This window comes from Streptomyces sp. NPDC015144, assembly GCF_043079735.1.
Classification (GTDB): Bacteria; Actinomycetota; Actinomycetes; order Streptomycetales; family Streptomycetaceae; genus Streptomyces.
In genome coordinates this window covers 508,503-564,230 of the sequence record NZ_JBIBUU010000002.1, presented here as the reverse complement: position 1 = coordinate 564,230, position 55,728 = coordinate 508,503, and the positions used below count along the sequence as shown (strand labels likewise).

52 protein-coding genes and 1 tRNA gene (2 of these 53 running past the window's edge) are annotated in these 55,728 nt (G+C 71.8%); 20 read left to right on the top strand and 33 right to left on the bottom strand.

The genetic code is table 11. The features are described 5' to 3' along the window. On the top strand, positions 1-868 hold the 3' portion of the coding sequence (locus ACF08W_RS06615) for an LCP family protein (protein ID WP_392278619.1). The gene continues 446 nt to the left of window position 1, outside the view; the window shows 868 of its 1,314 coding nt (coding positions 447-1,314); its start codon lies off the left edge, out of view; it ends in the stop codon at positions 866-868. A gap of 601 nt (positions 869-1,469) precedes the next feature. Beyond that, positions 1,470-1,832: an SH3 domain-containing protein gene (locus tag ACF08W_RS06610; protein ID WP_352277019.1), complete on the top strand. Its 363-nt coding sequence runs from the start codon at positions 1,470-1,472 to the stop codon at positions 1,830-1,832. A 98-nt stretch (positions 1,833-1,930) separates the two neighbouring features. Here ACF08W_RS06610 and ACF08W_RS06605 read toward each other — a convergent pair whose 3' ends face one another. Continuing rightward, positions 1,931-2,941, bottom strand: a complete 1,011-nt coding sequence (locus tag ACF08W_RS06605) for a DUF5954 family protein (protein ID WP_385206482.1) — start codon at positions 2,939-2,941, stop codon at positions 1,931-1,933. 131 nt (positions 2,942-3,072) lie between these two features. Here ACF08W_RS06605 and ACF08W_RS06600 point away from each other — a divergent pair, with 131 nt between their 5' ends. Continuing rightward, the gene (locus tag ACF08W_RS06600) at positions 3,073-3,852 is read left to right on the top strand and encodes an SMI1/KNR4 family protein (RefSeq protein ID WP_392278618.1); all 780 of its coding nucleotides are present in this window, start codon (positions 3,073-3,075) and stop codon (positions 3,850-3,852) included. Positions 3,853-3,904: 52 nt separating this feature from the next. Here the strand turns inward: ACF08W_RS06600 and ACF08W_RS06595 are convergent, their stop codons facing one another. Continuing rightward, positions 3,905-4,483 (bottom strand): GNAT family N-acetyltransferase, encoded by a 579-nt coding sequence (locus ACF08W_RS06595; RefSeq protein ID WP_392278617.1) that lies wholly within the window; start codon positions 4,481-4,483, stop codon positions 3,905-3,907. A gap of 231 nt (positions 4,484-4,714) precedes the next feature. Between ACF08W_RS06595 and ACF08W_RS06590 the strand changes: the two genes are divergently transcribed. Genes ACF08W_RS06590 through ACF08W_RS06580 form a run of 3 tightly spaced genes read left to right on the top strand, consistent with a single transcriptional unit; the run spans position 4,715 to position 6,352 of the window. After that, positions 4,715-4,972 carry a hypothetical protein gene (locus ACF08W_RS06590; RefSeq protein ID WP_385206491.1) on the top strand — a complete coding sequence of 86 codons (258 nt, stop codon included), beginning with the start codon at positions 4,715-4,717 and terminating at the stop codon, positions 4,970-4,972. Continuing rightward, positions 4,947-5,477, top strand: a complete 531-nt coding sequence (locus ACF08W_RS06585; RefSeq protein ID WP_392278616.1) for a DUF6879 family protein — start codon at positions 4,947-4,949, stop codon at positions 5,475-5,477. The genes ACF08W_RS06590 and ACF08W_RS06585 overlap by 26 nt, the downstream gene beginning before the upstream one ends. Before the next feature lie 26 nt (positions 5,478-5,503). Next, the gene (locus ACF08W_RS06580) at positions 5,504-6,352 is read left to right on the top strand and encodes a helix-turn-helix domain-containing protein (protein WP_392278615.1); all 849 of its coding nucleotides are present in this window, start codon (positions 5,504-5,506) and stop codon (positions 6,350-6,352) included. Between the two features lie 950 nt (positions 6,353-7,302). Here the strand turns inward: ACF08W_RS06580 and ACF08W_RS06575 are convergent. Then, positions 7,303-8,460, bottom strand: a complete 1,158-nt coding sequence (locus ACF08W_RS06575; protein ID WP_352277086.1) for an acyl-CoA dehydrogenase — start codon at positions 8,458-8,460, stop codon at positions 7,303-7,305. A 206-nt stretch (positions 8,461-8,666) separates the two neighbouring features. On the opposite strand from ACF08W_RS06575, the gene ACF08W_RS06570 reads away from it, so the two are divergent. Next, positions 8,667-10,010 (top strand): UDP-glucose dehydrogenase family protein, encoded by a 1,344-nt coding sequence (locus ACF08W_RS06570; protein WP_385207574.1) that lies wholly within the window; start codon positions 8,667-8,669, stop codon positions 10,008-10,010. 23 nt (positions 10,011-10,033) lie between these two features. Here the strand turns inward: ACF08W_RS06570 and ACF08W_RS06565 are convergent, their stop codons facing one another. Continuing rightward, on the bottom strand, positions 10,034-10,543 hold the full coding sequence (locus ACF08W_RS06565) for a CGNR zinc finger domain-containing protein (RefSeq protein ID WP_392278614.1): 510 nt from the start codon (positions 10,541-10,543) through the stop codon (positions 10,034-10,036). Between the two features lie 109 nt (positions 10,544-10,652). On the opposite strand from ACF08W_RS06565, the gene ACF08W_RS06560 reads away from it, so the two are divergent. Then, entirely contained in the window at positions 10,653-11,015 is a 363-nt protein-coding gene (locus tag ACF08W_RS06560) for a VOC family protein (RefSeq protein WP_352277008.1), read from the top strand. Between the two features lie 40 nt (positions 11,016-11,055). On the opposite strand, the gene ACF08W_RS06555 is transcribed toward ACF08W_RS06560, so the two are convergent. The 3 genes from ACF08W_RS06555 to ACF08W_RS06545 are packed head-to-tail and all read right to left on the bottom strand — an operon-like array spanning position 11,056 to position 13,932. After that, positions 11,056-12,243, bottom strand: coding sequence for a dipeptidase (locus tag ACF08W_RS06555; protein ID WP_385206531.1), 1,188 nt, complete (start codon positions 12,241-12,243; stop codon positions 11,056-11,058). Positions 12,244-12,265: 22 nt separating this feature from the next. Further along, a complete protein-coding gene (gene purE / locus ACF08W_RS06550; RefSeq protein ID WP_352277006.1) occupies positions 12,266-12,796 on the bottom strand; it encodes a 5-(carboxyamino)imidazole ribonucleotide mutase in 531 nt (176 codons plus the stop codon). Beyond that, the gene (locus ACF08W_RS06545; RefSeq protein ID WP_392278613.1) at positions 12,793-13,932 is read right to left on the bottom strand and encodes a 5-(carboxyamino)imidazole ribonucleotide synthase; all 1,140 of its coding nucleotides are present in this window, start codon (positions 13,930-13,932) and stop codon (positions 12,793-12,795) included. The genes purE and ACF08W_RS06545 overlap by 4 nt, the downstream gene beginning before the upstream one ends. A gap of 140 nt (positions 13,933-14,072) precedes the next feature. Here ACF08W_RS06545 and ACF08W_RS06540 point away from each other — a divergent pair, with 140 nt between their 5' ends. Further along, entirely contained in the window at positions 14,073-14,561 is a 489-nt protein-coding gene (locus tag ACF08W_RS06540) for a GtrA family protein (protein ID WP_385206537.1), read from the top strand. Between the two features lie 19 nt (positions 14,562-14,580). Here the strand turns inward: ACF08W_RS06540 and ACF08W_RS06535 are convergent, their stop codons facing one another. Both ACF08W_RS06535 and ACF08W_RS06530 read right to left on the bottom strand, forming a co-directional pair. After that, positions 14,581-15,846, bottom strand: a complete 1,266-nt coding sequence (locus tag ACF08W_RS06535) for an ATP-binding protein (RefSeq protein ID WP_352277001.1) — start codon at positions 15,844-15,846, stop codon at positions 14,581-14,583. Between the two features lie 63 nt (positions 15,847-15,909). Then, positions 15,910-16,587: a response regulator transcription factor gene (locus tag ACF08W_RS06530; protein WP_352277000.1), complete on the bottom strand. Its 678-nt coding sequence runs from the start codon at positions 16,585-16,587 to the stop codon at positions 15,910-15,912. Between the two features lie 496 nt (positions 16,588-17,083). Here ACF08W_RS06530 and ACF08W_RS06525 point away from each other — a divergent pair, with 496 nt between their 5' ends. Then, the gene (locus tag ACF08W_RS06525) at positions 17,084-18,574 is read left to right on the top strand and encodes a peptide MFS transporter (RefSeq protein WP_385206540.1); all 1,491 of its coding nucleotides are present in this window, start codon (positions 17,084-17,086) and stop codon (positions 18,572-18,574) included. A gap of 112 nt (positions 18,575-18,686) precedes the next feature. Here ACF08W_RS06525 and ACF08W_RS06520 read toward each other — a convergent pair whose 3' ends face one another. The 6 genes from ACF08W_RS06520 to ACF08W_RS06495 form a co-directional block, all read right to left on the bottom strand. Continuing rightward, positions 18,687-20,036 (bottom strand): hypothetical protein, encoded by a 1,350-nt coding sequence (locus tag ACF08W_RS06520; protein WP_392278655.1) that lies wholly within the window; start codon positions 20,034-20,036, stop codon positions 18,687-18,689. Between the two features lie 44 nt (positions 20,037-20,080). Continuing rightward, on the bottom strand, positions 20,081-21,253 hold the full coding sequence (locus ACF08W_RS06515; RefSeq protein WP_392278612.1) for a hypothetical protein: 1,173 nt from the start codon (positions 21,251-21,253) through the stop codon (positions 20,081-20,083). Continuing rightward, positions 21,250-22,230 carry a hypothetical protein gene (locus ACF08W_RS06510; protein WP_392278611.1) on the bottom strand — a complete coding sequence of 327 codons (981 nt, stop codon included), beginning with the start codon at positions 22,228-22,230 and terminating at the stop codon, positions 21,250-21,252. Before ACF08W_RS06510 ends, ACF08W_RS06515 begins: the two co-directional genes overlap by 4 nt. A gap of 46 nt (positions 22,231-22,276) precedes the next feature. Next, the gene (locus ACF08W_RS06505; RefSeq protein WP_352276996.1) at positions 22,277-22,954 is read right to left on the bottom strand and encodes a peptidase; all 678 of its coding nucleotides are present in this window, start codon (positions 22,952-22,954) and stop codon (positions 22,277-22,279) included. Positions 22,955-23,128: 174 nt separating this feature from the next. Further along, on the bottom strand, positions 23,129-23,638 hold the full coding sequence (locus ACF08W_RS06500) for an ATP-binding protein (RefSeq protein WP_392278610.1): 510 nt from the start codon (positions 23,636-23,638) through the stop codon (positions 23,129-23,131). Between the two features lie 304 nt (positions 23,639-23,942). Further along, positions 23,943-24,311: an STAS domain-containing protein gene (locus tag ACF08W_RS06495; protein ID WP_385206548.1), complete on the bottom strand. Its 369-nt coding sequence runs from the start codon at positions 24,309-24,311 to the stop codon at positions 23,943-23,945. A gap of 306 nt (positions 24,312-24,617) precedes the next feature. Here ACF08W_RS06495 and ACF08W_RS06490 point away from each other — a divergent pair, with 306 nt between their 5' ends. Beyond that, complete coding sequence (locus tag ACF08W_RS06490) at positions 24,618-25,547, top strand: RNA polymerase sigma factor SigF (protein WP_352276991.1); 930 nt, start codon at positions 24,618-24,620, stop codon at positions 25,545-25,547. A 110-nt stretch (positions 25,548-25,657) separates the two neighbouring features. Here ACF08W_RS06490 and hutI read toward each other — a convergent pair whose 3' ends face one another. From hutI to hutU, 4 genes are all read right to left on the bottom strand, one after another. Next, positions 25,658-26,830, bottom strand: coding sequence for an imidazolonepropionase (gene hutI / locus ACF08W_RS06485; RefSeq protein WP_392278609.1), 1,173 nt, complete (start codon positions 26,828-26,830; stop codon positions 25,658-25,660). 32 nt (positions 26,831-26,862) lie between these two features. Continuing rightward, complete coding sequence (locus tag ACF08W_RS06480; protein ID WP_385206553.1) at positions 26,863-28,272, bottom strand: formimidoylglutamate deiminase; 1,410 nt, start codon at positions 28,270-28,272, stop codon at positions 26,863-26,865. Then, positions 28,263-29,477, bottom strand: coding sequence for an allantoate amidohydrolase (locus ACF08W_RS06475; RefSeq protein WP_392278654.1), 1,215 nt, complete (start codon positions 29,475-29,477; stop codon positions 28,263-28,265). The genes ACF08W_RS06480 and ACF08W_RS06475 overlap by 10 nt, the downstream gene beginning before the upstream one ends. A gap of 101 nt (positions 29,478-29,578) precedes the next feature. After that, entirely contained in the window at positions 29,579-31,240 is a 1,662-nt protein-coding gene (gene hutU, locus ACF08W_RS06470) for a urocanate hydratase (RefSeq protein ID WP_392278608.1), read from the bottom strand. Between the two features lie 324 nt (positions 31,241-31,564). Between hutU and ACF08W_RS06465 the strand changes: the two genes are divergently transcribed. Continuing rightward, positions 31,565-32,101, top strand: coding sequence for a roadblock/LC7 domain-containing protein (locus ACF08W_RS06465; protein ID WP_385206559.1), 537 nt, complete (start codon positions 31,565-31,567; stop codon positions 32,099-32,101). A 9-nt stretch (positions 32,102-32,110) separates the two neighbouring features. Here ACF08W_RS06465 and ACF08W_RS06460 read toward each other — a convergent pair whose 3' ends face one another. The 5 genes from ACF08W_RS06460 to ACF08W_RS06440 all read right to left on the bottom strand — a co-directional run bounded on the left by ACF08W_RS06460 (position 32,111) and on the right by ACF08W_RS06440 (position 35,912). Further along, positions 32,111-32,677, bottom strand: coding sequence for a hypothetical protein (locus tag ACF08W_RS06460; protein WP_392278607.1), 567 nt, complete (start codon positions 32,675-32,677; stop codon positions 32,111-32,113). A 110-nt stretch (positions 32,678-32,787) separates the two neighbouring features. Beyond that, positions 32,788-33,393 (bottom strand): hypothetical protein, encoded by a 606-nt coding sequence (locus tag ACF08W_RS06455; protein ID WP_385206564.1) that lies wholly within the window; start codon positions 33,391-33,393, stop codon positions 32,788-32,790. A gap of 88 nt (positions 33,394-33,481) precedes the next feature. Further along, positions 33,482-34,327 carry a MurR/RpiR family transcriptional regulator gene (locus tag ACF08W_RS06450; protein ID WP_352276982.1) on the bottom strand — a complete coding sequence of 282 codons (846 nt, stop codon included), beginning with the start codon at positions 34,325-34,327 and terminating at the stop codon, positions 33,482-33,484. Between the two features lie 345 nt (positions 34,328-34,672). Next, a complete protein-coding gene (locus ACF08W_RS06445; RefSeq protein ID WP_392278606.1) occupies positions 34,673-35,401 on the bottom strand; it encodes a hypothetical protein in 729 nt (242 codons plus the stop codon). Then, positions 35,394-35,912 (bottom strand): SigE family RNA polymerase sigma factor, encoded by a 519-nt coding sequence (locus ACF08W_RS06440; RefSeq protein ID WP_385206572.1) that lies wholly within the window; start codon positions 35,910-35,912, stop codon positions 35,394-35,396. The genes ACF08W_RS06445 and ACF08W_RS06440 overlap by 8 nt, the downstream gene beginning before the upstream one ends. Before the next feature lie 249 nt (positions 35,913-36,161). Here ACF08W_RS06440 and ACF08W_RS06435 point away from each other — a divergent pair, with 249 nt between their 5' ends. After that, positions 36,162-36,581, top strand: a complete 420-nt coding sequence (locus ACF08W_RS06435; protein WP_392278605.1) for a hypothetical protein — start codon at positions 36,162-36,164, stop codon at positions 36,579-36,581. A 298-nt stretch (positions 36,582-36,879) separates the two neighbouring features. Here ACF08W_RS06435 and ACF08W_RS06430 read toward each other — a convergent pair whose 3' ends face one another. Further along, a complete protein-coding gene (locus tag ACF08W_RS06430; RefSeq protein WP_352276977.1) occupies positions 36,880-38,286 on the bottom strand; it encodes a cystathionine beta-synthase in 1,407 nt (468 codons plus the stop codon). A 166-nt stretch (positions 38,287-38,452) separates the two neighbouring features. Between ACF08W_RS06430 and ACF08W_RS06425 the strand changes: the two genes are divergently transcribed. The 3 genes from ACF08W_RS06425 to ACF08W_RS06415 all read left to right on the top strand — a co-directional run bounded on the left by ACF08W_RS06425 (position 38,453) and on the right by ACF08W_RS06415 (position 42,154). Further along, positions 38,453-39,571 (top strand): SGNH/GDSL hydrolase family protein, encoded by a 1,119-nt coding sequence (locus ACF08W_RS06425; RefSeq protein WP_385206579.1) that lies wholly within the window; start codon positions 38,453-38,455, stop codon positions 39,569-39,571. 190 nt (positions 39,572-39,761) lie between these two features. Then, positions 39,762-40,982 carry an acetyl-CoA C-acetyltransferase gene (locus ACF08W_RS06420; RefSeq protein ID WP_352276974.1) on the top strand — a complete coding sequence of 407 codons (1,221 nt, stop codon included), beginning with the start codon at positions 39,762-39,764 and terminating at the stop codon, positions 40,980-40,982. 320 nt (positions 40,983-41,302) lie between these two features. Next, on the top strand, positions 41,303-42,154 hold the full coding sequence (locus ACF08W_RS06415) for a hypothetical protein (protein ID WP_392278604.1): 852 nt from the start codon (positions 41,303-41,305) through the stop codon (positions 42,152-42,154). 36 nt (positions 42,155-42,190) lie between these two features. Here the strand turns inward: ACF08W_RS06415 and ACF08W_RS06410 are convergent, their stop codons facing one another. The 6 genes from ACF08W_RS06410 to ACF08W_RS06385 all read right to left on the bottom strand — a co-directional run bounded on the left by ACF08W_RS06410 (position 42,191) and on the right by ACF08W_RS06385 (position 47,776). After that, positions 42,191-42,508, bottom strand: coding sequence for a hypothetical protein (locus ACF08W_RS06410; RefSeq protein WP_385206586.1), 318 nt, complete (start codon positions 42,506-42,508; stop codon positions 42,191-42,193). Between the two features lie 141 nt (positions 42,509-42,649). Continuing rightward, a complete protein-coding gene (locus tag ACF08W_RS06405; protein ID WP_352276969.1) occupies positions 42,650-43,537 on the bottom strand; it encodes a Bax inhibitor-1/YccA family protein in 888 nt (295 codons plus the stop codon). 169 nt (positions 43,538-43,706) lie between these two features. After that, the gene (locus tag ACF08W_RS06400; RefSeq protein WP_392278603.1) at positions 43,707-44,900 is read right to left on the bottom strand and encodes a serine hydrolase domain-containing protein; all 1,194 of its coding nucleotides are present in this window, start codon (positions 44,898-44,900) and stop codon (positions 43,707-43,709) included. A 171-nt stretch (positions 44,901-45,071) separates the two neighbouring features. Then, positions 45,072-45,401, bottom strand: coding sequence for a metalloregulator ArsR/SmtB family transcription factor (locus tag ACF08W_RS06395; protein ID WP_352276968.1), 330 nt, complete (start codon positions 45,399-45,401; stop codon positions 45,072-45,074). A 214-nt stretch (positions 45,402-45,615) separates the two neighbouring features. Then, a complete protein-coding gene (locus ACF08W_RS06390) occupies positions 45,616-47,235 on the bottom strand; it encodes a SulP family inorganic anion transporter (protein WP_392278653.1) in 1,620 nt (539 codons plus the stop codon). A gap of 455 nt (positions 47,236-47,690) precedes the next feature. Then, positions 47,691-47,776: transfer RNA gene (locus tag ACF08W_RS06385), tRNA-Leu, on the bottom strand. Positions 47,777-48,286: 510 nt separating this feature from the next. Here ACF08W_RS06385 and ACF08W_RS06380 point away from each other — a divergent pair. Together ACF08W_RS06380 and ACF08W_RS06375 are read left to right on the top strand one after the other, a co-directional pair. Then, positions 48,287-49,057: an ABC transporter ATP-binding protein gene (locus ACF08W_RS06380; RefSeq protein WP_352276967.1), complete on the top strand. Its 771-nt coding sequence runs from the start codon at positions 48,287-48,289 to the stop codon at positions 49,055-49,057. A gap of 55 nt (positions 49,058-49,112) precedes the next feature. Beyond that, entirely contained in the window at positions 49,113-51,641 is a 2,529-nt protein-coding gene (locus ACF08W_RS06375; protein WP_385206595.1) for an ABC transporter permease, read from the top strand. Positions 51,642-51,736: 95 nt separating this feature from the next. On the opposite strand, the gene ACF08W_RS06370 is transcribed toward ACF08W_RS06375, so the two are convergent. Together ACF08W_RS06370 and ACF08W_RS06365 are read right to left on the bottom strand one after the other, a co-directional pair. After that, positions 51,737-53,053, bottom strand: coding sequence for a class I SAM-dependent methyltransferase (locus tag ACF08W_RS06370; RefSeq protein ID WP_392278602.1), 1,317 nt, complete (start codon positions 53,051-53,053; stop codon positions 51,737-51,739). A gap of 259 nt (positions 53,054-53,312) precedes the next feature. Continuing rightward, entirely contained in the window at positions 53,313-54,698 is a 1,386-nt protein-coding gene (locus ACF08W_RS06365; RefSeq protein ID WP_352276964.1) for an NAD(P)/FAD-dependent oxidoreductase, read from the bottom strand. A gap of 565 nt (positions 54,699-55,263) precedes the next feature. Between ACF08W_RS06365 and ACF08W_RS06360 the strand changes: the two genes are divergently transcribed. Continuing rightward, positions 55,264-55,536, top strand: coding sequence for a type II toxin-antitoxin system Phd/YefM family antitoxin (locus ACF08W_RS06360; RefSeq protein WP_385206601.1), 273 nt, complete (start codon positions 55,264-55,266; stop codon positions 55,534-55,536). After that, positions 55,533-55,728, top strand: partial view of a type II toxin-antitoxin system RelE/ParE family toxin gene (locus ACF08W_RS06355; protein ID WP_385206604.1) — the 5' portion only. It continues 74 nt past the right edge of the window; 196 of the gene's 270 nt are visible here — the first part of the coding sequence; its start codon is at positions 55,533-55,535; its stop codon lies off the right edge, out of view. The genes ACF08W_RS06360 and ACF08W_RS06355 overlap by 4 nt, the downstream gene beginning before the upstream one ends.

The following is a 55,728-nucleotide window of genomic DNA, read 5'->3' as shown; positions in this document are numbered from 1 at the left end:
GGACCTCTCCAAGGTCATCGAGCGGCCGGAGAGCGGCAAGGGCACCAACTACCTGATCGTCGGTTCCGACAGCCGCGAGGGCATGACGTCCGACGACAAGAAGCGGCTGCACACCGGCTCCGCGGCGGGCAAGCGGACCGACTCGATGATGATCCTGCACGACGGGGCGAACGGGCCGACGCTCGTCTCCCTGCCGCGCGACTCGAACGTCGAGATCCCCTCGTTCAAGGGTTCCGAGTCCGGCAAGCTCTACCCGGCCCGCGGCCGCTTCACCAAGCTGAACGCCGCGTACGCCATGGACGGCCCCGAACTCCTCGTCCGCACGGTCGAGTTCAACACCGGGCTGCGCATCGACCACTACGTCGAGATCGGCTTCGGCGGCTTCGCCAAGATCGTGGACGCGATCGGCGGGGTGGAGCTGGACATCCCCAAGGCGTTCAAGGACAAGAAGTCCGGCGCCGACTTCCAGGCGGGCAAGCAGACGCTGAACGGCGAGCAGTCGCTGGCCTTCGTCCGCACCCGGTACGCCTTCGCCGAGGCCGACCTGGCCCGTACGAAGAACCAGCAGAAGTTCCTCGCGGCGCTGGCGAGCCAGACGGCGACGCCGTCCACGATCCTCAACCCGTTCAAGCTGTACCCGACGATGGGCGCGGGGCTGGACACCCTGATCGTGGACAAGGACATGTCGCTCTGGTCCCTGGGCAAGATGTTCTTCGCCATGAAGGGCGTCACGGGCGGCGACGGAAAGTCGATGAACATGCCGGTCGCGGGCTTCAGCAACGGGAACGTGGACTGGGACAAGGCCAAGGTCAAGCAGCTGGTGGACCAGCTCAGGAACGACGAGACGGTCACCGTCTCCGGCCGCTGACGACGACCGGGCGAGGGCCTGCCTCCAGAGTGCCGACGTCCGGCCGGAGGCCGGCCCGCGCGGCGTCCGGTACGTGCGATCGCGGGCGGAGGTCCGTCCCCGTACTGGGAGTACGGGGACGACTCCGACAACGTGGCGAGCGATGGGGCCTCTCCCGATCGAGCGGCGCCGAGAGCCCGGGAAAGCGCCAAACGCCGCACTGCAGGCAGTAGTTGGAAGACAGGACGAAGGGCCGGGTGGCTCCTGGAAACCCAGGAGCCACCCGGCCCTTGCACGTGCCCACTCCCCTTGACGCATGCCGGACCCCTCCCTGAAACCACCACCTTCCAGCCATCCGGTTTCGGGCCTGGCCGCCCATACAGGCACCGGCATTTGGCTGAAATGCATGCGATTCAAGTCAATGATTCACCAAGCGTTCACCAAGTCGTGCAGCACGCGACCTTGAACATAGAAAAGTTGTGCGAATTCACGTCGCGTTCGACGCCCGAAAACCCGGTGTCCGATACGCGCCTGCCAAGAGGCTGTGGGTCGCACATAGTTTCTGCCTGTACCTGGAAGCGCGCCCCTCCGGCAGGTCGGGTGCACGACGAACAGGAAGAACGTGAAGAGAACGAAGCTCTGGACCTCGCTGGCCCTTCCGTTCCTGGTCGCCTCGGCGGCCATCGTCTCCGCCCCGGCCGCGGGCGCGGCCACCACCGGCGCAAGCGCGTGCACGCACCCGGCGTGGTCCAACAAGGACGCCGGCTACGGATACGTGTCCGGCAGTTCCGCGCCGCTGCGCACCGGCCCGAGCGCCGACTGCCCCACCACCGCCACCGTCTACTCCGCCAAGCTGTACTACCACTGCTACGTGGTGAACTCCGCGGGCAACACTTGGACCCACGCGCGCATCGACGGCACGCAGATCAACGGCTGGATCTACGACGGCAACCTGACCAACTCCGGGGCGCTCAAGGCCTGCTGACCCGGGCCGCCGACCCTGTACCGATCCGAGGCGCCGTTCCCCTTCCTGGGGAGCGGCGCCTCCGCCTTCACGCCGACCCCGGTCCCGGCCCGCGTCGCCTACGACTCGGGGGTGATGTTGCCCCACTCGTCCATCACGGGGTGCATCCGCATGGGGTCGTGGATCTCGACGTCCGACTTCCGCGGGCCCTCCGGACCGGCGGGGCCGATCCGCATCATCCGTTCGACCCGAATGATCTCGAAGCGCCGCCCGCGCACCTCCAGCTCGTTGGGGCGCCGACGCTTGCTGAACGCCTCGGCGGCCCGGGCGTAGATGGCCGCCTCGTCCTCGTCGATCTGCTTGAACATCGGCAGGAACTTCGTCAGGTGGTAGACCAGCGAGCGCCGCGCGTCCTGCGGGGTGGGGTGCTGGGACGACACCAACGACCAGGCGTGTTCCTTGCGCTCCATCACCCGGAAGGCGACCGGCAGCAGCACCAGCCCGGGGTGGGTCCGCAGCGCACGCCGCGAGTCCGCCAGCACATCGGCCGGGAAGCGCTGGGAGGTGTACGCGAGCGGCACGAGGCCCATCCGGTCCAGCCCCTCGGTCAGCCCCACCGCCGCCGCGTGGTCGATGACGAAGCCCTTGGTGGTCGAGGGTGTATCAAGTTCGAGGTCCCAGCCGTCCGAGTCGACGTCGGTGGCCCGGGGCGGCTCCATGCCGCTCTCACCGATCCGGGCGAACTCGTCGGCGCGCACGATCCGGTAGCGGGTGTCGCCCACGGTCAGGTCGTTGACCCGCTCGGTCTCCAGCCGGCGGACCGCGTCGAGCAGGGCACGCCGCTCACGGGGATCGTCCGTCTCGTCCCTGGCCTTGAACCAGAGGTAGCTGTTCAACTCGTCGCGGACGTCCTGCGGATAGCCGGACTCCATGTCGGTGATCAGCCTCCACCGCGGCCGCTCGCCCCGGCGCTGCTCGGCGACGCCGAAGAGCGGGCCCCGGATGACGACGTTCGAGTACGTCCGGGACGAGGCGAACGCGTCCGCCTCGGTGACCATGGACACCGGGTCCTCCCGGCGCTGCACGTTGATGACGAGGTGATCCGGCAGTGCCTGATGGTGATCGTTCATGCACCCAGTGTGCCGATCGCGTGACCGGGAGGTACGGGGATTCCGTGAAAGCGCCCCGGAGCGCGGGGAGTCGGGGCAGAGTGTGCTGCCGTCGGCGGCCCCTGTCAGTGGCGCTCCCTATAGTCACGCCCATGACGCAGGAACAACCGCCCCCGCCCCCGGGGTCCACCGCGGCCCCGGCAGCCGCTCCGGACTCCGGCGCCGATCCCGCCACCGATCTCGCCTTGGACCTGGAGGCGTTGACCGCCGCGGTCGGCGTGCGGCCCGACCGGCAGGCGGCGTGGAGCTTCGTCCGCGCCTTCGCCCGCGACTGGAGCCCCCGCCCGCTCACCGCGGCCGACGGCCGCGCCTCCGCCGAGCTCGACGCGGCCGCGGAGCGGCTGGGCCTGCCCCTGCCCGCCGCCCTGCGCGAGGCCCACCACCTCCTGGGCCTGCGGCCTGACCTGACGAGCAATCAGGACACCTTGCTCGCCCCGGAGGACCTCTACCTGGACGAGGACCGGGGCGTGCTGGTCTTCCGCGTCGAGAACCAGTCCTGCGCCTACTGGGGCATACGGGTCACGGACCTCGGCCAGGAGGACCCGCCCGTCGTGTTCCGCCTCGACGTCCCCCGGCCCACCGCCGACGACTGGATCGCCTGGCTGGACCGGCTGAGCGTCGCGCTCGTCGAACTCGTCCTGTCCGAGGCGCTGTGCGCCGACGAGGACCTGATGGGCTGGCTGGACCCCGAGGACATCCCCGCGGCCTTCCGCCGCCTCCCGCTCCCGGAGTACCCGACCGCCCAGCTGCCGGGCTCACGCTGGTACGCGCACGACGGGGTCGTCATCCGCGACGACCACGGAACCGCCCTCCTCCGGGCCCGCACCGAGGCGGATCTGGACCGCTTCGACGGGGAGTACGAGGGCATCTGACCGGACGTGACAGAGGGCGGGGATGTGTCACGTCCGGAGGTGCGGTACGGGCTCAGCGCACGGACACCGGCTCCTCCGGAGGCCGCCAGTCCCGCCGGATCAGCCCGTAGACCCATGAGTCGGAGACCTCGCCGTTGACGACGCAGTCCTCCCGCAGCGTCCCTTCACGGACGAACCCGAGCTTCTCCAGCACCCGTGCGGACGCCGCGTTGCGGGTGTCGGCCTCGGCCTGGACGCGGTTGAGGTCCAGCGTGTCGAACGCCCACCGCAGCAGGGAGCCGGCGGCCTCGGTCGCGTAGCCGTGGCCCCACGCCGCTTCGCCGTAGCAGTAGCCGAGCGACGCGCTGCGGTAGTCCGGATTCCACCCGACCAGGCCGCACCAGCCGAGGAACGCCCCGTCGGAGACACGGTCCACGGCGAGCCGCACCCCGGTGCCCTCCCGCACCATCCGCCGACAGGTCTCGACGAACCTCCCGGCGCGCTCGCGTTCGCTCCACGGCGGCGAGTCCCAGTACCGCAGCACACGGGCACTGCTGTGCAGTGCGAAGAGCCCGTCCCCATCCGCGTCCTCGAAGGCGCGCAGCCGAAGGCGGGCGGTGCGCAACGAGGGGGCGGGCAGTGGCGTCGTCATGTTCCCTCCCCGAACGGTGACCGGCCCATCAGCCATCCGGCGCAGACTACCGACGCCCGCTCGCACCGTCTCCCCCAATAAGGAACGCCCCCGCCGTTCGGCGGTGGCGTTCCTCGTGCGCTCCGGGCGGTCGGCCGCCTACCCAAGGCCAAGGCCCCCTCTTGACCGGGGCTGCCCCGGAGGGCGAAGCTCGTGCAAGTGGGCGTAAGCCACTCGGCACCGGAGGCAGTCATGGCACTACGGTTCATCGGGATCGATCCAGACACCGGTCAGCAGGGTTCCCCCACCATTTGGGTGGACGAAGAGAAGAGGGAACTCGTACTCCAGGGCTGGAAGCCGGACGAGAAACTGGAGGCAGAGTGCACCGCTTTCGAGGCTCCCGGACATGCGTCGGGAATCCCGGCACACGAAGCCGTCATTCGGATTCCGGTCCGCATGGTGCCCATGCTCAGGGAGGCATGTGATGTCGCAGAACGACCCGAGCTTTGACGAGCTATTGGCGGCCGCCAAGCACTCCGCCGTGCACCTGGAGATGCGCGACTCGTACGGGGTGGGCGATGAAGCCGAGGACTTCGACAACTGGAAGCGTACGGGGCAGCGCGACGTGGACCCCGCTTCCGAGTACTGGATGCCTTGGGTCGATTTGATTCGGGGCACGGTGAAGAGAGGCGTTACGGTTCGACGCGCACGCGTTGTCTCCGAGCCGGTCACCGACTACATCCGTTACGAGCACGCCGGCACCGTGGTCAATATCCACGCCGGGGAACAGGTTCGCTGGCTGCCCAGACGGCGGGCATCGGACATCGCTCTGCCTGGTAACGACTGCTGGATCTTCGACGGCGAGACCGTGCTGTTCAACCACTTCTCGGGTGACGGGAACTGGTCCGATCAGGGCTGGGAGTTCCGCCCGGAAGCGGACGTGGCCCGGTTCGCATCGGCCGCGTTCGAGGCGGTGTGGGAGCGGGGCATCCCGCACGAGAAGTACTTGGTCTGAACCAGCGAAACACTGAAGAGCCACTCATGTCCACATCCCCCTCGTCCAGCGTCCAGGCCGCACGTGAAGCCCTTGCCGCTCGTCTCGGAGAGCTACGCAAAGACGCGGAGCTGACCGGGCACGAGGTGGCCCTTCGGTGTGGCTGGAGCCCCGCGAAGTCATCACGCATCGAGCGGGCCAGGACGCCTGCGTCCGATGCCGATATCCGTGCCTGGTGCAAAGCATGCGGCGCGGAAGACCAAGCTGCGGATCTCGTCGCAGCAAACCGCCAGGCCGATCAGATGTACGTCCACTGGAAAAAGCTCCATCGCCATGGAATGCGCCGGGCGCAGGAGGAAGTGGTTCCCCTGTATCAGGGAACCCGACACTTTCGCGTGTACTGCTCGAATGTCGTGCCCGGCATGCTCCAGACCGAGGCGTACGCGGCGGCCTTGCTCTCCACCATCGCCACCTTTCAAGGGACCCCCGACGACTCGTCCGATGCCGCCGCCTCACGCGTCGAACGCTCGCAGGTCCTCCACGAAGGTGGCCGCCGGTTCGGCCTCCTCATGGAAGAGACCGTACTTCGCTACCGTATCGGTGACGCGGATACGATGGCCGGCCAACTTGGCTATCTCCTCGCCGTGATGGCACTTCCGGACGTAAGCCTGGGCATCATCCCGTTCACCTCCGATCGACGCGTGTGGCCGTTGGAAGCGTTCTACCTGTTCGACGACCGCCGCGCGAGTGTCGAACTCCTGACGGCCGCCGTGAACGTATCGGCTCCAAGCGAGATCAACGTCTACGCCAAGGCTTTCTCCCAACTGGCGGAAATGGCCGTGTACGGCTCGGATGCCCGCGTCCTCATCACAGATGCGATCAACTCGCTCCAGTGATTCGCGTGCAAGCTGCTGCAAGAACGTGGACCGGCTGAACCTGCCCTCCCTACCGTCCATGACATGGCGCAGCAGTCAGGGGACAAGGCGGGCGATGGTGAGTGACAGCAGAGTGCAGGGAACCGAAGCGGGCGACCACGTCGGTGGCGGATCAACCCGCCGGGCCCTCTCCCGCTCCTCAAGGACGCGTGGTGTCGACAGCGTGTTCCTGGTGAGCGCGTCCGACCCGGGGCCGGAGGGGGCGGACCTCGGCCCCGGCTCGCCCCTTCGCTGGCCGAAGTGCGCATGCGGCAGCCCGAAGTGCCCGGACTACCAGGCCCCTCCTCCACCCGGCGCGAGAGGAACTGAGCGCCAGGGTCGCGGAGGTCAACAGGCTGAGCCGTAGGGGTGGGCTGTGAGCGTCAGAACAGTAATGCGGTACGTGAAGCACCGGATCACCGAACACCCGGACACGGATGTGACGTTCGAGGCCGAGTGCTTGGGCTGCAAGTGGAAGGCGGCGCCTTCCATCGAGTCGGCGTCCATCGACGTGGAATGCATGAGCCATACCGGCCGGTCCGGGCACGCCGGATTCCGGCGCATGCGGACATCGTTCGCCGTGGTCGTACGTGCTGAGTAGAGCCCCACTCCAGCGGTGGAAACCCTGAGCTCCCGCCCGTGCCGGGCGGCGGCGGTCAGCCATGACCGCGATGAGTCGAGCAGGAGGTGCGGTGACGCAGAACGGAACCGACCCGTACGCGCTCGACATCAGCGGCGCATCGTTCGTCCAGGCGTGCGGCGGCCACGGAGACCATACGAACGGCCCCCGGCGCGAAGCCGGGGGCCGCTGTGTTCGTGCAGGTGAGAGGCGATTTCTCGCCCGGCATCAGGCCCGAACGGGCCCGAACCGACCGGAAGCCGAGCCCCGCCCGTGAGCCACCGGAAACGGTCGCTGACCTGCGAAAATCTTGCTACGGCAGGTTGCGCGCCATGACGATGCGCTGGACCTGGTTCGTGCCCTCGTAGATCTGGGTGATCTTGGCGTCGCGCATCATGCGCTCCACCGGGTAGTCGCGGGTGTAGCCGTAGCCGCCGAGGAGCTGGACCGCGTCCGTGGTGACCTCCATCGCGACGTCGGAGGCGAAGCACTTGGCGGCGGCGCCGAAGAAGGTCAGGTCGCCGTCGACGCGCTCGGACTTGGCAGCGGCGGAGTAGGTGAGCTGGCGGGCCGCCTCCAGCTTCATGGCCATGTCGGCGAGCATGAACTGGACGCCCTGGAAGTCGGCGATCGGCTTGCCGAACTGCTTGCGCTCCTGGACGTAGCCCTTGGCGTAGTCGAGGGCGCCCTGGGCGATGCCGAGGGCCTGGGCCGCGATGGTGATGCGGGTGTGGTCCAGGGTCTTCATCGCGGTGGCGAAGCCGGTGCCCTCCTCGCCGATCATGCGGTCGGCGGGGATGCGGACGTTGTCGAAGTAGACCTCGCGGGTCGGCGAGCCCTTGATGCCGAGCTTCTTCTCCGGGGCGCCGAAGGAGACGCCCTCGTCCGACTTCTCGACGACGAAGGCGGAGATGCCCTTGGAGCGCTTGGTCGGGTCGGTGACGGCCATGACCGTGTAGTACTCGGAGACGCCCGCGTTGGTGATCCAGCGCTTCACGCCGTTGAGGACCCAGAAGTCGCCGTCGCGCACGGCCCGGGTCTTCATGCCGGCCGCGTCCGAACCCGCGTCGGGCTCGGAGAGGCAGTACGAGAACATCGCGTCGCCCTTGGCGAGCGGGCCCAGGTACTTCTTCTTCAGGGCCTCCGAGCCGGAGAGGATCACCGGGAGGGAGCCGAGCTTGTTCACGGCCGGGATGAGGGAGGAGGAGGCGCAGGCGCGGGCCACCTCCTCGATGACGATGACCGTGGCGAGGGCGTCGGCGCCCGCGCCGCCGTACTCCTCCGGTACGTGGACCGCGTGCAGGTCCGCCGCGGTCAGGGCGTCGAGCGCCTCCTGCGGGAAGCGCGCCTCCTCGTCGACCGCTGCCGCATGCGGGGCGATCTTCGCCTCGGCAAGCGCACGCACCGTCTCCCGGAGCATCTCGTGCTCCTCGGCCGGACGGTACAGGTCGAAATCGGTCGAACCCGCCAAGACGCTCACTCCCCATACGCTAACTACCGTTAAGTAACTCAATTTTAGGGCGCTGTGCCCACGATGGCCTACGCAAAGGCCGCGTGAGCTTCACGACAGGGGTCCAGAAGGGCGGCGCGACCGTACGGGCGGCCGGAATCCGGGCCTTCGGAAGCAGGACTATGCTCGTTCACCGCATGTCTGTCCGCATCTTCCAGGAGCACTTCATGGCCCTCAGGATCACTGTGATCGGCACCGGCTACCTCGGCGCCACCCACGCCGCGGCCATGGCGGAGCTGGGGTTCGACGTGCTCGGCCTCGATGTCGTGCCCGAGAAGATCGAGACGCTGAGCGCCGGCCGGGGCCCGATGTACGAACCGGGCCTGGACGAGTTGCTGCGCAAGCACGTCGCGGGCATCGAGGGCTCCACCGGGCGGCTGCGGTTCACCACCTCCTGGGAGGAGGTGGCCGAGTTCGGCGATGTGCACTTCGTCTGCGTGAACACTCCGCAGCGGCACGGCGAGTACGCCTGCGACATGAGCTACGTCGACTCCGCGTTCGAGTCGCTGGCCCCGCACCTGACCCGGCCCACCCTGGTCGTCGGGAAGTCGACCGTTCCGGTGGGCTCGGCGGCCCGGCTGGCCGACCGGCTGGCGGAGCTGGCCCCGGCGGGCGCCGACGCGGAGCTGGCCTGGAACCCGGAGTTCCTGCGCGAGGGCTTCGCCGTGCAGGACACCCTGCACCCGGACCGGATCGTCGTCGGCGTACGGAGCGAGCGGGCCGAGAAGCTGCTGCGCGAGGTGTACGCGACGCCGATCACCGAGGGCGCGCCGTTCGTGGTGACGGACTTCCCGACCTCCGAGCTGGTGAAGACGGCGGCCAACTCCTTCCTGGCCACGAAGATCTCGTTCATCAACGCCATGGCCGAGGTCTGCGAGGCCACCGACGGCGACGTGGTGAAGCTGGCCGAGGCGATCGGCCACGACGAGCGGATCGGCTCGAAGTTCCTGCGGGCCGGGATCGGCTTCGGCGGCGGCTGCCTGCCGAAGGACATCCGGGCGTTCATGGCGCGCGCCGGTGAGCTGGGCGTGGACCAGGCGCTGACCTTCCTCCGGGAGGTCGACTCGGTCAACATGCGGCGCCGCGGCCACATGGTGGAGCTGGCCCGGGAGGCCGTGGGCGGCGGCTCGTTCCTCGGCAAGCGGGTGGCCGTGCTCGGCGCGACGTTCAAGCCGGACTCGGACGACGTACGGGACTCGCCGGCGCTGAACGTGGCGGGGCAGATCCAGCTGCAGGGCGGCCAGGTCACCGTCTTCGACCCCAAGGGCATGGACAACGCCCGGCTCCTCTTCCCGACCCTGGGGTACGCGGAGACGGCGCTGGACGCGGTGCGCGGCGCCGATGTGGTGCTGCACCTGACGGAGTGGCGGGAGTTCCGCGAGCTGGACCCGGCGCAGCTCGGTGAGGCCGTGGCGCACCGGATCGTCCTGGACGGGCGGAACGCGCTGGACGGCGAGCGGTGGCGCGCGGCCGGCTGGACGTTCCGGGCCATGGGGCGCCCGACGGCCTGATCCGGCCGGCCGCCCCGTTTCGCTCAGCCGCGCTTCGCGCGGTAGGTGCGCATCTTGGCGCGGGCGCCGCACACCGCCATCGAGCACCAGCGGCGGCGCCCCGCCGGACTGCGGTCGTAGTACGCCCACCGGCAGTCGTCGGCCTCGCACGCCTTGAGCCGGGCCCAGGTGCCGTCGGCCGCCGCGGCGGCGATGGCCGAGGCGACCCGGGCGGTCAGCCCGGCCGGTTCGGTGACGGGGCGCAGCGCGGCGACGCCGGCCGCGTCCACGGTGACCCGTAGCGGCGCCTCGGCGAGCAGCCGGTCCAGCGGGGAACCGGCGTCCTGCGGCGGGCGGTGGCCCGCGTGGGCCAGGCAGGCGGTACGGAGCGCCTCGCGCAGGGCGCGGGCGTCCGGGACCTCGGCCTCGGTGAGGCCGAAGGCGGCGCGGCCGTCCGCCGTGTCGAGCGTGTCCGCGCCCGTCTCGACGTCCAGGGTGTTGACCAGGGACTCGATCAGCGCGAGCGGGCCGGGCGCGGTGTCCTTCTCACTCATGTTCCTTCTCAATCATGTTGCGACGTTACCTCTGGTGCGGCAGCATGCAGTAACGGTTACCGGTTAAGCCGATGTAGCGGTAACCACGTTTCCGAGGGAGGGCTGTGTCATGGCTGTGGCCGCACTGGGTTCTGTTGTTCTGGACTGTCCGGATCCGATCGCGCTCGCCAGGTTCTACGCGGGGCTGCTGGGCGGGGAGATCGTGCCCGGCGGGGAGGACTGGGTGGAGCTGACCGGGGCCGGCTCCACGGTGATCGCCTTCCAGGCCGCGCCCGGTTTCGTACCGCCGGAGTGGCCGCGCCCGGACGCCTCGCAGCAGTCCCATCTGGACCTGACCGTGGCGGATCTGGACGCGGCGGAGAAGGAGGCGCTGGCGCTGGGTGCGACCGTGCTGGACGCGGCGGACCGGGAGCGGACGTTCCGGGTGTACGCGGACCCGGCGGGGCACCCGTTCTGCCTCTGCGCCGGGTAGGGGACGGGTTCGGGGCGCCCCGGTGGGGCGCCCCGTCCGTTCAGCGGTCGAGCTGCTCGATCGTGGCGTGCGAGGGGCCGCGGCGGGTGCGCAGGTCGCGGGCGACGTCCTCCGCGTCGCGCAGCACCCGTACGGCGTTGCGCCAGGTGAGCTTGGCCAGGTCGTCGGCGGACCAGCCGCGGCGGAGGAGTTCCGCGATCAGGTTCGGGTATCCGGCGACGTCCCCGAGGCCGTCGGGGAGGAAGGCGGTGCCGTCGTAGTCGCCGCCGATGCCGATGTGGTCGATGCCCGCGACCTCGCGCATGTGGTCGAGGTGGTCGGCGATGGTCGCCACGGTGGCCACCGGGCGCGGGTGGGCCGCCTCGAAGGCGGCGTGGATCTCCATGGCCCGTGCGGTGGTGTCGAGGTGGTGCAGCCCGTGGGCGCGGAGGTTCTCGTCGGCGGCCAGCGTCCAGGCGACGGCCGCCGGCAGGACGAACTTCGGGACGAAGGTGGCCATGGCGATGCCCCCGTTGCCGGGGAGCCGGCCGAGGACGTCGTCGGGGATGTTGCGCGGGTGGTCGCAGACGGCGCGCGAGGAGGAGTGCGAGAAGATCACCGGCGCGACGGAGGTGTCCAGCGCGTCGCGCATCGTGGAGGCCGCCACGTGGGAGAGGTCGACCAGCATGCCGGTGCGGTTCATCTCGCGGACGACCTCGTGGCCGAAGGGCGAGAGGCCGCCGACGCCCGGTTCGTCGGTCGCCGAGTCCGCCCACGCGATGTTGTCGTTGTGGGTGAGCGTCATGTAGCGGACGCCCAGCGCGTGCAGGCCGCGCAGGGTGCCCAGCGAGTTGTTGATGGAGTGGCCGCCCTCGGCGCCCATCAGGGAGGCGATGCGGCCCTCGGCGCGGGCCGCCTCCATGTCGTCGGCGGTCAGCGCGCGCCGCAGGTCGGCGGGGTACCGGGCGAGCAGCTCGGTGACGACGTCGACCTGTTCCAGGGTGGCGCTGACGGCCTCGTCGCCCGCCATGTCGGTCCGTACGTAGACCGACCAGAACTGGGCGCCGACGCCGCCGGCGCGTAGCCGGGGGATGTCGGTGTGCAGGTGGGCGGACTGGTCGTCGGCGATGTCGCGGGCGTCGAGGTCGTAGCCGACCTGTTCGCGCAGCGCCCACGGCAGGTCGTTGTGCCCGTCGACGACGGGGTACTCGGCGAGGAGTTCCCTCGCCCGCTCCACGTGCTGCTCCACCGGTTCTCCCCCTCGCTCGCGTCTACTTGCCGAAGCCGAAGGCGTCGGCGCCCTTGACCTTGTTGCGCAGGCGCTTGCCCTTCTCCGTCGCCTGGTCGTTCAGCTCCTGCTGGAACTCCCGCATCCGGGCCAGCAGCTCGCCGTCGTGGGCGGCGAGGATGCGGGCGGCGAGCAGGCCCGCGTTGCGCGCGCCGCCGACCGAGACGGTCGCGACCGGGACGCCGGCGGGCATCTGCACGATGGAGAGCAGGCTGTCCATGCCGTCCAGGTACTTCAGCGGGACCGGCACACCGATGACCGGCAGCGGGGTGACGGAGGCGAGCATGCCCGGCAGGTGGGCGGCGCCGCCCGCGCCCGCGATGATCGCCTTGAGGCCGCGGTCCGCCGCGTGCTCGCCGTACGCGATCATCTCGTGCGGCATGCGGTGGGCGGAGACGACGTCGACCTCGTAGCGGATCTCGAACTCGTCGAGGGCCTTGGCCGCCGCTTCCATGACGGGCCAGTCGGAGTCGGAGCCCATGACGATGCCGACGAGCGGCGCGGGGGAGGTCATTCGGTGATCGTTCCTCGCAGGTAGTCGGCCGCGTGCCGGGCGCGCTCCCGCACGTCCGCCAGGTCGTCGCCGTAGGTGTTGACGTGTCCGACCTTGCGGCCGGGCTTCACGTCCTTTCCGTACATGTGGATCTTGAGCCGCGGGTCGCGGGCCATGCAGTGCAGGTAGCCCTGGTACATGTCCGGGTAGTCGCCGCCGAGGACGTTGCACATGACCGTCCAGGGGGCGCGCGGGCGGGGGTCGCCCAGCGGCAGGTCGAGCACGGCGCGGACGTGGTTGGCGAACTGCGAGGTGACCGCGCCGTCCTGGGTCCAGTGGCCGGAGTTGTGCGGGCGCATGGCCAGCTCGTTGACGAGGATGCGGCCGTCACGGGTCTCGAAGAGCTCCACCGCGAGGTGACCGACGACGCCCAGCTCGGCGGCGATCCGCAGGGCCAGCCGCTGGGCCTCGCCGGCCAGGGTCTCGTCCAGGTCGGGGGCGGGGGCGATGACCGTGTCGCAGACACCGTCGACCTGGATGGACTCGACGACCGGGTAGGCGACGGCCTGGCCGTGCGGCGAGCGGACGATGTTGGCCGCCAGCTCCCGTACGAAGTCGACCTTCTCCTCCGCGAGGACCGCGACCCCGGCCCGGAAGGGCTCGGCCGCGTCGGCCTCGGAGCGGACCACCCAGACGCCCTTGCCGTCGTAGCCGCCGCGGACCGTCTTGAGGATCACGGGGAAGCCGCCGGCCTCCTCGGCGAAGGCGGCCACGTCGGCCGAGTCCTCCACGATGCGGTGGCGGGGGCAGGGCGCGCCGATCTCGGTGAGCTTCGCGCGCATCACCCCCTTGTCCTGGGCGTGCACCAGCGCGTCGGGGCCGGGGCGTACGGGGATGCCGTCCGCCTCCAGGGCCCGCAGGTGCTCGGTGGGCACGTGCTCGTGATCGAAGGTGATCACGTCGCAGCCGCGCGCGAAGGCGCGCAGCGTGTCCAGGTCGCGATAGTCGCCCACGACGACTTCGCTCACCACCTGGGCCGCCGAGTCCTGGGGGGTGTCACTGAGGAGCTTGAACTTGATGCCGAGGGGGATGCCCGCCTCGTGGGTCATACGGGCGAGCTGACCGCCGCCGACCATGCCGACTACCGGAAACGTCACTCCTCCAGGGTATCCGCCGCCTCCGCGGGCTCCGGACGACACCCTCCGTCCCCCTTCCGGACAGGCTCTAGCATGACCGGGTTGACGGAGTCGACGCATGTACACGGCGGGCACACACGACGGACGGGCGAGCGATCACCATGGGCGAGCGGGGCGGACTGCGGGCGCGGCTGGAGCTACTGGCCCGGGAGGTCGCCAAGTTCGGCGTGGTCGGAGGGGTCGGCCTGGTCGTCAACATCGTGGTGTCCAACCTGCTCTGGCGCTACACCCCGATCCCGACGGTGCGGGCCGGTCTGCTGGCCACCTTCGTCGCGATCCTCGGCAACTACATCGGCTTCCGTTACTGGACCTACCGGGACCGCGACAAGAGCGGCCGGACCCGGGAGCTGACGCTGTTCCTGCTGTTCAGCGCGGTGGGAGCGGTCATCGAGACCGGTGTGCTGTACGTGGCGACGTACGGCTTCGGGTGGGACACCCCGGTCCAGAGCAACGTCTTCAAGGTCCTCGGGATCGGGGTGGCGACCCTGTTCCGTTTCTGGTCCTACCGGACGTGGGTCTTCAAGGCCCTGCCCGTCCCCGTGGAGGCTCCCGCCGAGGAGTCCGCGGCGGCGCCCGCCGCGCGCCGGTAGGTCCGGGGCGGGCGGGGGCTCAGCGCACCGGGCGGTCCGGCTCCTGCCGGTTCAGGGCGGTCCGGCTGAGGAAGAGGGCGAAGACCGCGGGCTTCGGCTGGAGCAGTTCGAGGCGGCCGCCGTCCGCCTCGGCGAGGTCCCGGGCCACGGCGAGGCCGATTCCGGTGGAGTTGCGGCCGCTGATCGTCCGCTCGAAGATCCGGGCGCCCAGGTCGGCGGGGACGCCGGGGCCCTCGTCGGTGACCTCGATGACCGCCTGGTTGCCGGTGACCCGGGTGCGCAGGGCGACCGTGCCGCCGCCGTGCATGAGGGAGTTCTCGATCAGCGCGGCCAGCACCTGGGCGACGGCGCCCGGGGTGCCGACGGCCTGGAGTCCCTGCTTGCCGGAGCGGACGATGGCGCGGCCCGCGCTGCGGTAGGCCGGGCGCCACTCCTCGATCTGCTGCTTCACGACCTCGTCGAGGTCGAAGACGACGGCGGAGCCGGTACGGGGGTCGCGGGCGTTGGTGAGCAGCCGCTCGACGACGTCGGTGAGCCGCTCGACCTGGGTGAGGGCGATGTTCGCCTCTTCCTTGACCGTCTCCGGGTCGTCGGTGACGGAGATCTCCTCGATCCGCATGGAGAGCGCGGTGAGCGGGGTGCGGAGCTGGTGCGAGGCGTCGGCGGCGAGGCGGCGCTCGGCGGTCAGCATCCGGGCGATCCGCTCGGCGGAGGCGTCCAGGACGTCGGCGACCCGGTCCAGCTCCGGCACCCCGTACCGCTTGTGGCGCGGGCGGGGGTCGCCCGAGCCGAGCCGTTCGGCGGTCTCGGCCAGGTCGGTCAGCGGCGAGGTGAGCCGGTTGGCCTGGCGTACGGCCAGGAGGACGGCGGAGACGATGGCCAGCAGCGCCACCGCACCGATGATCAGCAGCGTGCGGCCGACCTCACGGGTGACCGCCGAGCTGGACTCCTCGACGGTGACCTTCTCGCCGCGCTCCCCCTCGGCCGTGCTGCTGATCACGTTGCCGGACGGCTGCTTGCCGAGCTCGATGGGGGCCCGGCCGGGGATCTCGACCAGGGCGTAGCGCTTGTGGTCGATCTGCTGGGACAGGAGTGCCGAGGTGACCTTCTCGTCCTCCAGGATCCGGCTCTCGACGACGCTGATCAGCCGCAGCGCCTCGGAGTCGACGCTCTCCTGGGCGCTGTTGCTGATGGTGCGGGTCTCGACGATGACGAGGGAGACGCCGAAGACGCCGATCACCACGAGCACCACGGCGAGCGTGGAGTTGATCAGTCTGCGGCGCATGGTGCTGGGTGCTTCCGTCCTCGACGTTTCCGTCCTCGGTGTTCGCCCCTGGGGTGTCGGGCGTCAGCTCTTCTCGAAGCGGAAGCCGACGCCGCGCACGGTCGCGATGTAGCGGGGGTTGGCGGCGTCGTCGCCGAGCTTCTTGCGGAGCCAGGAGATGTGCATGTCGAGCGTCTTGGTCGACGACCACCAGGTGGTGTCCCAGACCTCGCGCATGAGCTGGTCGCGGGTGACGACCCGGCCGGCGTCGCGGACCAGGACCCGCAGCAGGTCGAACTCCTTGGCGGTGAGCTGGAGTTCCTCCTCGCCCATCCAGGCGCGGTGCGACTCGACGTCGATCCGGACGCCGTGCGTGGCGGGCTGCGGCGCGGGCTCGGCGGCGCCGCGGCGGAGCAGGGCCCGGACGCGGGCGAGCAGCTCGGCGAGGCGGAAGGGCTTGGTGACGTAGTCGTCGGCGCCGGCGTCGAGACCGACGACGGTGTCGACCTCGTCGGCCCGGGCGGTCAGTACCAGGATCGGTACGGCGTGTCCCTCGGCGCGGAGCCTGCGGGCCACTTCCAGTCCGTCCATCCCGGGGAGCCCCAGGTCGAGCACGACCAGGTCGATCCCGCCCTGGAGGCCGGCGTCGAGCGCGGTCGGGCCGTCCTCGCGGACCTCGACCTCGTATCCCTCCCGGCGGAGGGCGCGGGCCAGTGGCTCCGAGATGGATGCGTCGTCCTCGGCGAGCAGTACACGGGTCATGGACTGATGGTAGTCCGCGCGGGGTCGCCGCCGGGAGGTGATCCAGAAGCCCTGCGGGTCTGCGCATCAGGCGGGTCGGCACCTTCGAATGTGCGACCGCGGTTCCCTTTCCACCTGTGATCCATCTCTCAAGTCCTTTCAAATGGGGCTCTGTCGTGCCGTATGGTTGCTTGACGCCTGTTGCACGACTCAAGGACCCTTGGGCAGCTTTTAGCGCCGAGGGTCTCTTTTGTTGACCGGCTGGTACCCACCAGTCGCGACTTTCAGTGAATGACCTGTGGCCGGGCCCGGAACGCGAGGAAGCGTGCCGGGCGTGGATCCCGGCGCGGTCGGTCCTCGTCCCCTTCCGGGCGGCTCCCCCACGGTGCCGGACGGAAAAGGGACGGCTTCCCCTTCCGGGCGTGAGGGGCGGGACCGGCACGCGCCGGTGCCGGCCTCCCCCCACCGGGCGCACCACGCTCACCGGCGTCGCGTCCCGAGCACACAAGGATCGACCATGGCGTCCAGCCTGACGAAGGACCCGGCCAGTACCTCCGGTGCCGAGAAGACCTTCTTCGGCCACCCCCGCGGCCTGGCCACTCTCTTCATGACCGAGATGTGGGAGCGCTTCAGCTTCTACGGCATGAGGGCCCTGCTTCCGCTGTACCTGGTCTCCGGATCCGGCCTGCACATGAACGCGGCCACAGCCACCTCGATCTACTCCATCTACATGGCGATGGTGTACCTGCTCGCCATGCCCGGCGGCTGGTTCGGCGACCGGGTCTGGGGGCCGCGCAGGACGGTCACCGTCTCGGCGTCGATCATCATGCTGGGGCACCTGACCCTCGCGCTGCCCGGCACCGGCACGTTCTTCGCCGGTCTGGCGCTGGTCGCGCTCGGCTCGGGGCTGCTGAAGGCCAACATCTCGACGATGGTCGGCCACCTCTACAAGGGCCCGGACGACCCGCGCCGCGACGGTGGCTTCACCGTCTTCTACATGGGCATCAACCTCGGTGCCTTCGCCGCGCCGCTGGTCATCGGCACCGTCGGCGAGAAGGTGAACTGGCACCTCGGCTTCGCCATAGCCGCGTTCGGGATGGCGCTGGGTCTGGCCCAGTTCCTGATCGGCACCCGCCACCTCAGCCCGCGCAGCAGCGTCGTACCGAAGCCGCTGTCGGACCAGGAGCGCCGCTCCACCCTGCGCAAGGGCCTGATCTGGCTGGCCGTCGCGGTCGTCTTCTACGGCGCGGTCGTCGCCGCCGACCTCTACACGCTGAACTGGGCGCTGGTCCCGATCACCGTCGCCGGTCTGGTGATCCCGGTCATGGTGCTGGCGCGGATCAAGCGCGACCGCGACCTGTCGAAGACCGAGCAGTCGAAGATGTCCGGCTACATCTGGTTCTTCGTCGCGGCCGCCGTGTTCTGGATGATCTACGACCAGGGCGGCTCCACGCTGTCGCTGTTCGGCGAGTCCTCCACCACCAACAGCGTGCTGGGGCTGGACTTCCCGACCTCCTGGTACCAGACGATCAACCCGGTCTTCATCATGGCGCTGGCCCCGGTCGTCGCCTGGATATGGCTGGCGCTGAACCGGCGCGGCAAGGAGCCGAGCACGGTCGTCAAGTTCGGCTCGGGCCTCTTCCTGGTCGGTGTCTCCTTCTTCGTCTTCATGCTGCCGCTGACGATGGCCTCGGACGGCGAGAAGGTCAGCCCGATGTGGCTGGTGTCGATCTACTTCCTGCAGACCGTCGGTGAGCTCTGCCTCTCCCCGGTCGGCCTCTCGGTCACCACGAAGATGGCCCCGGCGAAGTACGGCAGCCAGATGATGGGCGTCTGGTTCCTCGCGGTGACCGCGGGCGACTGCACCACCAGCCTGCTCTCGCTGGCCGGGGTGAACCTGGACAAGACCGGGATCGTGGCCTTCGAGGCGGGGCTCGCGGTGCTCGCCGCGTTCGCGATCTGGATGTACCGCAGGAAGGTCAGCGCCCTCATGGGCGACGTGCGCTGACCCGCGCCCCTCGCGTACGCGGGGCCCGCCGCACCGTCTCGGTTCCGACGGTGCGGCGGGCCCCGCGGTGTTTCCGGAGCACCTGGCCCACGCGGCTACGGGCGCCGGGCCGTCACCGGGTGGCGCGCAGCCTGCGCCACGGGGTGAAGGTGAAGACCGCGCCGCCGAGCAGGATCGCGGTGCCCGCGACCAGGCCGAGGGCGCGCAGGGTGCCGGTGTTCTCGGCCCCGGTGGCCGCCAGCCCGCCGCCGGAGGCCGTGCCGCCCGCCGCGGAACCGGCCGCGCCGGAGGAGCCCGTGGTGGCGGAGCCGGTGGCGCCGCCCTCCTGGGCCGCGGTGTCGAGCGTCAGCGACGTGGGCGCCGAGCCCTTCACCTTGCACGGGATGCTGAGCTTCTGGCCGCCCAGGTTCACGTCGATCGTGAGGGTGCCGGGGCTGAGGGTGGACTTGCCGGACGCGCCGGGCTTGTACGTACCGGTCATGTCGGCCAGGTCGACCGGCTTGCCCAGCTTCAGCGGTTCGGCGTTGGCGGGTCCGGTGACCTTCACCGAGCCCTTGTCGGCGCCGCCGAGGGCGACGTCCATGGACGGCTTGAGCGCGCCGGCGGGCAGGTCGGCCGGGCTGTCCATCACACCCTTGGCCGTCTTGACCGTGAGGGCGTAGCTCCCGCCGCTCTTCTTCGCGTTGATCGTCACCTTGGAGCCGATGTCGGCCGGTCCCGGGGAGGTGCAGGCGAAGTGGACCGCGACCTCCTTGCCCGGGAAGTCGGTCTGGCCACCGCCGCCGCCGGAGGTGGAGCCGCCGGAATCACTGCCTCCGGAGGTGGTGCCTCCCGAGGTGGTGGAGCCCGACGTGGTGCCCCCCGACGCCGTCGTACCGCCGGACGTGGTGGAGCCGGAGGTCGTGCCGCCCGCCGTGGTGGAGCCGGTCGTCGTACCGCCGGCCGTGGAGCCGCCGCCCTCGGTGACCTTGATGGTCGCGCCCGGCTGGACGGTCTCCTTCGGGGTGCACTTGGTGTCGGTGGAGATCGGCTTGGAAACGTTGATGTTGTACGCGTCCGGCGTCAGCGTGATCTCGCCGGCCTTCTCCAGCTTGAGCGAGCCCTTCATGTCGGACAGCACCATGTCGCTGTTCTTCGGGATCGGCGGGTTCTTCCGCTCGCCCTCCAGCTGAAGGGTGCCGGTCGCGGCGCCGCCGACCTTCACGGTGCCGGTCGTTTTGACCGTGTCCTGCTGGAGGTCGATCATGCCGGGGTTCTTGGAAGCGCCCTGGACCGTCTTCCAGACCACCTCCACGGTGTCCCCGACCTTCGCCTCGGCGGGCGCGGTCAGCTGCACCTGGGTGGTGCCCTCCACGGGCGGCAGCCCCGAGATGGGCGGCGGAATGCACTCCGTGGCGTACGAGACGTCGGCGGCCTGGGCCGGACTCGCGACCAGCAGGATGCCCGCGCCGCCGAGCATCATCGCGACCCCGGCCGCGACGGTCCTGCGTTGCGTCCGTTGCGTCCTCACGAATGTCCCTTCGTCGTCGGTCTGTTCTCTGACGGTGCGGAATCGGGTGTGAACCACGGCAGCGCGGCCGTGGTGGTGACCGGGGAGCCGGTGGTCCCGTCGGGCCCGTCGGGTCCGGTGGGTCCGGTGGGTCTGTCGGGGGTGCCTCGACGCCCGGTGCCCCGACCGGCGCGGCGCTTCGAGGCGGGTTTGGAGGCGGGCTTCGGGGCGCGCCGCGCGGGGCGTGCGGAGCGGGGCCGTACCTTGTCGACGACCGCCATGCCGATCCGGAACACGGCGGCCGGCACCACCAGGCACAGCAGCACCCAGAAGAGCGTGACGCCCCAGGGCCGCCCGACCCCCCAGGGCTGCTCGGCCAGCACCTTTCCGCCGTACCGCAACGACACCTGGTAGTCGCCGTGCGCCCCCGCCGTCAGCTCGACCGGGAGTTCGACGTGGGCCTTGCCGCCGGGCCGGACGGTGCCACGCCACTGCCGTTCCTCCCACTGCGGGGCGAAGACGCCGTGCGCGGTGCCGATCTCGAAGACCGGGTCCTCGACCGGCGAGGAGCCCAGGTTGCCCACGGTGAGGACCAGCCGCCGGGCCGGCGGGGCGCCGAACCAGGTGAGGACTCCGCCGTCGCCCGCCAGCCGGGGCGTGGCGAGCACCGCCAGCCGGCCGCCGGTGCCCTCCTTCGGCAGCGGGGCGATCGGATGCCCGGCGACGACGAACGCGGCGTCGGCGGTGGCGGACGCGCCGGTGACGGTCGCGACGTGCACCACGCACGGGCAGGGCACCGGTGGTTCGGCCACCGGGAGCTTCTTCCGGAAGGCGCCCCGGCCGTCGGTGGTGACGGCTTGGCCCTCGGCGTTGGCGCAGGAGTTGGTGCCGCCGATCACGCCCCGGTCGGTCGTGGAGCGGCCGCAGATCAGCATGATGAGCAGGGCCTTGGGGCGCCAGCCGCCGCCCTTCACGGTGATCGTGCCGCCCTTGCCCGCCTGCTGCGTGGAGAGGGAGACGGCGGGGGCGGCGTCGGCGGCGCCCGCCGTGCTCATGCCCCCCGCCACCGGGAGTACGGGCAGGGCGGCCAGCAGTACGGTCAGCAGGGCCATGAGCAGCGCGGGGCACGGGGCCGCGGCCCGGCGGGGGCCGCCGCCGCGGGGTGCTGCCGGTCCGGCCTGTCCAGTCACGATTCCGCTCCCGCCTTCGCCACGTGCCTGCTCCTGGAGTGCTCCCGGCCGACCGGCCGCGATTCCTCGCCGTCCGGCCGCAATTCCTCACCGACCGGCGGCGATTGCTCGCCGTCCGGCCGCCGCCGTTCCCCGCAGTCCGGCCGCCGGCCGCGCGCCCGCCTCCGACGCAGGGCGTACGCGCCCGCGCCCGCGCCGGTCAGGGCCAGCAGCGCGCCGGCGGTCAGCGGCGCCCATGGGACGGAGACCGCCCGGACCGTCGCCTCGTCGTGCGCCCCGCCCGCCGCGCCGACCGCCAGCCGTACGGTCGCCGAGTCGAACGCGGGGCGCTCCCGCCACGGCTCGGTGAGCCGGACCCGCCCGCCGGGCCGTACCCGTACCGGAAGGTCCCGGGCCGGACGCCGGAGCAGCGGCCCGAGCACCCCGTCGGCGCGGACGGCGAGCCTCGGGGCGAGGACCGCGTTGCCCCGGTTGACCAGCGTGTAGTGGATGAGCCGCCCGGACACGGCGACGTCCTCCACGGTGAGCGCGGCCAGCGTCGGCCCGGCGACCCGCAGCCGGACCCGTACGTCCACCGCGCGGCCGCCGCCGCGCACCGCGATCGCGCCCGGGTGGTCGCCGGGCGGAGCCGTCGTCGGCACCGTCACGGTGAACGGCACGTCGGCCCGGGTGCGGGCCGGGACGGTCACCTCGGCGGCGGCCGTCCGCAGCCGCCCCCCGAGCCCCGAACCGCTCAGCCGTACGGTGACCGGCGACCGGCCCGGGTTGGTGACGGAGAGCCGGTCGTGGAGCACGGCCCCGGGCGGGCCCTCCAGATAGACGTACGGTCGGCCGCCCGCGCCGGAGCCGGACACCCCGGGCCGCACCGTCCACGTGTCGGCGGCCGACGCCCCGGTGGCCGGGGCGAGGACGAGCGCGAGGGCGCACAGCGCCACGGCGAGGGCGAGTCGGGTGGCGTGACCTGGCGGCGACGGCATGGGCGGCTCCCTGGGCGTGTCCGGCGGATCGGTGCGGGGCCGTGTCTCAGCGGGCCTCGGCGCCCTGGCCGCGCCGGGTCAGCCAGAGCACTCCGGCCGCACCGGCCAGCAGTACCGTGCCGCCGAGCGTGCCGAGGGCCACCGCCGAGTCGAGCGGACCGGTCTTCGGGAGCTGCCCCCCGCCGTCGCCCGAGGTGCTCTGCGGTGCGCCGCCGGAGGCCGCCGTGACGTCCAACTGAAGTGCGGGGCCGGGGTTGTTGGCCGGGGTGCAGGTCGTCGTCGTACCGATCGCCTTGATGGTGAGGACGCCGGCGGTGAAGTCGACCTTGCCGCTCTTCCTCGGGGTGTACGTACCGGACAGGTCGCTGATCTTGATGGGGGTGTTGGCGGGTATCGCGGCGGAGTTCGACGGGCCGGAGACCTGGACCTGGCCCGAGTCGGCGCCGCCCACCTTGATGACCGCGCTGGGGTTCATGGCGCCCTTGCCCAGTTCGATCGGGCTGGAGGAGACGCCCTTCTGGAAGGACATCGTGAGCCGGTAGCCCCCGCCGCTCTTGACGGCCTTGATGTCGATGGGCGACACGGCCTGCTTGTCGCCGATCGGGGTCTTGCACTTGTAGTCGACGTCCACGACCGTGGCGTGGGCGGCGGGCGCGGCCATCAGCACCACCGTGCCCGCCAGCGCGGACGCCAGCGCGAGAGCTGTTCGCTTCTGGTAGGACACCTGAGTTCCCCTCGTGCCGGAGGTCGTCGCACGCCGGTTTCCACCGACGCGATTTCCTGACGACATATCAGATCGGGCGCTCAAGGTACGCCCGGCACCTTGTGGAGGGAAGACAAAGAGCGCGCCGATCCGGCGCGCTCCTCGAAGTGTGGTGAAAGGCCCTGGACGGGCGCCCTACGCGGGCGCGGGCAGCTCCGCCCAGACGGTCTTGCCGGGCCTGCCGGGCACCCGCAGCACGCCCCAGTCCAGGCAGAGCCGCTGCACGATGAACATGCCGTGGCCGCCGGGGCGTCCGGCGCGGTGCGGCGTACGGGGCGCGGGCTGCCCGGCACCCCCGTCGACGACCTCCACCCGCAGCACCTTCGCCGTGCGGGCGATCCGGATCTCGTCCGGCCCCTCGGCATGCAGGCAGGCGTTGGTGACCAGCTCGGAGACGACCAGCAGGACGTCCTCGGCGGCGGCGCGGGCGTCGGCGCCGGAGGCGGGGAGCCAGCCCCATTCGTGCAGCGCCTGGCGGGCGAAGTCCCGGGCGGCCGGTACGACCCCGGGGACACCGCGCAACGCCAGGGTGTGCCACTGCCGCCCGTCCGGACCGGACGCGGGTGCGGCGGCGCCCTCGTCCGCGTCGGCGTCCTGCGGCTCCCGGCCGAGGTCGCCCGGCGGATGCTGCCGGGTGGTGCTCATCAGCGCTTCACCTCACCGATTCACCTTGTCGCCGCCACAACCGTCCGACGGTTCCGGACGGTTCCAGTTGCGATCACACATGTGGTTACGAATGCGAGTACGGACACGGGTACGAGTACGGATACGGATGCGGAGCGTTCGGGTCGTCCTTGGCCCTGCCGGATGTCTTCTGCCCGGCCGAATCGTGACAACACCCACTTCGTCCGTGCGGATCGCGTGACGCGGGCAACACCCGGGGCGCCCGGGACCGCTCCGCGTGCGCGGCCGCGCGCCCCGGCCCCCGCACGCCGGTCGCGCGCCGCGGTCACGTCTCCAGCGCCGCTTCCAGGGAGTCGTGGACGGTGAAGACCGCCTCGGCGCCGGTGATCTCGAAGACCCGCGCCACCACCGGCAGCATCCCGGCCAGATGGACCCCTCCCCCGGCCGCCTCCGCCTTCAGGCGGGCACCGAGCAGCACGTTCAGCCCGGTGGAGTCGCAGAATTCGAGCCCCGAGCAGTCCACCACCAGGCGTGCCCGGCCCTGCTCGACCGCGCGCTCCAGGGGCTCGCGCAGCAGGTCGGCCGTGTGGTGGTCCAGCTCACCCACGGGCGTGACGACCTCACTGCGCCCTTCGGTCCGGACCCCGACCTGAAGTCGACCCCGATTCGCACTGCCGACCGTCCCGCGGTCCATGCCGCCCCTCTTCGTCGATCGTCACCGCGCGGAATCACCGCGTGCGCGGGCGTGCGGATGACGTGGATGTGCTGCCTCTGACGTTCTTGAAAGATTACGCGGTCCACGCGCGATCTGTGTGCCATGCGATACCGGACGACACCAACAAACCGGGCATAACGTCTCAATTGGCGCTTGTAACTGTCTGTCCGAACCGGGTAAGGGTAGAGAACACCACCCGACACGACCGGCTTCGGAGGCGCCGCTTCACCGCAGGCACACGTATGGGCATCGGCAGCCATATGCCGAGAACGATGGAGGAGACCCATGTCACCCCGGCTCGACGGAACGCGTCCCCACCACGCGACGTCAGCATGTCCTCAGGAACCGGCCCAGGCGGACTCCCCCGCCACGGACGTCCTCGCCGCGGATCCTTCCGCCGCCGGAGCCGGCCTCGAAGGACTTCCCGAGATCCCGCCGTTCGACGAGGTCGATCCGCTGGACGCCAGGGCGTTGTCCAAGACGCTCTTCGCCCGGCTGGAATCCCTCGAAGAGGGCACCCACGAGTACGCGTACGTCCGCAACACGCTCGTCGAACTGAACCTGGCCCTGGTCAGGTTCGCCGCCTCCCGGTTCCGCTCCCGCAGCGAACCGATGGAGGACATCGTCCAGGTCGGCACGATCGGCCTGATCAAGGCGATCGACCGATTCGAACTCAGTCGCGGGGTGGAATTCCCCACCTTCGCGATGCCGACCATCGTCGGCGAGATCAAGCGCTTCTTCCGCGACACCAGTTGGTCCGTGCGCGTTCCGCGCCGGCTCCAGGAACTCCGGCTCGACCTGGCCAAGGCGGGCGACGAGCTCGCCCAGCGACTGGACCGCTCCCCCACCGTGGGCGAGCTCGCCGACCGCCTCGGCATCACGCACGACGAAGTGGTCGAGGGCATGGCCGCGAGCAACGCGTACACCGCGAGCTCGCTGGACGCCAAGCCCGAGGAGGACGATCACGAGGGCACGCTGGCGGACCGGATCGGCTACGAGGACCACGGGCTCGAAGGCATCGAGTACGTGGAGTCCCTGAAGCCGATGATCGCGTGTCTGCCGCAGCGCGAGCGCCGCATCCTCTCCCTCCGGTTCGTCGCCAACATGACGCAGTCGGAGATCGGCGAGGAGCTGGGCATCTCGCAGATGCACGTCTCCCGGCTGCTCTCCCGCACGCTGGTACGGCTCCGCAAGGGGCTGACCCTGGAGGAGTGAACGGGCGCGCACGACACCGAACTGCGCGAGGGCCCGCCCCACGGCGACTGCTGCCGGGGCGGGCCCTCGCGCATGCCCGGGTCACTCCCGGTCCGTGCTGCGGTGTGCGGTCAGACGACGCGTGCGCCGCTCCGCCAGACGGCGTGGACCAGCGGGACGCCCGGCCGGTAGGCCAGGTGGACGTGGCTGGGCGCGTCCAGGAGAACCAGGTCGGCGCGGGCGCCGGGGGCGATGCGGCCGATGTCCGTACGGCGCAGGGCCGCGGCGCCACCCGCGGTGGCGGACCAGAGGGCCTCGTCCGGGGTCATGCCCATGTCCCGTACGGCGAGGGCGATGCAGAAGGGTACGGAGGAGGTGAACGACGAGCCCGGGTTGCAGTCCGTGGAGAGGGCGACGGTGGCCCCCGCGTCGAGCAGGCGGCGGGCGTCCGGCCAGGCGGCGCGGGTGGAGAACTCGGCGCCGGGGAGCAGGGTGGCGACGGTGCCGCCCTGGGCCAGGGCGTCGATGTCGGCGTCGGTGAGATGGGTGCAGTGGTCGGCGGAGGCGGCGCCGAGCTCCACGGCGAGCTGGACGCCGGGGCCGTGGCCGAGCTGGTTGGCGTGGACGCGGGGGTGCAGGCCCCTCGCCATGCCGGCGGTGAGGATCGCGCGGGCCTGGTCTCCGTCGAAGGCGCCCCGCTCGCAGAAGACGTCCACCCAACGGGCGTGCGGGGCGCAGGCGTCGAGCATCTTCCCGGTGACCAGGTCGACGTAGCCGGCCGGGTCGTCGGCGTACTCCGGGGGGACGACGTGGGCGCCGAGGTAGGTGACCTCCTCGGTGTGGCGGGCGGCGATGCGCAGGGCGCGGGCCTCGTCCTCGACGGTGAGCCCGTAGCCGGACTTGGTCTCGAAGGTGGTGGTGCCCTGGCGCAGCGCCTCGGCGAGGTGGTGGGCGAGGTTGGCTTCGAGTTCCCCGTCGGTGGCGGCGCGGGTGGCGGCGACGGTGGTCCGGATGCCGCCCGCGCTGTAGGGGCGGCCGGACATCCGGGCGTTGAACTCCTCGGTGCGGTCGCCCGCGAACACCAGGTGGGAGTGGGAGTCGACGAAGCCGGGGATCATGGCCCGGCCGCCCGCGTCGACGGCGTTGTCGGTGGCGGGTGCTTTGCTGGATTCACCGGTCCAGACGACCCGGTCGCCCTCGATGACGACGGCCGCGTCCCTGATCGGTCCCAGGGGGGAGTCCGCGTCGCGGGAGGGGTCGTTGGTGATCAGGGTGGTGATGTGGGTGATGGCGGTCGTCGTCATCGGGGGGCTGTTCTCCTCGCGGGGGTCCGGCGTCAGCGGTGGAGTGCGGCGATGGCCGAGGCCAGTGCCGCGGGTACGTCCTCGACGAGCGTGTGGTGACCGTCGCGGACGAGGTGACGGCCTGCCACGACCGTGTGCCGTACATCGGCGGCGGAGGCGGCGAATACGGCCGCCTCGGCGGCGAGCCGGGGTGCCGGTCCCGCGGTTCTGACCGAGTCCAGGGCGACGGTCGCCAGGTCGGCGGGGGCCCCGGGTTCGATGACGCCCGCCTCGGGGCGGCCGAGCGCGGCGTGGCCGTCGGCGGTCGCGGCGCGCAGCAGGGCGGCGGCCGTCCAGTGGCCGCGGGCCCGGGTGCGCAGCCGTTCGTTCAGCTCCATCGCGCGCGCCTCCTCGAAGAGGTCGATCACGGCGTGGCTGTCGCTGCCGAGGGAGAGCGGCGATCCGGCCCGCTGGAGGGCGACGGCGGGGCCGGTCCCGTCGGCGAGGTCGCGTTCGGTGGTGGGGCACATGCAGGTGCCCGTCCGGGTGGAGCCGATGAGCGCGATGTCCTCGGGGGTGAGGTGGGTGTTGTGGATGCCGGTGGTGCGCGGGCCGAGGACACCGTGGTCGGCGAGGAGCCGGGCGGGGGTGCGGCCGTGGGCGGCGAGGCATGCCTCGTTCTCGGCGGTCTGCTCGGAGAGGTGGACGTGGAGGGGGGCCTGCCGTTCCTCGGCCCAGGCGGCCACGGTCGCGAGCTGCCCGGCGGGCACCGCGCGTACGGAGTGGACGGCCGCGCCGATCAGGGCGTGGTCGCCGCCCTTGAGGAGGGAGGCGCGTTCGGCCCAGGCCTCGGCGGTGGTGTCGGAGAAGCGGAGCTGGTGCCGGTCGGGTTCGCGGTACCGGGTGGGGCCGTCGCCGAAGCCCGCCGAGAGGTAGGCGGTGTCCAGCAGGGTGATCCGGATGCCCGCCTCGGCCGCCGCCGCGATCAGTGCCTCGCCCATGGCGTTGGGGTTGTCGTAGGGGGTGCCGCCGGGAGCGTGGTGGAGGTAGTGGAACTCGCCGACGGCGGTGATGCCCGCCAGCGCCATCTCCGCGTACACGGCGCGGGCCAGGTCGTAGTAGGAGTCGGGGGTGAGCCGGGAGGCGACCTGGTACATGGTCTCGCGCCAGGTCCAGAAGGTGCCGGAGCCGACCTGGACGGTGGAGCGCAGGGCGCGGTGGAAGGCGTGCGAGTGGGTGTTGGCCAGCCCGGGGAGGGTGAGGCCGTGCAGCGCGGTGGCGCCGGGGGGCGGGGTGGCAACGCCGGTGCGGACGCCCGTGATCACCCCGTCGGAGACGTCCAGGGCGACGCCCGGCTCGACGTGGGTGGAGAGCCAGGCGTGGGAGAGCCAGTACGTGACGGGGGCGGGACGGCCGGTGTCCCGGGCGGGCCGGGTCTGCGCCGGTTGCGTTGTCAGCTGCACGCGAGACCTTCCAGTACGTCGGCGAGTGCGGCGACCCCGGCGGCGCAGTCGTCCTCGGTGGCGTGTTCGGCGGGCGAGTGCGAGATCCCGGTGGGGTTCCGTACGAAGAGCATGGCCGTGGGGACCGATGCGGACAAAATACCCGCGTCGTGCCCGGCGCCGGTGCCCAGGACGGGGACCGGGCGGCCGTCCGCGTCGCCGCCACGCCCCTTGAGGACGCGGCCGATCTCGTCGCGCAGGGCGTGTTCGAACTCGACGACGGGCGTGAAGGACTCGCGCACGACGTCGAGGTCGATGCCGGCCCGCTCGGCGTGGTCCCGGGCGGCGCGCTCGATGCCGGTGACGACGGCGTCCAGCGCGGCCTGGTCGGCGGCGCGGGAGTCGAGCCAGCCGCGTACGAGGGACGGGATGGCGTTGACGCCGTTGGGCTCCACGGCGACCTTGCCGAAGGTGGCGAGGGCCCCGGCGAGCTCCGCCTCGCGGCGGGCGGCCAGCACGGTCTCGGCGTACGTGAGCATCGGGTCGCGCCGGTCGGCGAGGCGGGTGGTGCCCGCGTGGTTGGCCTCGCCGCGGAAGTCGAACCGCCAGCGGCCGTGCGGCCAGATCGCGGAGGCGATGCCGACCGGGTCGCCGGTGAGGTCGAGGGCGCGCCCCTGCTCGACGTGGAGTTCGACGAAGGCGCCGATGCGGGCGAGCCGTTCGGGGTCCGGGCCGATGGTGCCGGGGTCGTGTCCGGCGGCCTCCATGGCCTGCGGGAGGGTGGTGCCGTCGCCGTCGCGGAGCCGGTGGGCCGCTTCCACGGTCAGCTGTCCGGCGGCGAGCCGGGAGCCGACGCAGGCGAGGCCGAAGCGGGCCCCCTCCTCGTCGCCGAAGTTGGCGATGGCCAGCGGCCGGGTGAACTCCGCCCCCCGGCTGCGGAGTTCGTCGAGCGCGGCGAAGGAGGAGACCACGCCGAGCGGGCCGTCGAAGGCGCCGCCGTCCGGTACGGAGTCGAGGTGCGATCCGGTGACGACGACGTCCCCGGCGAGGGGGTCGCCGAGCCAGGCCCACTGGTTGCCGTTCCGGTCCGTCTCGCAGACGAGTCCGCGCGTCTCGGCCTGGGCGCGGAACCAGGCGCGGCAGTCGGTGTCGGCGCCGGTCCAGGCGTAGCGGCGGTAGCCTCCGCTGTCCCGGTTCCGGCCGATCGGTGCCAGCTCCCGCCACATCTCCTGGAACGACGGGGGCGCCCAGGCGCGGGCGGACGGCTCGGGGGACGGCGGCGCGCCGGCCCCGCCCCGCCCGCCCGCACCGGCCCCGGGGGGCCGGCTCACTGGCCGTCCTCCGCCATCGGCACCCGTACGCCCTTGTCGGCGGCGACCGCCTCCGCGCTGTCGTACCCGGCGTCGACGTGCCGGATGACGCCCATGCCCGGGTCGTTGGTGAGCACCCGGCGGATCTTCTCGCCCGCGAGCGGTGTGCCGTCGGCGACGGTGACCTGTCCGGCGTGGATGGAGCGGCCCATGCCGACGCCGCCGCCGTGGTGGAGGGAGACCCAGGAGGCCCCGGAGGCCACGTTGACCATGGCGTTGAGCAGCGGCCAGTCGGCGATCGCGTCGGACCCGTCGAGCATGGCCTCGGTCTCCCGGTACGGGGAGGCCACGGAGCCGCAGTCCAGGTGGTCGCGGCCGATGGCCAGCGGTGCGGCCAGCTCGCCGCCGGCCACCATGTCGTTGAAGCGCTCGCCGGCCCGGTCGCGCTCCCCGTAGCCGAGCCAGCAGATCCGGGCGGGCAGCCCCTGGAAGTGGACCCGCTCGCCGGCCATCCTGATCCAGCGGTGCAGCGACTCGTTCTCCGGGAAGAGGTCGAGGATCGCCCGGTCGGTCTTGTGGATGTCGGACGCCTCGCCGGACAGGGCGGCCCAGCGGAACGGGCCCTTGCCCTCGCAGAACAGCGGCCGGATGTAGGCGGGTACGAAGCCGGGGAAGTCGAAGGCCCTGCCGTATCCGGCGAGTTGGGCCTCGCCGCGGATGGAGTTGCCGTAGTCGAAGACCTCGGCCCCGGCGTCCACGAAGCCGACCATCGCCTCGACGTGCCGGGCCATCGACTCCCGGGCGCGGGTGGTGAAACCGGCCGGGTCCTTGGCGGCGTACGCCGCCATGTCGTCGAAGTCGACGCCGAGCGGGAGGTAGGACAGCGGGTCGTGCGCGCTGGTCTGGTCGGTGACGATGTCGATCGGGGCGCCCTCGGCGAGCATCCGGGGCAGCAGTTCCGCCGCGTTGCCGAGCAGGCCGATGGAGAGCGGGCGGCGGGCGTCCCGGGCCTCGGTGGCGAGCTGGAGCGCGTGCTCCAGGGAGTCGGCGCGCACATCGAGGTAGCGGTGCTCGATCCGGCGCTCGATGGCGCGCGGGTCGCAGTCGACGCAGATCGCGACGCCGTCGTTCATGGTCACGGCGAGCGGCTGCGCGCCGCCCATGCCGCCGAGCCCGGCGGTCAGGGTGATGGTGCCGGCCAGCGTCCCGCCGAACTTCTTCGCGGCGACGGCGGAGAAGGTCTCGTACGTGCCCTGGAGGATGCCCTGGGTGCCGATGTAGATCCACGAACCGGCGGTCATCTGGCCGTACATGGTGAGCCCGAGCGCCTCCAGGCGGCGGAACTCCTCCCAGTTGGCCCAGTCGCCGACCAGGTTGGAGTTGGCGATCAGGACGCGCGGCGCCCACTCGTGGGTCTGCATGACGCCGACCGGGCGGCCGGACTGGACGAGCATCGTCTCGTCCTGCTTGAGCGTCCGCAGCGTGCGCACCATCGCGTCGAAGGAGCGCCAGTCGCGGGCCGCCTTGCCGGTGCCGCCGTAGACGACGAGCTTGTCGGGGTGCTCGGCGACCTCGGGGTCCAGGTTGTTCTGGAGCATGCGCAGGGCGGCCTCCTGCTGCCACCCCAGGGCACTCAGTTCCGTACCGCGCGGTGCCCGTACGGGGCGGGGTCCTGACATGGGGATGCCTCCTCGCGACTGTAATCTCTCCATTCACATCCTGGGGTCATGAATAGTTGTAGTCAACAGTCGCGCACCGTCGCACGGAGTCTGTGTCCCCGTCCGCCCCGCGCACGGGGTCGCCCCCTCGGCTCCGGCGCGCGCCCTCGGCGCACACCTGTGCCCCGGTGCATGTGCCGGTGGAATTTGCCCGAATCCTCTTCCGAGGGGTGCACGATGCGTAGCCTCGTGGTCACACCGAACCCCCGGTACCGGGAAGGGCTTTGCCCGTCGCCCGTCCTCGGGCATCCTCCCGGACCGGTTCGTACCCCATGGGAGGCTTCTGTGATCCGAGCACTCAGGCTGCGCGCCGGGGCGAAGCAGCCGCCGACACCCGAGTCCGGGCCGGACGACGTGCTGGCCGAACTCCGCAGATTACGTGCCGGGTTACCGCTCGTGTCCGGTTCCCTGGTCGCCGGTACCGACGGTCTCGTACTGGCCCACGACGCCCCCGAGATAGAGCCCGAGACGGTTGCCGCGCTGACCGCGAGCGCCCTCGGTGTCGCGGTCCGGATGACGGAAGCGGCCGACCGGGGCGGTTTCGGCGAGTTCCTGGTGCGCGGCGAGTCCGGCTGTCTGGCCGCGTACACCGCGGGGGAATCGGCCGTGCTCACCCTGTTCGCCGAGGACCGGATCGACATCGACCGCCTCCGCGCCGAGGGCCGCCGGGCGGCCGCCCGGATCGGCGCGTTGATCGACGCCCCCGAGCGCCGCGCCGCCCCTCCGGCGCCCTCCGGATGCCCGGCCCCCGCCGCACCGTCCGCGCCCTCGCCCCGGCAGCTGCCCCCACAGCCGCCCCGGCCGTACCCGTCCCGGCCGTAGGGCGCGGGATCAGCGGGTGCGCCGCGCCCCGCCGGGCGCGGCGTCGCCCGCCATCGGCCCGGTCGTCCGGTAGCCCGCGACCCGCTTGCCCGCGGGCCGCCCGCGCCCCGCCCCGTCGGCGGGCACCCAGTACAGGACGTCGTCCGCGTGCTCGCGCCGCCCGATCCGTACGGCCTTGAGCCAGAGTCCGGCGCCCGCCCCGGCCAGCGTCATCCCGCCCGCCCCGGGCAGCAGGAACGCGCTCGCCACCGCCAGGACGAACGCCGCGAGCAGCCACCACCGGTGGCCGCGCCGCCAGGCCCGTACGGTCACGGCGCGGTCCTGGAGGAAGTCGGAGCGCCCGGCGCGGGTGGCTCCGGCGGCCAGTGCCGCGTACCGCCGCCCCCGTACGAGCGCCACGACGACGGCGGTGACCAGGAACAGCGCGACCCCGGCCAGCAGCCCGATCCGGCGGCCGGTGAAACCGGGCACCAGCGCGCCGATCCCCGTGGCGAGCAGCCCGAGCCACCACAGCGGGGCGGCTCCGGCCCGTACGATCACGGCCACCCTCGCCAACGACTGCGCCCCGCGCCCCATGTCCGTACCCCTTTCTCCTCGGCCGCCCGGCTCCTCGCGGGCGGCTCGGGGCGGAGGGTAGTGGGCGCGGATGAGGGGCGTCTGAGAAACGGGGAGGAGCCGTGCGACGGTCAGAGCATGAGCCCGACCAGGCCGTTTCCCCCGTTCAGACAGCCGAAGCGGCCCGGGCAGCAGCACTCCCACCCCTCGTGCCCGGCCCCGCTGAGGACGAGGTCGCGCCACGGTTCCCCGGCCGGGACGTGCTCCCCGCCCAGCCGGAGCGAGAGCCCCGGCACCGCCACCCACCCCCGCGCCCCGGGCGGCCGGGCCGGTTCCGGGAGTACGGCGAGGACCTCCTCGGAGGGGTGCCCGAACAGGTCGATGCCGTCCCACACCGCCCCCGCGTCCGGCGCACCGGGCGCGGAGACCGTGATCCTGATCCCCGCGAGCCGATCCGGCGCGCCCGGTCCCCCGCCGTCCAGGGTCACCTGCAACCCGCCGAAGACGGCGACCACGGTCCAGTCCGGCTGGTGGAGGTAGCCGGAGAGCCAGGCGTCATGGGCGTGGCGCCGTTCGGCGTACTCCGGGAGCGTCAACGAGCCACACCGCAATCCCCGGTACGTCCGCGGCGCGGCCGCCTCCAGCAGGGCCGCGGCCTCCTCGGGCCCCGTCCCGAACCGGAGCGTCCCGGCTCCGCCCGGCAGTCCCACGCCGGTCCCCGGCAGCAGTTCGAGCATGGCCCGATTCTCCGGGACCGGGCACGGGACCGGGCACGGGCCCGGCGCGCCGGGGCGTCTGCCGGGGCCGTCGCGACCGCGGCCGGTCTCACTCGACGAACAGGCCCCGGGCCGCCGCCCCCGCGTCGAACTCCTCCAGCCGGGCCTGTGCGCCGGGCAGCGCGTCGCACATCGACTCCAGCAAGACCCGCCCGAGCAGCATGGGGGCGCACGCGGTGTCGAAGGCGAGCCCGGTACCGACGCCGGCCGGGATCAGCAGGTCGCTGTGGCGGGCGACGGGCGCGAAGGCGGAATCCGCGACCGACACGACGGTCAGCCCCTGCTCCCGGGCGTACGCGAGGGCGTCCACCACCTCCTTCGGGTGGCGGGGCAGCGCGAAGCAGATCAGCGCGGTGGCCCCGGCGCGGCGGGCCGCGTCGATCCGGTCCTGGAGCATGCTGCCGCCCTCGTCGAGCACCCGGACGTCGGGGTGGACCTTGGCCGCGAAGTACCCGAAGCCGCGCGCCTGCGAGGAGGCGGCCCGCAGCCCGAGGACCGGCAGCGGGCGCGAGGCCGCCAGCACCCTGCCCGCGTGCTCGACGGGCCCGGGGTCGGCGAGCAGCTCGGCCAGGTGGCGGAGGTTCTCGATCTCGCCGAGCACCGCCTGCTGGTACTCGTTGGGCGCGTCGTCCCCGTCGCCCGGCGCGGCCCCGGCGGGGGCGATCTCCCGCAGGTGCTTGCGGAGCGCCGGATAGCCGTCGAAGCCGAGCGCCACGGCGAACCGGGTCACGGACGGCTGGCTGACCCCGGCGAGCTCGGCCAGCTCCACGCTCGACAGGAACGGCACGTCCCCCGCCCTGCGCACCATCGAGTGCGCGATACGGCGCTGGGTGGGGGTGAGCCGGTGCCCCTCGAAGAGCCGCTGCAACCGCGCGGCCGGGCCGCTCCCGCTCATGCTGTCCCCTCGGTCGGTCCGTGGGCCCGTCGGCCCGTGAACCCGTCGATAACCTGTCGATCCCCGGACCCCGCCGGTCCGCGAGCCCGTCGAAGACCTGTCGGTCCTTCGATGCGGCGCGCCCCGGTCCGGACGGTCCGGCGCCGGCGCATCCCTGCGGGCCGGCACATCCATTCAGTCAGGATGGCAGCTGCATGTCCATATGCAGCCGGAGCACCGGACCACTGGTAACCAGGGGCCGTACCGCCGGGCCCCGGGGCCCGGGGCCGCACCGCCCGGACCCGGGACCGTACCGCCCCCGGCGCGAGGACGCACCGCTCAGGACAGACCGCTCAGGCGGACCACTCAGGACGCGCCGTCCACGATCCCGACGACCGAGACCCAGGACTTCCACCGCTGCGTGAAGACCCGCAGCGTATGGCCCTCCACCTTCCCGGCCCAGGCGAGGGTCCCCTCCTGGTCCGCCAGTTCCTCCGGTATGTCCTCGGGCGCCCGGTCCGGTCCGCCCGGTACGTCCGCCGGTTCGCCCGACACCCGGCGCAGGCCCTCCGTCTCCAGACGGGTGAAGACCGCCAGCAGCTCGTCCCGGGCCACGGCCGCGCCCGCGCTGTAGTCGACGACGCACTGCCGGGCCACGGCACCGCGCGCCCCTCGGTACCCCGAGGTGTAAGCGGCCCTGTCGGGCCCCTTCCCGGTCATGGTGGTCATGCAGAACTCCGCGAGCCCGGCCCGGTTCAGGACATCGCCCCGGGCACCGGAGGCGACGGGCTCTCCATCGGTCTGCTTCCAGTGCCAGATGTCGTCCAGCGGTACGTCCCGCGCGGGGAGGTTCTGGACCACACCGTTCTTGCGGAACGGGTTCTCCGGCGCGGTGGCCACCGTGCCCCGGCGGTCCTGCGACCGGTCCGCCCCGCCCGGCAGCAGGGCCCACGCGCCGGTCAGCAGCGCGGCCGCGCACAACGTGGCCGCGCCCGCTCTGCGACGCGCCCGGCGCCGCTGCCCGCGCCGCCGGATCTCCTCGGCGGCGGGCAGCCGCACCGCGACACCGTCCAGCAGTTCCTCGGCCTCAGCCATGGTCGGCACTCCTCACTCGCCCGGCGGTGACCACGGGATCGGCCAGCCGCTCGCCCAGCACCTTGCGGGCCCGGTGGAGCCGGGTCCGTACCGCACCGTTCGACACTCCCGTCTCCCGCGCCACGTCCTCCACCGGCAGGTCCAGCAGATGGTGCAGGACCACGGCCCGGCGCTGTTCGGCGGTCAGCTCACCGAGCGCGTCCATCAGCGCCACCCGGTCCGCCGACAGTCCGGGCGCGTTCGCGGGCGGGCCGTGCCGGAAGTGGGCACGCACCCGGTTGCGCGTCCTGCGCCAGGTGCTGATCGCCAGCCGGACCGCCACCGTCCGCACCCAGGGCAGCGGGTCCCCCTCGCGCACCAGCCGGTCCCAGCGCTGCCACGCCCGTACGTATGCCTCCTGCACCGCGTCCTCCGCCTCGGCCAGATCGCCGGTCGTGGCGTACACGGTGGCGACCAGCCTCTTGGCCGTGGCCGTGTAGAACGCGTCGAAATCCTCGGCCCCCGTCGGCATCGTCCCCCCTTCCCTCCGCTCATCCGTCCATCCCCCAGGAACTGTTCCCACCGGATACACGCACCGGCGGGGGCGGATGTTACGGACGACTTTCCGGGCGCCCGGCCGGCCCGCGGTGCGGCACTCCCCGGGGAGAGGACCGGCCGTACGGCGCACCCCCGCGAGAGGCCCGCCGTGCGGCGCTCCCCCGGGAGAAGAGGGGGGACAGCCCCACTGTGCGCGGGGCGGGCGGCTCCTAGCCTGAAGGGCATGAAATCCGGAGACCCCGAGCTCAGGAGCGAGCTCGACGCCGCCCTCCGGGCCCGTGAGGAGCTGGGCCCGGAGTACGAGCCCGCGCTCGTGGAGTCCTTCCTGGAGAAGGTCGACCAGCGGATGGACCACATGCTCGACCGCCGGGTGCGCCGTCATCTCGCCGAGCAGCGGGTGGACGTCGTCCGGCGGGCCCGCCATCCGCAGCACCGGCTGGCGGGCTTCGCCGAGCGCCATGGATTCGGGATCGTCTCGCTGGTCCTGGCCGTCCCGCTGTCGGCCATCGGCGCCTCGACCGCCGGCACCGGGGGACTGATCGTCGCCTGGCTGGGGATCGTCGCCGTCAACGCGGTGCAGGCGCTCCGCGGCCACGGCCATCAGGGGGCCGCGCTCCGCGCGCGATCCGACTGGGAGGACTGAGAACAGGCCCTGGAGGGCCCGGAACCGACGCGGGGACCGCCGCACCCCCGGGAATCCCAGGGGGCGGGACGACGGCGGTCCCCGCGGCGGACGCGGGCCGGGTCAGGGCCGGTGGCCGCGTCCTGGCGACGGTGGAGGTCCGGGAGCCGCTCCGTAGTCCGTGTCGCCGTTCCGGGTGCCGGCGGGCTTCCCCGCCGACACCCGCCAATCTGCCGGACCCGTGTTAAGCCGGTGCTGCGCGCATGTGTCGTCCCCGTACCGTTTTCGCGAAGCCCGGCCGTGATCCGCCGGACGCGCCCTACGCCTTGCCGGCCGACGCGTCCTTCGCGAGGAAGGCCAGCAGGTCCTGGCGGCTGACCACGCCCTTCGGCTTGCCCTCCACCAGCACGATCGCCGCGTCCGCCGTGTTCGTACCGCCGAGCACCGCCATCAGGTCCTCGACCGGCTCGCCGGAGCCGACCTGCGGCAGCGGCGGCGACATGTGCTTCTCCAGCGGGTCGGAGAGCGAGGCCCTCTGGGCGAAGAGCGCGTTCAGCAGTTCCCGCTCCACCACCGAGCCGATGACCTCGGCGGCCATCACGTCCGGGTGCCCGGCCCCCGGCTTCACGATCGGCATCTGCGAGACGCCGTACTCGCGCAGCACGTCGATCGCCTCGCCGACGGTCTCCTCGGGGTGCATGTGGACGAGCGTCGGGATCGGGCCCTCCTTGTGGTCCAGCACGTCCCCGACCCGGGCCGACGGACCGGAGTCCTCCAGGAACCCGTAGTCAGCCATCCATTCGTCGTTGAAAATTTTACTAAGGTACCCGCGGCCGCTGTCCGGCAGCAGGACGACGACCACGTCGTCCGGGCCGAGCCGCTTGGCGACCTCCAGCGCGCCGACCACCGCCATCCCGCAGGAGCCCCCGACCAGCAGCCCCTCCTCCTTGGCGAGGCGGCGGGTCATCTGGAAGGAGTCCTTGTCGGACACGGCGACGATCTCGTCCGTGACCGTGCGGTCGTAGGCGCTCGGCCAGAAGTCCTCGCCGACGCCCTCGACGAGGTAGGGCCGCCCGGAGCCGCCGGAGTACACCGAGCCCTCCGGGTCCGCGCCGATCACCTTCACCGCGCCGTCGCTGACCTCCTTCAGATAGCGGCCGGTACCGCTGATCGTGCCGCCGGTGCCGACGCCCGCGACGAAGTGGGTGATCTTCCCCTCCGTCTGCTCCCACAGCTCCGGACCGGTGGTCTCGTAGTGGGAACGCGGGTTGTTGGGGTTGGAGTACTGGTCCGGCTTCCAGGCCCCGGGGGTCTCACGGACCAGCCGGTCGGAGACGTTGTAGTACGAGTCGGGGTGCTCGGGGTCGACGGCCGTCGGGCAGACGACGACCTCGGCACCGTAGGCGCGCAGCACATTGATCTTGTCCGTGGACACCTTGTCCGGGCACACGAAAATGCACTTGTACCCCTTCTGCTGGGCGACGATCGCCAGGCCGACACCGGTGTTGCCACTGGTCGGCTCGACGATGGTGCCGCCCGGCTCCAGCTCGCCGCTCTGCTCGGCGGCCTCGATCATGCGCAGGGCGATCCGGTCCTTGACCGAGCCTCCAGGGTTGAAGTACTCGACCTTCGCCAGGACCGTTGCCTGGATACCGGCCGTCACATTGCGCAGCCGCACCAGCGGGGTGTTGCCGACGAGACTGATCATCGAATCGTGGAATTGCACCGTCTACTCCGGGGTCTCCGTAATGGTCCGGCAAGCGTATGCGTACGGGCGGGGGATCGGGCGAAGCCTTCGGACAGGCGATTGAGCGACCGTCCGTACGGGGCAGTTAGCTGTATGTACGGGGTACGGCGACGAGGAGGTGGACCGGACTGTGTCAAGAGCACGCGTGGCACGGCGGATCGCGGCGGGCGCGGCCTACGGCGGGGGCAGCGTCGGACTGCTCGGCGCCGCGGCGGTCGGCGTCCTGCTGGCGGAGGTCCATCTGGCGAAGCGGCAGGTGGGCGGGGGTATCGCACCGGTGCCACCGAGCGCGGACGGCCGGTACGGGGTGGCGTTCGCGGGGCCCGCGGAGCCCCTGCGGCTGGGGCTGCTGGGGGATTCGACGGCGGTCGGGCAGGGGGTGCGCCGGGCCGGGCAGACCCCGGGGGCGCTGCTGGCCTCGGGGCTCGCGGCGGTCTCCGAGCGGCCGGTCGACCTGCGCAACGTGGGCCGGCCGGGGGCCCGGTCGGACGATCTGGAACGACAGGTCTCGCTGCTGCTCTCCGACGTCTCCGGGGTCCCGGACGTCTGCGTGATCATGATCGGTGCGAACGACGTGACGCACCGCATCCCGGCCACCCAGTCGGTGCGCTGTCTGACCACCGCCGTGCGCAGGCTGCGGACGGCGGGCGCGGAGGTGGTCGTCGGCACCTGCCCGGACCTGGGCACGATCGAGCCGGTCTACCAGCCGCTGCGCTGGCTGGCCCGGCGGGTGAGCCGCCAGCTGGCCGCGGCGCAGACGATCGGCTCGGTGGAGCAGGGCGGGCGCACGGTGTCGCTGGGCGATCTGCTCGGTCCGGAGTTCGAGGCCAATCCGCGGGAGCTGTTCGGACCGGACAACTACCACCCGTCGGCGGAGGGGTACGCCACGGCGGCGATGGCCGTGCTGCCGACGCTCTGCGCGGCGCTGGGGCTGTGGCCGGAGTCCGACCGGCTGGACGGGGCCCGGCGCGAGGACATGCTGCCGGTGGCCAAGGCGGCCTCCCAGGCGGCCCGGGAGGCCGGTACGGAGGTCACGGCGGCGCGGGCGCCCTGGGCGCTGCTCAAGCACCGCAGGCGGCGGCGCCTGCCCACCGCGTCGGAGCCCGCCCCGCACCGGGCGGCGGAGACGGGATCGGGCACAGCCGCGGAGGGGAGGACGCCCCCGGCGGCCGCCCGGGAGGACCGTACGGGCCCACCGCCCCCCGGGACCGCCCGCGACGACGGCGCGGAAATGCCTCCCGAGACTCCCCGGCCGGTCGACTGAGCGGTCGGCCCGGCGGTCCCCCGGCGCCCCGGCCCGGGGGATCGACCGAGCGGTCGCTTAGAAAAGAGGGCGGCGTCACACGCACTGCCCGGTGACCCGGTGCCGTACGTACAGGTAACTTCCCATTCGGTACCCGCCGCAGCGCCCGTACCCGTCAGAACCCGCCTTCCAGCACCCATGGAGCCGCGTGATGCCCGAAGCAGTGATCGTCTCTGCCGCCCGTTCCCCGATCGGCCGGGCCTTCAAGGGCTCGCTGAAGGACCTGCGCGCGGACGACCTGACCGCCACGATCATCCGGACCGCGCTGGACAGGATCCCCGAGCTGGACCCGCGGGACATCGACGACCTGATGCTCGGCTGCGGCCTCCCCGGCGGCGAGCAGGGCAACAACCTGGGCCGCATCGTCGCGGTGCAGCTGGGGATGGACCACCTTCCCGGCTGCACGATCACCCGCTACTGCTCGTCGTCGCTCCAGACCAGCCGGATGGCGCTGCACGCCATCAAGGCCGGCGAGGGCGACGTCTTCATCTCGGCCGGTGTCGAGATGGTGTCCCGGTTCGCGAAGGGCAACTCCGACAGCTGGCCCGACACCCACAATCCGCTGTTCGCCGACGCGGAGGCCCGCACCGCGGCCCGCGCGGAGCAGGGCGGCGAGGGCTGGCACGACCCGCGCGAGGACGGCCTCGTGCCGGACGCCTACATCGCGATGGGGCAGACGGCGGAGAACCTGGCCCGCTTCAAGGGCGTCACCCGTCAGGACATGGACGAGTTCGGCGTCCGCTCGCAGAACCTCGCCGAGGAGGCCCTGAAGAAGGGCTTCTGGGAGCGGGAGATCACCCCGGTGACCACCCCGGACGGCACGGTCGTCTCGAAGGACGACGGTCCGCGCGCGGGCGTCACGCTGGAGGGCGTGCAGGGCCTGAAGCCGGTGTTCCGCCCGGACGGCCTGGTCACCGCGGGCAACTGCTGCCCGCTCAACGACGGCGCCGCCGCGCTCGTCATCATGTCCGACACCAAGGCGCGCGAGCTGGGCCTGACCCCGCTGGCCCGGATCGTCTCGACCGGCGTCAGCGGCCTCTCCCCCGAGATCATGGGGTACGGGCCGGTCGAGGCCAGCAAGCAGGCGCTGAAGCGGGCCGGGCTGACCATCGACGACATCGACCTGGCCGAGATCAACGAGGCGTTCGCCGCCCAGGTGATCCCCTCCTACCGCGACCTCGGCCTGCCGCTGGAGAAGGTCAACGTCAACGGCGGCGCCATCGCCGTCGGCCACCCGTTCGGCATGACCGGCGCCCGCATCACCACCACCCTGATCAACAGCCTCCAGTTCCACGACAAGCAGTTCGGTCTGGAGACCATGTGCGTGGGCGGCGGTCAGGGCATGGCGATGGTCATCGAGCGGCTGAGCTGACGCCCGGCGCCCCGGCCGGTCCCGCGGGGCCGGTCCTGCCCCACCCCTCCCCGCCCCGGGTCCAGCGGGATCCGGCCGATACAGGCCGGATCCGACCGGTCCCAGCCGAGTTCCGAGCGTGACCGAATCTCCCCCAGGATGTGACCTTTCTCCTGGGGGAGAGGCATATCCGCAGGTCATAGCCGTATTGGGGTTAAACCCGAGGCCCAAAGACCTGTCCAATTCGTGACGTAATGCACTGACACCGGGCGCGGTCGGGGGCCAAGCTGAGGTAGGAACGTCGGGGATCGATTGAAACCGGGAGTATGTCAGTGAGCGCCATGTCTGTTGCCCTGTTGCTGACCACCGCCGCCGCCACGGCCGTGGGCGTCGCCGCTCTGCATGCTGCTCACGGGCTGCGGGGGCAGGTGAAGGCCCTCCGTACCGAGCTGGCCGAGGACGCCCGCGGGCGCGGTGCCACCGTGCCCGCCCAGAACCGGGGCTGCGACGCCACCCCCGTGGCCGAGATACGTGCCGCCGTCGCCGAGGCCCTCGCCGAGGAGCGGGAGCGCGAGCTGGCCGAGGCCCGCGCCTTCTGGGCCACCCAGGAGGCCCGCGACGCCGCCGACGCCCCCTCCCTGCTGGGCGGGCTGACCGGCCTGGGCGAGGACGCCGCGTACTTCCTGCCCCGCCAGGCCGACCTCGTGGGCTTCGAGGCGATCGACGCCGAGACCGCCGAGGCCCTCGACGAGCTGGCGGAGCTGGCCGAGTCCGCGGAGCCGGTCGAGCTGCCCGGCCCGGCGGAGGTCGCCGAGGACTCCCCCGAGCTGGCCGCCGCCCGCCGCCGCCACCCCTCGCACCCCGACTTCGTACCGGTGCGGACCCCGGTCGTCACCGACCACGAGCGCACCGTGCTCCGCCTGGAGGAGCTGGCCGAGAACCGTACGGAGCTCTCCGACGTGCGCCCCGGCCCGCTCGGCACGCTCGACGTCTACGTCTTCGCCGACGGCACCACGCTCTGTATGACCCCGGGCCACCGCGAGACGGCCGAGCGGCTGGCCGATTCCGTGCTCGCCGGTGAGCACCCGGTCCTGCTCGGCGGCTCCGGCGTCTCCGGCGCGTACGCCCTGACGTTCTCCTGCGGCACGGAGAACGTCTACATCCTCGCCGACCGCGTCATCGCCTCGCTCTGACCGGGCGCGGCGCTCGGCCGCCCCCGGCTCCCGCCGCTACGCGAACGCCCGCGCGGCGGCCTCGTTCACCTCTCGCACGGCCTCGTCCAGCTCCGCCGACGAGGCCGTTTCCAGTGCCAGGGCCAGATCGCGCCCGGCCACGGCGAGCTGGTCGCCGACCGTGAAGAGCCCGGCGTCCGGCAGCGCGTACGGCTCCCGGTCCGGCGCCTCGATCAGCTGGGCGCGCCGCGCCAGCTCGCGGGCCGCGGCCAGCCCCTCGGCGGCGGCACCACGCCGCAGCCGGCTCTGCGGGGCGGCGCGCAGCCGGTCGGCGAAGCGGTCGACGGCGATGGTCAGCGGGGTCGTATCGAGCACCCCGCGACCCTACGCGCCCCGGCGGGACGGTGGCCAACGGGAACCGCGCCCCGCCCCCGCCCCCGGAACGCGGGAACGGCCCGCAGGCGGTGCCTGCGGGCCGTTCCTCCGTACGGGTCGTACGGGCGCGGAGCCGACGGATCAGTCGTCGCCGCTGAGGATGGAGAGCAGACGCAGCATCTCCAGGTAGATCCACACCAGGGTCATGGTGAGGCCGAAGGCGGCCAGCCAGGACTCCTCGCGGGGCGCGCCGAAGGCGATGCCGTCCTCGACCTGCTTGAAGTCCAGGGCCAGGAAGCAGGCGCCGAGGATGATCCCGATGACACCGAAGAGGATGCCGAGACCGCCGCTGCGGAAGCCCAGGCCGTCACCGCCGCCGAAGACGGAGAACAGCAGGTTCACGACCATCAGGAGCATGAAGCCCATGGCCGCGGCCATCACGAAGCCGTAGAACCGGCGGGTGACGCGGATCCAGCGCATCTTGTACGCGAAGAGCACACCGGCGAAGACACACATGGTGCCCATCACCGCCTGCATCACGACGCCCGGTCCGATGTACGTGCTGACCGCGCTGGAGATCACTCCGAGGAAGACGCCCTCGAAGGCCGCGTACGAGACGATCAGCGCCGGAACCGGCTTGCGCTTGAAGGACTGGATGAGCGACAGGACGAACGCCACCAGGGCGGCGCCGATCGCGATGCCGTACGACTTGCCGAGGTTCGCCTCGTCGACCGGCAGCAGCCACCAGGCGGCCGCGGCGCCGAGCACCACGGTGCCCAGCGTGATGGCCGTGCGCGTGACGACGTCGTCGATCGTCATCGCGCCGGTGCGCGTCGGTGCCTGCGGGGCGCCGAGCTGGGCGTCCGGCTGGGCGTAGGGGTTGGTGGCGTACGGGTTCGCGGCGGTGCCCTGCGCGTACGGGTTGGTGCCCGCTGCGGGGGCCCCGGCCTGCGGCGCCGTGTTGAAGCCCGCGTATCCGTTGTCGCGGCTGAAGCCCCGTCGCGAGAAGACCGGGTTGCTGCTCCTCATCTCACTCCTCCATGGCCGCCCTGCGCGGCCTTCCCACAAGAGTAATGGGTAGGCAAAACAATCAGGCTAGTGCTTGGGGAGGATCTTTACGCAACCGACAGCCCGGCGCCACCGCCTTCTGCGCCCCGTCGCCCGCCCGCGCCGCTGCGGGCGGGCAGGCGGACGACGGTCACTTCGCGCAGAGCGTGGTGTCGATGGCCCTGGCCACCGCCTCGCCGGTCCTCTCGTCCATCGCCACGTGGTTGAAGGTGATCGTGACCGCGCGTCCCTCGGGGTCCACACCCCCCGCGGTGGTGAATCCCGGGATGCCGCCGCCGTGTCCCCAGATCTCCTTGCCACAGGAGTTGCTGATCCGGACGAGCCCGAGGCCGTATCCGTCCTTCGGGTTCTTGTCGAGCGGCAGGGTGCGCTTCATCTCGGCGAGCCGCTCCTTCGACACCAGCTCGCCCCGGAGCAGGGCGGTGAAGAAGGTGTTGAGGTCGGCGCCGGTGCCGATCATGGCACCCGCCGTGCTCCCCCAGGAGACGTCGCCGTCGGTGACGTCGATCCGCTTGCCGTCGATCCGGTGGTAGCCATGAACGTGCGGACCCCGGATCGTGGTCTCGTGGGGCTTCGGGAAGTAGGTGTTCTTCAGCCCGAGCCGGTCGATGATCCGGGTGGTGATCTCGTCGGCCGCCGGGTGGCCGGTCACCTTCTCGACGAGCATTCCGAGCAGGATGTAGTTGGTGTTCGAGTAGACGGCCATGTCCTTGGTGCCGGGGCCGGGCGGCAGCGACATGGCGATCTTCACCAGCTGTTCGGGGGTGTAGTGACCGATGGGTTCCTCGCTCACCGCGACCTGGAGCTGGCCGGGCAGGACGTCCTCCGGCCGCGCCTTGCCGGCCGCCACGTAGTCGGTGAGCCCGCTGGTGTGCTGGAGGAGGTCGCGCACCGTGATCCGGTCACCGTCGATTCCCTTGCCCTCGACCACGCCGGGCAGGTAGTGCCCGACGCTCCCGTCCAGGTCCACCCGTCCCTCGTCCACGAGCTGCATCACGACGGCGGCCAAGAACGCCTTGGTGTTGCTGCCGATCCGGACCCGGGCGTCGTCGGGGATCGGCTCGCCGGTGGCGGTGTCCCCGGTGCCCGCCCTCAGGACGCGGCTGCCGCCGGGGCCGGAGAACACCACCTGCACACCGGGAATCCCCTGCTCCACGGCCTCGTCGATGGACCGCTGCACAGCGGCGTCGGAGGCCGGGGCGGACCGGGTGGACTTGCCGGGTGCGGCGGACTTCGCGGCGTCCTCGCAGGCGGTCGTCAGCAGCGCGAGGGCGGCGGCCCCGGCGATCGCGGCGATCTTCCCGGGACGTCGTGCGGTGGTCATCGGCGGTGGCCCTCCTGGTAGCCCGGACCTCACGGCGAGGTCCGTACGCCGAAGACGCTACGGACGCACGAAACCGCTTCCCATGGCGCTGACCACCGGATTCACGCTGGGGCGACCCAGGACGGCCGAGGTAGGGAAGGCCCTACCCCGGCCGGTCGCCCGTCCTTCGCGCTACTCCGCCGCGCGCAGGTCCGCCAGCAGTTCGGCCTGGCCGGCGAGGACCCCGGAGAGGATCGTCCGGGCGACCTTCAGCAACTCCGCGACCTGGGGGTTGGCCAGCGAGTAGTAGACCCCCGAGCCCTCCCGCCGGGTGACCACCAGGTTCGCCCGGCGCAGGACGGCCAGTTGCTGCGAGAGGTGGGCGGGCTCGACGCCGATCTCGGACAGCATCTCGGAGACCGCGTGCTCCCGCTCGCTGAGGAGCTCCAGCACCCGGATGCGTACGGGGTGGCCGAGGGTCTTGAAGAACTCGGCCTTCAGTTGGTAGAGCGGCGTACTCATCGCAGCGGCCTCGCGTCCCCGGCCCCGGCCGACCGGTCGGCCCGTCGCGGCCGTGCGTGTCCCGTGCATCGCGTCCACCCAAAACATTTCGCCATGGGGCCATCCTCGCGCGCCCGCCCCACCATGCCGACCTCGCGAATTGCCAACTTTAGCCAACTCGGACATCCGGCTCGGCGATTCCGCCCCTACGCCCGCCCCTACGCCCCCTGCGCCTCTATGCCCTCATGTCCCGGACGCCGTCCCGGAGACGGGCGCGGGCCGCCGCCACCGCCTCGGGGGTGGTGGGGTAGTCCCGTCCGTAGGGACGCAGCGGCTCCAGGGCGCCCACGGCCTCCAGCGTCCGGCGCTGGCCGGGCCTGATCCCGGAGGCCAGGACGGTGATGCCGCGCCGCGCGAGCTTCTGTACGGCGTCCTTGAGGACCAGGGCGCCGGTGGCGTCCACGGTCGTGATTCGCGACATCCGCAGGACGACCACCCGGACGCCGGCGATCTCGGAGAGTTCGAGGAGGAAGCGGTGGGCCCCGGCGAAGAAGAGCGGACCGTCGATCCGGTAGACGACGATGTGCTCGGCCAGAAGCGCGTACTCCTCCTCGCCGTGGTCGCCGGGGAGTTCGGCGCGCAGTTCCAGCCGGTCCATCCGGGCCTGCCCGGCCACCGCCCGCAGGGCCAGCGCCCCGGCCACCACCAGGCCGATGATCACCGCCTGGACCAGGTCGAGGACGAGGGTGGCGACGGCCGTCAGGACCAGGACCGCGGCGTCGGACCGGGTGGCGCGGGCCATCGCCCGCAGCGCGCCGACCTCGACCATGCGGACCGCGGTGGCCAGCAGCACGCCCGCCAGCGCGGCGAGCGGGATACGGGAGACGAGCGGGGCCGCCGCGAAGACGATCACGGCGAGGACGGCGGCGTGGGTGAGCGCGGCGAGCCGCGAGCCCGCCCCCGTACGGACGTTGACCGCGGTACGGGCGATGGCGGCGGTGGCCGGGACCCCGCCGAAGAGCGGGGCGGCCAGGTTCGCGACCCCCTGCCCGAACAGTTCGCGGTCCGGGTCGTGGTGCTGACCGACCGTCATCCCGTCGGCGACGGTGGCCGACAGCAGCGACTCCAGCGCGGCGAGGGCGGCCACCGCGACGGCGGGCGCCAGCAGCGAGCCCAGCGCCGCCGTGTCGAGGAAGTCCAGGGAGGGGACGGGCAGCCCGGACGGCAGCGCGCCGATCGGCCGCGCCCCGGGCGGCTCGAACACCTCGACGGCCACGGTCGCGGCGATCACCGCGACGATCGAGAACGGGACGGTGGGCCGCAGCCGGGCGCCCAGCAGCATCACGGCCGCCACCCCGGCGGCGAGGCCGAGTGCGGTCCAGTTCGGCGCCTTCGCGAACTCCCCGACCGCCCGCCAGGCCACCACCAGCACCTTCTCGCCCTCGGGCTTGGGCACGCCGAGCGCGCCCGGCACCTGCTGGAGCGCGATGACGCAGGCGATGCCCAGGGTGAATCCCTCCACCACCGGCGCCGGCACGTACCGCATGTACCGGCCCGCCCGCAGCAGGGCGAGGCCGATCAGCAGGATCCCCGCCAGCACCCCGACGGTCAGTACGCCGCCGGGCCCGTGGGCGGCGACGATCGGCACCAGCACGACCGTCATCGCCCCGGTCGGCCCGGAGACCTGGAGGTTGGAGCCGCCGAAGAGCGCCGCCAGCGCCCCGGCCACCACCGCGGTCGCGAGCCCCGCCTCGGCGCCGAGCCCGGAGGAGACCCCGAAGCCGAGCGCGAGCGGGAGCGCCACAATGGCGACGGTGATCCCGGCCAGCAGGTCGCGGCGCGGGTTGCGGCGCATGGCCGCGACGTCGGACCGGTGGGGCAGGAGCGCGCGCACCCGGTGCGCGAGCCGTGAGGAGAGGACACGTAATCCGTGATGACCTGGGCTTCCCGGAACCGGCACGATCTCGGACCCCCTTCGGCCCCGGAGGCTCCGGGACGCAGTTCGACACGCCGGACTCACCCGCTCGGATCGCAGGTACTTCAGAACAAAGCATGTAGCGAATTGCATATTTTCGCAATTAATACATGTCGCAGCTCTATGCGCCCCGAACGCGCCCCCGGCGGAATTCCGGATCGCCCCTTACCCTCCAGCCCGCCGTCCAGTAACGTTCAGACCAACCGGTACGGCATCGGCCCACTCGAACAAGGGGGCGCAGCCGGATCGGCGGATTCGGGCCGCGCCGGGGCGGGGCCCCGGGGCCGAGGAAAAGTGGCGGAAGCGGCGGATCCGTCCGGCCGCCCGGTAAGAAGTGGTGCCTGGAACCGGACTCGAACCGGTACGCCCCCGAGGGGCAGCGAGGTTTAAGCTCGCCGTGTCTGCATTCCACCATCCAGGCTGGCGCGCGGCTCCGCGTTGGCACATGACCCTATCGGGGTACCTCGCCCGAACAGCGGATCTCTGGGGCGATGTTGTCTTATTTTATTGACCGCTTGAGGACCCGTCAGCACTCCTGAAGGGGCATCGTCACATGCCTGGGCAGGGTATGGGGCACGGCGGCAAGCCAGCCGAATTGACGTAAAGTCGCCGCACTCGGGCGGCGCGGCCGCCGGGCGTGCGCCTGTTCTCGCCACGCGCACGCCACCCGACCGGGTAAGGGGCGCCAAGGCCGCCCGCCCGCCGCCTCTCCGGCCGCCCCCCGTTGTAGCCCTCCCGAGTGATGGGCCTCGGGGAGGGTGTCATACCGCAGGATGACCCCGGGAACCGCCGATGCGACTCAAGACGGCCCGAGGAACGGGCATGCGGACTGACGATCCGCGCCGGGACGGCCAGGAGGATTGAGGGGTACCGAACAGTCCCCGAACAAGGCCGGACGAGCCTCGGCCGGAGCCCGAATCAGGAGAGTCCCGTGACCACCATTTCCACCGCACCCAGCGTCACCACGGTGGCCGCACGCGCCACGGATCTGTCCAAGGTCTACGGAGAGGGCGAGACCAGGGTCACCGCCCTCGACCAGGTCACCGTGGACTTCCCGCGCGGCGAGTTCACCGCGATCATGGGCCCCTCCGGCTCCGGCAAGTCCACGCTGATGCACTGCGTGGCCGGGCTCGACAGCTTCAGCAGCGGCTCGGTGCGGATCGGTGACACCGAGCTCGGCGCCCTCAAGGACAAGCAGCTCACCCAGCTCCGCCGGGACAAGATCGGCTTCATCTTCCAGTCGTTCAACCTGCTGCCGACGCTGACGGCGCACGAGAACATCACGCTCCCCATGGACATCGCGGGCCGCAAGCCCGACGCCGAGTGGGTGCGCCGGGTCATCGACATGGTCGGGCTCTCCGACCGGCTGACCCACCGGCCCACCGAGCTCTCCGGCGGCCAGCAGCAGCGCGTCGCGGTGGCCCGCGCCCTGGCCTCCCGGCCGGAGATCATCTTCGGTGACGAGCCGACCGGCAACCTGGACTCCCGCTCCGGCGCGGAGGTCCTCGGCTTCCTGCGCAACTCGGTGCGCGAGATGGGCCAGACCGTGGTGATGGTGACCCACGACCCGGCGGCCGCCTCCTACGCGGACCGGGTCATCTTCCTCGCGGACGGCCGGATCGTCGACCAGATGATGCACCCCACCGCGGACGGGGTCCTGGACCGGATGAAGGCGTTCGACGCCAAGGGCCGCACCAGCTGATGCCCGCCCTGCCCCGCGACCTCCGGACCACTTCCCGATCCCAGGACTGACAGACATGTTCCGTACCGCCCTGCGCAATGTGCTCGCGCACAAGGCCAGGCTGCTGATGACCGTCCTCGCCGTGATGCTCGGCGTGGCCTTCGTCTCCGGCACCCTGGTCTTCACCGACTCCCTCGGCAACGCCCTGCGCAACCAGTCGGCGAAGAGCTACGACGACGTCGCCGTCGCCGTCACCACGTACCCCGACCGGGACGACGAGAAGTCCCACGGCGTCGACGCCGCCACCCTGGCGAAGATCCAGGGCCTGGACGGCGTCAAGACCGCCACCGGCCGGGTCTCCGGCTTCGCCGGCGTCGCCGACCCCGACGGCAAGCTCATCGGCAACGGCTGGTCGAACACCGGGGCCAACTACTCCCCCGCCAAGGACGGCAAGGACCCCGCGTACACCTTCACGGACGGTGCCGGTCCGGCCGCCGCCGACCGGATCGCGCTCGACGCGGACACCGCCGAGAAGGGCAAGTACCACGTCGGTGACCGGGTCCGGGTCGCCACCAACGGGCCGGTGAAGGAGTACACCCTCTCCGGTGTCTTCACCACCGAGGACGGCGCGGTCAACGCGGGCGGCAGCCTGGTGCTCTTCGACACCGAGGTCGCCCAGAAGCTCTACCTGCGCCCCGGCGAGTTCCAGGAGGTCACCGTCTCGGCGGCGACCGGCGCCTCCGCCGACAAGCTGCTGGCCGAGGTGAAGCCGCTGCTGCCCAAGGACGCCGAGGCCAAGACGGGCCAGGAGCTCGCGGACGAGCAGGCCTCGGACATCGCCCGCAGCCTGACCAGCATCAACACCATGCTGCTGGCCTTCGCCGGCATCGCCCTGTTCGTCGGCATCTTCCTGATCGCCAACACCTTCACGATGCTGGTCGCCCAGCGCACGAAGGAGCTGGCCCTGATGCGCGCCGTCGGCGCCTCCCGCCGCCAGGTCAAGCGCTCGGTGCTGCTCGAAGCGGCCTTCGTCGGTGTGATCGCCTCGGTCATCGGCTTCGTCCTCGGACTCGGCCTCGCGACCGCGCTGCGCTCCGCGATGGGCGCGTTCGGCGCCAAGATCCCGGCCGGCCCGCTGGTCGTCTCGCCCACCGCGGTCGTCGCCTCGTTCGCCGTCGGTGTCGTGGTCACCGTGCTGGCCGCCTGGCTGCCCGCCCGCCGGGCCGCGAAGATCCCGCCGGTCGCCGCGATGAACAGCGTGCACGCGACGGCCACCGTGAAGTCCCTGGTGCTGCGCAACTCGATCGGTTCGGTGATCAGCCTGCTGGGCTTCGCGGCCATCGTGGGCGGCGCGGTCAAGGGCGAATCGACCGGCCGGACCGTCATCGCCGCGGGTGCCTTCCTCGCGCTGATCGGTGTCATCGTGCTGATCCCGCTGCTCTCCCGGCCGGTGATCGCCCTGGTCCGCCCGCTGCTGCGGAAGGTGTTCGGCGTCTCCGGGAAGCTGGCCGCGCAGAACGCGGTCCGCAACCCGCGCCGGACCGGCACCACCGCCTCCGCGCTGGCCATCGGCCTCACCCTCGTCACCGGCATCTCGGTGCTCGGCGTCACCCTCGGCCAGGCGGTCGACCGGGCGACGACGGACAACCTCAAGGCCGACTACCTGGTGACGATGGCCAACGGCCAGTCCCTCGACAAGTCGGCGCTCACCGCGCTGGAGAAGGCCGGCAAGGTCTCGGCCGTCTCGCCGAACCAGTACACCGGCATCGAGGTCAAGGGCGACTACCAGGGCGCCTCCGCCGTCTCCGCCGCCGACCTGCGGAAGGTCTTCTCGCTGAAGACCGTCTCCGGCTCGCTCGACACGCTCGGCAAGGGCGAGATCGCCGTCTCCGACAAGACCTCCGAGTCCAAGGGCTGGAAGACCGGCGACACCCTGCCGGTGAAGTTCGACAACGGGAAGAAGGGCGAGCTGCGCGTCGGCGCCGTCTTCGAGGAGAACACCTTCCTCTCGCCGGTCCTGGTCTCGACGGACCTCGCCGCCCAGCACAGCGAGACCACCAGCATCCGGGAGATCTGGCTGACGACGGACGGCGGCGCGAGCGGCGCCAACGAGCAGGCCGTGGTCGACGCGCTGGGCAACAACCCGGCGGTCAGCATCATGGACCGCCAGGACATCCGCAACATGTTCGGCGGCTCGGTCAACCTCGCGATGAACATCATGTACGGGCTGCTGGCGATGGCCCTGATCATCGCGGTCCTCGGGGTCGTCAACACCCTGGCGATGTCGGTCTTCGAGCGCCAGCAGGAGATCGGCATGCTGCGGGCCATCGGGCTGGACCGGCGCCGGGTGAAGCGCATGATCCGGCTGGAGGCCGTCGTCATCTCGCTCTTCGGCGCGGTGGTAGGGATCGGGCTCGGGGTGTTCCTCGGCTGGGCGATCGGGAAGACCATCGCCTCGGACATCCCGGGGTACGTGCTGGTCCTCCCGTGGGGCCGGATCGCGATCTTCCTGGCGCTGGCGGGGGCGGTGGGCGTGCTGGCCGCGCTCTGGCCGGCCCGGAGCGCAGCGAAGCTCAACATGCTGACCGCGATCAAGTCGCAGTAGCGGGGTTGCGGTAGCCCCGCGGAGCCCGGCCGGGGGCCGGTGCGCGCAGTGTACGTACGCTGCGCGCACCGGCCCCCGTTCCGTGTGACGGACGGTCAGCCGGTCGCGGGTGCGGTCCAGGCGCGGGCCCGTAGCGGCAGCCCGGAGGTCCCGCCCTCCGCCGGGCGCACCGCCAGGATCTGGTTGACGCCGATCCTGTTGCGCTCGAAGGAGAGGGCGGAGGCGGCCATGTAGAGGCGCCAGATCCTCGCCCGGCCGGGCGAGGTCATCCGTACCGCCCGGTCCCAGTGCTGTTCCAGGTTGGCGACCCAGCGGCGGAGGGTCAGCGCGTAGTGCTCGCGGAGCGACTCGACGTCCCGGGCCTCGAAGCCGGCCTCCTCCAGGGTGCTGACGGTCCGGCCCAGCGGGGCCAGTTCGCCGTCCGGGAAGACGTAGGCGTCGATGAACGCGTCCACGTGGTAGGCGGATTCGTCCGGCTCGGGGCGGCGGGCGATCTGGTGGTTGAGCAGCCGTCCGCCGGGCTTCAGCAGGGCGTACAGGTCATCGGCGTACTCGCGGAAGCGGACCGAGCCGACGTGCTCGGCCATGCCGATCGACGAGATCGCGTCGTAGGGGCCGTCCCTGACGTCCCGGTAGTCCTGGACGCGGATCTCGATCCGGTCGGTCAGCCCCTCCTCCGCGATGCGCTTGCGGGCGAAGGCGGCCTGTTCGACGGAGAGGGTGACCCCGGTGACCCGGGCGCCGTACTCGCGGGCGGCGTGGATGGCCATGGAGCCCCAGCCGCAGCCGACGTCCAGCAGCCGGTCGCCCTCCTTCAGCCCGAGCTTGCGGCAGACCAGATCGAGCTTGTCGCGCTGGGCGTCCTCCAGGGTGGAGCCGTCCTCCCAGTAGGCGCAGGAGTAGACCATGGACGGGCCGAGGACCAGGGCGTAGAAGTCGTTGCCGACGTCGTAGTGGTGGCTGATGGCCGCCTTGTCGCGGCCCTTGGTGTGGAGCGGGCCGGTCCGGCGGCTCATCTCCTCGGCCGGCGGGGGCGGCGGGGTCCAGGGGCCGGCCATGCGCAGCAGCCCCTTGGCGAAGGCCCGTACCTTGGGGTCGCGGACCGGGTCCAGGAGCCCGGTCCCGGTTCTGCCGGTTCCGTCGCCCCGTTCCCAGATCAGTGCGGCCAGCAGGCCCAGGGCCTCGTACAGATCGCCCTCGACGTCGAGGTCGCCGGCCACCCAGGCGCGGGCCAGGCCCAGCTCGCCCGGCTTCCAGAGCAGTCGGCGCAGTGCGCGGCGGTGCCGGATGATCAGCTCGGGGGCGCCGGGCGGTCCCGAGCTGCTGCCGTCCCAGGCCCGGATACGGACCGGCAGCTTTTCTCCCAGAAACTCCTCGGCGAGAGCGGTCAGCCGCGACGCGGCGTCTCCCATGGCGCACACCTCCGTGATGGTGGTTCCAATGTGCCCAAACCTGGTCGAACATGCATGCAACCACGCCGGACACCTGTGCGCCTCGGCGAGGTCCGTACCCCTCAACACTCCACCGGTCGGCATCCGTCCCGCTACCACGCAACGGAACGGTAAAAAGCTGTACACCGCATCCATCCGGATACGCCGAAGGGGCCGTCCGCACCACGGATGGCGGACGGCCCCTTCGGACGGGGCGCGGGCGAGTGGGCCCGCGGGCGGGCTAGGAGGCCTTGGCCTTCTCGCCCTCGGCCTTCGCGGCGGCCGGGGCCGGGGCCGGCTTGGCGGCCTCGTAGAACTCCTCGCGCGGCGTCTCCATGGCGCCGAGCGAGACGACCTCGCGCTTGAGGAACATGGCGAGGGTCCAGTCGGCGAAGATCCGGATCTTGCGGTTCCAGGTCGGCATCGCCAGACCGTGGTAGCCACGGTGCATGTACCAGGCGAGACGGCCCTTGAGCTTGATCTTCATCTTGCCCATGACGATCATCGCGACGCCCTTGTGCAGCCCCAGACCGGCGACCGCACCCTTGTTGGCGTGGCTGTACTCCTTCTGCGGGAAGCCCCGCATGCCGGAGATCACGTTGTCGCCGAGGACCTTGGCCTGCCGCAGCGCGTGCTGGGCGTTGGGCGGGCACCAGGCGTTCGGGTTGCCGGCGCGGCGGCCGATCATGTCCGGCACCTGGGCGTTGTCGCCCGCGGCCCAGATGTAGTCGGTGCCCTGCACCTGGAGCTTCTCGGAGGTGTCCACGTGACCGCGCGGACCGAGCGGCAGGCCGAAGCGGGCCAGTGCCGGGTTCGGCTTCACGCCGGCCGTCCACACGATGGTGTTGGAGTCGACCTCCAGCCCGTTCTTCAGGACGACGTGGCCGTCGACGCAGGAGTCCATGGAGGTCGAGAGGAAGACCTCGACGCCACGGGACTCCAGGTGCTCACGGCCCCAGGTGCCCAGCTTCGGGCCGACCTCGGGAAGGATCTTGTCGGCGGCGTCGACCAGGATGAAGCGCATGTCCTCGCGCTTCACGTTGGTGTAGTACTTGGCCGCGTCGCGGGCCATGTCCTCGACCTCGCCGATGGTCTCCGCACCGGCGAAGCCACCGCCCACGAAGACGAAGGTCAACGCCTTGCGGCGGACCTCCTCGTCGGTCGTGGAGTCGGCCTTGTCCAGCTGCTCCAGGACGTGGTTGCGCAGGCCGATGGCCTCCTCGATGCCCTTCATGCCGATGCCCTGCTCGGCGAGGCCGGGGATCGGGAAGGTACGGGAGACCGCGCCCATCGCGATGACCAGGTAGTCGAAGGGCAGCTCGTAGGCCTCGCCGACGAGCGGCGCGACCGTGGCGACCTTGCGGTCCTGATCAATGGTGGTGACGCGACCGGTGAGCACCTCGGCCTTCGGCAGGACGCGCCGCAGCGGGACGACGACATGCCGAGGGGAGATGCTGCCGGCGGCAGCTTCGGGAAGGAAGGGCTGGTAGGTCATGTACGAACGCGGGTCGACGACCGTGACGGTCGCCTCGCCGAAGCGCATCTTCTTGAGAATGCGTCGAGCTGCGTACAGGCCTACGTACCCACCGCCTACAACGAGGATCCTGGGACGCTCCGTGGTGCTCATGGCATCGAGTATCCACCCCTCTCCGGGGGTGGGTTAGTGCGCCCCTTCACAAGGTATGGCCGCCCCTCTGCTACACTGCGCCGCCCACGTGACCCAGGTCATGGCGCCGCAGGGGAACCACGGGCCGGGCGCGAACGTTGTTGACCGCCTGTGAGCTGGCCCTTGGCCCCTTCCACCGGGTGGACCACGCCCCTCGACGACCCCTTGGGGGACGCTCCGTAGCACGCCGTTCCGCGGGCGCGGCACCCCCGAGAGTGATTCCCGGGGCCCGCAAGAGGCCGAACGGCCCTTCCGTGGACCCAATTCCTTGTGAAGAAGTTCACGAACTTTGTCGCGCCGCCCCCTTCGAACCACCGCCCACACCCCCTTCAGGGGCTCAAAGGTGCAGGCCAAGGCGCGCCCGAGCGGAGTGTTCGAAGGGGCGGAGGAACGGCCGGGGCGGGACCGCCGGCCGGTCCGGGGTTACGCGATCGACCAGGCGATGCCGTCGGACACCGCCCCGGAACGGCGTCCCGTCCCGCACGACGGATCCCCGCGTGTACACGTTGGCGCGTACACTTCTGGCATGACCGAAAGCATCGTGACAGTACGGGAAGCCCGTGCGCACCTCGCGGACCACATCAACCGCGCCGAGGAGGGCGCGGCCACGGTGATCACCCGCAATGGCGTGCCGGTGGCGGCCGTGGTTCCGATCGCCGACTTCGACGCCCTGGAAGAGGCGGCCGACGTGCTGCTGGCCAGGGAGGCGGAAGCGGTCCTCGCCGAGGGGGGCCCGACCGTGACCATGGCCGAGCTGTTGGCGGACCTGTTCACCGAGCGCGGTGAAGACGCGGCGTGAAGTACGCCTTCCGGTTCACCACGGCGGCCCAACGGCAGCTCCGGGCCATCGACCGCCCCGCCGCCATGCGCATCCTCACCGCCCTGACCGCGCTCGGCGACGATCCGTACCGCGAGGACGCCGACGTCAAGAAGCTCGCCGGCCCCTCCGGCCTCTACCGGCTCCGGGTCGGCACCTACCGGGTCGCCTACC

Bases quoted from the DNA above. Each gene is read 5' to 3' on its own strand.
- ACF08W_RS06405 (WP_352276969.1), bottom strand. From the start codon at position 43,537: ATGAGGAGCAGCAACCCGGTCTTCTCGCGACGGGGCTTCAGCCGCGAC.
- hutI (WP_392278609.1), bottom strand. From the start codon at position 26,830: ATGACGACGACCGCCATCACCCACATCACCACCCTGATCACCAACGAC.
- ACF08W_RS06510 (WP_392278611.1), bottom strand. From the start codon at position 22,230: ATGCCGTCGCCGCCAGGTCACGCCACCCGACTCGCCCTCGCCGTGGCG.
- ACF08W_RS06565 (WP_392278614.1), bottom strand. From the start codon at position 10,543: ATGAGTGAGAAGGACACCGCGCCCGGCCCGCTCGCGCTGATCGAGTCC.
- ACF08W_RS06390 (WP_392278653.1), bottom strand. From the start codon at position 47,235: ATGCGCCGCAACCCGCGCCGCGACCTGCTGGCCGGGATCACCGTCGCC.
- ACF08W_RS06400 (WP_392278603.1), bottom strand. From the start codon at position 44,900: ATGACCACCGCACGACGTCCCGGGAAGATCGCCGCGATCGCCGGGGCC.
- ACF08W_RS06370 (WP_392278602.1), bottom strand. From the start codon at position 53,053: ATGGGAGACGCCGCGTCGCGGCTGACCGCTCTCGCCGAGGAGTTTCTG.
- ACF08W_RS06395 (WP_352276968.1), bottom strand. From the start codon at position 45,401: ATGAGTACGCCGCTCTACCAACTGAAGGCCGAGTTCTTCAAGACCCTC.
- ACF08W_RS06455 (WP_385206564.1), bottom strand. From the start codon at position 33,393: ATGCTCGAACTGCTGCCGGGGACCGGCGTGGGACTGCCGGGCGGAGCC.
- ACF08W_RS06440 (WP_385206572.1), bottom strand. From the start codon at position 35,912: ATGCCGACGGGGGCCGAGGATTTCGACGCGTTCTACACGGCCACGGCC.
- ACF08W_RS06605 (WP_385206482.1), bottom strand. From the start codon at position 2,941: ATGAACGATCACCATCAGGCACTGCCGGATCACCTCGTCATCAACGTG.
- ACF08W_RS06540 (WP_385206537.1), top strand. From the start codon at position 14,073: ATGGGCGAGCGGGGCGGACTGCGGGCGCGGCTGGAGCTACTGGCCCGG.
- ACF08W_RS06495 (WP_385206548.1), bottom strand. From the start codon at position 24,311: ATGGACCGCGGGACGGTCGGCAGTGCGAATCGGGGTCGACTTCAGGTC.
- ACF08W_RS06525 (WP_385206540.1), top strand. From the start codon at position 17,084: ATGGCGTCCAGCCTGACGAAGGACCCGGCCAGTACCTCCGGTGCCGAG.
- ACF08W_RS06560 (WP_352277008.1), top strand. From the start codon at position 10,653: ATGGCTGTGGCCGCACTGGGTTCTGTTGTTCTGGACTGTCCGGATCCG.
- ACF08W_RS06365 (WP_352276964.1), bottom strand. From the start codon at position 54,698: ATGAGCACCACGGAGCGTCCCAGGATCCTCGTTGTAGGCGGTGGGTAC.
- ACF08W_RS06450 (WP_352276982.1), bottom strand. From the start codon at position 34,327: ATGAGCGGGAGCGGCCCGGCCGCGCGGTTGCAGCGGCTCTTCGAGGGG.
- purE (WP_352277006.1), bottom strand. From the start codon at position 12,796: ATGACCTCCCCCGCGCCGCTCGTCGGCATCGTCATGGGCTCCGACTCC.
- ACF08W_RS06415 (WP_392278604.1), top strand. From the start codon at position 41,303: ATGTCTGTTGCCCTGTTGCTGACCACCGCCGCCGCCACGGCCGTGGGC.
- ACF08W_RS06535 (WP_352277001.1), bottom strand. From the start codon at position 15,846: ATGCGCCGCAGACTGATCAACTCCACGCTCGCCGTGGTGCTCGTGGTG.
- ACF08W_RS06375 (WP_385206595.1), top strand. From the start codon at position 49,113: ATGTTCCGTACCGCCCTGCGCAATGTGCTCGCGCACAAGGCCAGGCTG.
- ACF08W_RS06420 (WP_352276974.1), top strand. From the start codon at position 39,762: ATGCCCGAAGCAGTGATCGTCTCTGCCGCCCGTTCCCCGATCGGCCGG.
- ACF08W_RS06460 (WP_392278607.1), bottom strand. From the start codon at position 32,677: ATGGGGCGCGGGGCGCAGTCGTTGGCGAGGGTGGCCGTGATCGTACGG.
- ACF08W_RS06475 (WP_392278654.1), bottom strand. From the start codon at position 29,477: ATGTGGCGGGAGCTGGCACCGATCGGCCGGAACCGGGACAGCGGAGGC.
- ACF08W_RS06435 (WP_392278605.1), top strand. From the start codon at position 36,162: ATGAAATCCGGAGACCCCGAGCTCAGGAGCGAGCTCGACGCCGCCCTC.
- ACF08W_RS06570 (WP_385207574.1), top strand. From the start codon at position 8,667: ATGGCCCTCAGGATCACTGTGATCGGCACCGGCTACCTCGGCGCCACC.
- ACF08W_RS06530 (WP_352277000.1), bottom strand. From the start codon at position 16,587: ATGACCCGTGTACTGCTCGCCGAGGACGACGCATCCATCTCGGAGCCA.
- ACF08W_RS06595 (WP_392278617.1), bottom strand. From the start codon at position 4,483: ATGACGACGCCACTGCCCGCCCCCTCGTTGCGCACCGCCCGCCTTCGG.
- ACF08W_RS06580 (WP_392278615.1), top strand. From the start codon at position 5,504: ATGTCCACATCCCCCTCGTCCAGCGTCCAGGCCGCACGTGAAGCCCTT.
- ACF08W_RS06600 (WP_392278618.1), top strand. From the start codon at position 3,073: ATGACGCAGGAACAACCGCCCCCGCCCCCGGGGTCCACCGCGGCCCCG.
- ACF08W_RS06520 (WP_392278655.1), bottom strand. From the start codon at position 20,036: ATGATGCTCGGCGGCGCGGGCATCCTGCTGGTCGCGAGTCCGGCCCAG.
- ACF08W_RS06590 (WP_385206491.1), top strand. From the start codon at position 4,715: ATGGCACTACGGTTCATCGGGATCGATCCAGACACCGGTCAGCAGGGT.
- ACF08W_RS06585 (WP_392278616.1), top strand. From the start codon at position 4,947: ATGTCGCAGAACGACCCGAGCTTTGACGAGCTATTGGCGGCCGCCAAG.
- ACF08W_RS06500 (WP_392278610.1), bottom strand. From the start codon at position 23,638: ATGAGCACCACCCGGCAGCATCCGCCGGGCGACCTCGGCCGGGAGCCG.
- hutU (WP_392278608.1), bottom strand. From the start codon at position 31,240: ATGTCAGGACCCCGCCCCGTACGGGCACCGCGCGGTACGGAACTGAGT.
- ACF08W_RS06490 (WP_352276991.1), top strand. From the start codon at position 24,618: ATGTCACCCCGGCTCGACGGAACGCGTCCCCACCACGCGACGTCAGCA.
- ACF08W_RS06445 (WP_392278606.1), bottom strand. From the start codon at position 35,401: ATGGCTGAGGCCGAGGAACTGCTGGACGGTGTCGCGGTGCGGCTGCCC.
- ACF08W_RS06360 (WP_385206601.1), top strand. From the start codon at position 55,264: ATGACCGAAAGCATCGTGACAGTACGGGAAGCCCGTGCGCACCTCGCG.